This is a genomic window from Hyalangium ruber, assembly GCF_034259325.1.
Taxonomy (GTDB): domain Bacteria; phylum Myxococcota; class Myxococcia; order Myxococcales; family Myxococcaceae; genus Hyalangium_A; species Hyalangium_A rubrum.
Map to the genome: position 1 here is coordinate 401,331 of NZ_JAXIVS010000008.1, position 57,671 is coordinate 459,001.

Here is a 57,671-nt window from a genome sequence, read left to right on the forward strand (position 1 = left end):
AGCGCTCACGACGCAGGAAGAGGCTCAACGGTACATCGCCCATGCGCCCGCGCACCCTGTTCGCTTCCAATACCGCTCCACGGCGGCGGATCTGGCGGAAGAGGCCGCGGCTCTGGTGCCTCCGCGCAGCCAGGCGTACGCGGCGCTGCTGTGCCAGGCCGCGCGCTTCAGCTCGCGCAGTGAGCCGGAGCGGACCGCCCGGCTGTGGAAGACGTACATCCAGAAGGGAGCGCTGCTGCAGGAGGCATGGGCGTTCGGTCAGCAATGCCCCGAGCCTGACTTCGCGCGGCTCGCGGGCTGGCAGGAGTCTCGACCTGCGCGCAAGCAGCACTGGCGCAAGCGAACGCTGGCGGTTGTGACGGGGGTGGTGCTGCTGCCCGTGGTGGCGGTGGGCTTCCTGCTTCTGCGCCGCAGACGGGCAAAGTCCTGACATCAGGAGGGGCGGACAGGCACCCGTTCACTTCAGTCGCAAGTCGAAGCCAAGGCCTGCTTGGACCGTTACCGCGAAGCGATGACGGTCGGCGCGGTGGGTGAAGAAGTAATCAGCCCCCAAGTCCAACACCGCCGTGAGGCCTGCGGGCAGCGCGACGCGTCCTCCAGCTACTGGCCCCACGCCATAGCTGTCGAGCCCGGGCACCATGACGGCTCTCAGTCCCAGGAAGGGTCTCCAGTCTCCACGGCCTGGTAGGACGCCTCCTTGGAGATGGAAGGTCGGCGGATTGCCAATCAAAACCCGCACACTCCCTTCTAGTGACTCGCGCCGAACGGAGGCGCCCGCGCCCACGGTCCACACGCGCCCCACGGCTTCAAAGAGGCCAAGTGCTTCCGGTCTCAGATAGAGATGGGCGGGAGGAGGGATGCGCTGAAGCGCCTCTTCTCGCGCTCTCTGAAGCGCGGCCTCTCTCTCCGCGAACGTGCGCTCGGCTTCGACTTGCTGGCGGATGACCTCGGCAAGTGCCACCAGCTCTGGCGGAAAGCGCACGGGGTCCACCTGCTGCTCGGGATGCGTACGTGCGAGGACTTCCAACTGCTTACGGGCTTCTTCGACCTGCCCCAAGGCATGCAGCGAGGCGGCCAGGTAGACGCGCGAGAGCGCTGGATCTCCAGGGGAGCGCGAGGCTTCGGCCAGCTCCTGCTCGAGGAGCCGGATCGCCGCCTCGTACTCTCCGTTCTCGTAGAGCTGGATCCCCGTCATTTGCGCCCAGGCGAGCCCGGGCACGAGCAGGAGCCCCAAGAGCAGGAGCGTGGCAGGGTGGAGCGTCATCGCGGGAAGCCTTGCCCGCTGGCGCTGAATTCCGCCTGATGCGTCAGGGATTCACCAGGAGGGATGACGACCGTCCGCCGGTAGTGGGGGAAGGCCGGGTGGCGGAGCTCGAGCTCATGCTCACCCTCCGTCAGGGTGTAGTCATGCAAGGGAGGCACACGCCCAAGCTTCTTCCCATCCACCCAGACATCCGCCCAGGCGCCCTTCACCACGACATGCAGGGTGCCCGTGGCGGCTCTCGCCACGAGCGGCTCGGCGAGAGCGGTGGGCGGCTGAGCGGAAACGATGGACAAGGGCGCAGGCTGCTTGGGCATGCGTGTCTTCCTCCTCGCTGGGAGGGGCTCGGGCCCTCTGGAGCTGACGGCCGACGTGAGCACGGGCTCAAGAGTTGGAGGAGAGGGCAGAACCTGGCTGGGCGCGTGGATCGTCAGCTCGGAGTTAAGGGAGCTCGCAACAGGGGGGACCGGAGGCTGCTGGGCTGCGGCAGTCGCTGGGCTGGTAACCTCCAGAGTCGCCTGTGTGGACGCGCGATCCATGCTCATGCGTACCCCCAACAGCACCGCCAGCACGCTGACTGGCGCTGCGCTCCACTTCAACCAGGGGCCGAGCCTGGGAGGCCGGTGGAGCATCGCAGCCTCGGGTTCTGGCACGGCCGAGGCGGGCTGCAGGGTCTCCGTTGGAGCCTGAGCAGGCGCGGCATCCGAGAAAGGCATGACCACGGAGCTGGAGCGGGAGCGCCGCATCTCCGAGAGGCTGGAGCTCTCCTGCTGCTGGAGCAGGGCCCTGAGTTCGCATGCGACCGCGGAGGCAGAGGCTGGACGTTGGTGGGGATCCTTGGCGAGCAATCGAAGGACGAGGGTGTCGACCTCGGCAGGCAGCGCTACGAACGAAGAGGGCAGGGGGGGCGGGCTCTTCAGGTGATGGGCGACGACCTCCATGTGCGAGCGACCCAGGAAGGGCCGCCTACCGGTCAGCAGCTCGAACGCGATGATTCCCACCGCGTACAGATCGGTCCGAGGGCCTACCTCATCGCCGAGTGCCTGCTCCGGAGCCATGTACTGGGGAGTGCCAACAATGACATCCGAGCGCGTTTGCGGCGTGGTGCCCTCGGGCGTGGCGCTGCGCTTGGCCAGCCCGAAGTCCAACACCTTGAGGGTCTCGGCACCGTTGGACTGCCGCGCGACGAAGATGTTGCTGGGCTTGAGGTCCCGATGGGTGACCCCCATGGCATGTGCGGCCGAGAGGGCATCGAGCACCTCGCACAGCAGGGCGAATGTCTCGGTGAGCGATAGGGGGGCGCGCTTGGCGATGAGCTCGCTGAGAGGGCGGCCCTCGAGGTACTCCATGACGAGGTACTGACCAACGCCCGGCTGCTCGCCAAAACCGAAGATGTCGATGATGCCGCGGTGTTGGATGGCGCTGGCGGCTCGGGCCTCGGCCAGCAGGCCGCGAGCGTGAGGGCCCTTGTTCACCTCGTCGCGGATGAGCTTGATGGCCGCCTTGCGACCGATGGTGACGTGCTCGCCCTCGTAGACGATGCCCATGCCGCCGCTGCCGATGTACCGGCGCACCACGTAGTCGCCGAGCTGCTGACCCAGCAGTGCATCCGCCCTCCCGAGCGAGGTGCTTGGGGAGGCAGCCACGTCGGGCAGGATCGTCTGGGTGGGCTGCTCGGCTTCTAAGGGAGGCCCGGGGGGAACCTCCTGGGGGCACGCGCGCAGCTCGGGCGCTGGTCCGTGGCCGTGAAGGTCGCCGAAGCGGGAGGGGGGTAAGCGCATGGGACATGACTCAGGATCGCCGGCGCGAGCGCCACTGCAGCAGCCCAAACAGCAGGAGCGCCCAGAGCCAGGTTGCCTGCCAGGAGGGTGGGCTGGCAGTGCAGCCCATTCCGTAATAGCTGCGCAGGGCGATCGTGAAAGACACCTCGGGGGATGTGTCGCTGGTGTTGCCAGCCAGATCGGTGGCCGTGATCGAAAGACTGTGTGTGCTCCACGTGAGCGACGGGGAGGCAAGTTCCCATGCTCCGCTGTCGGTTGCCTGGGTCTCGCCGATTTCGACGCCGTCGACAGAGACCCTTACGGTGCTGCCAGGATCGGCGGTGCCGGAGAAGATGGGCTGGTTCGTGAAGAACTCCTGGTCCGGCGCTGGCACGAGGAGCTCAGGGTGTTCTGGGCCCACGGTATCGACTGTCCAGGAATACGTGCTGGGGTCGGGATCCACATTGCCAGCCCTGTCGATGGCCCTCACCTGGAAGGTGTGCTGACCATCCTCCAAGGAGGAGTAGTGGAAGGGCGGCGCGCAGGCGGTGAAGGCAGCGCCATCCAGACTGCACTCGAAAGACGCACCTTGCTCCGAGGAGAACGAGAGGCCGGCGGTCGTGTCACGGGTATAGCTCGAGGGTGTCGAAGCCAGCTCGAGTTCGGTCTTGGGCGATGTGCGGTCCACCGTCCAGCGATACGTGGCAGGAGAGGGGTCCCTGTTGCCCGCGATGTCCCGCGTGCGCACCTCGAAGGTGTGCTCACCCTCTGAGAGGGAGGAGTAATTCAGGGGGTTGGAGCAGAGAGTAAAACCCTGCTCTTGTGAGTCCTGCCCGTCCCGCCTGCACTCGAAGCTGCCGCGATCCACGGCGTCGGACGTGAACGTGAACGCAGCCGTCGTGGCTTGAGTCACCAACGAGGGAGTCGACTGGAGCTCTAGGGATGTGTCCGGAGGGGTGGTGTTGCTCACCACGAGCATCTGGGTGGAGGTCAGCCCGCGCGTGCTGAGCGTCAGCAGATACGTCCCGCTCGGCAGGGAGGGCAGGGTCGCCCTCAGCGAAGTATTCGAGGAGTCATACCCGCTCAGCGCCACCCAGTGGGGATATTCGATCGAGCGTAAGGACAGCAATGGGTAGTCAATGGGGGAAGACGGTTGCTGGTCGGTGCCGGTCTCGGTTCCGTGGCGGAAGCGCTTGCCCCGCACGGTGAGGGGGGTGCCAGGCTCCAGGTGGAGAGGACTCACGTCGGTGACGACGGGAGGCCACGCGTCCGCTCCTGGCTGAGCCTCCGTGTACAGCTCGGTGGAGGAGAAGGAGGTGGATGGGTTGCTCTGCCCGCCCACTACGAGGACCTGGCCACTCAGCAGCAAGGTGGCGGTATGCCTGCCACGGGGCTCCGCCAGTGCGCTTGTGGAGGCCCATAGCCCCGTCGCCGGATTGAAGACCTCGGCGGAGGCGAGATAACCGGAGCTGTTGTATCCACCCACCACGAGGACTTTGCCGCCGGGCAGCAGGGTGGCGGCGTGAGAGGTGCGGGTCTGTACCAGAGGACCCGTGGGAACCCAGACGCCGGTGGACGGGTCGTATATTTCGGCGCTGCTGCCGGCGGATGATCCTGCCACCACCAGGACTTTGCCACTCGGCAACCGAGTCGCGGTGTGGCCGAAGCGGCCGCGCGTCAGGAACCCTGTGGGGGACCAGGTTCCAGTCACGGGATCGTATACCTCGGCGGTGGTGAGACTCGATGAGCCTCCCACTACGAGGACCCTGCCATCCGAGAGGAGAGTGGCGGTGTGCAGGGATCGCCCGCGCGTCGGGGAACCTGTGGAGGACCAGGTTCCAGTGACCGGATCGTACACCTCGGCGGTGGCGGCGCCACTGCTTGGTGAGCCTCCTACGACGAGGACTCTGCCGTCGAGCAGCAGTGTGGCCGTCTGTTGAGAGCGCGCCTGTGCCATAGGACCTGTGGAGGACCAGGTTCCAGTGACGGGATCGTACACCTCGGCAGTGCGCCTCGATGAACCTCCCACGACGAGAACCTTGCCGTCCAGGAGCAGCGTGGCCGTGGGGTAATAGGAAGAGAGGCCTAGAGGAAGAGAACCTAGGGCGGACCAAGTTCCAGTGACGGGATCGTACACCTCGGCGGGGAGCTTCGATGATCCTCCCACCACGAGGAGCTTGCCGTCGGAGAGCAGTGTGGCGGCGTGAGCGGCGCGGGTCTGTATTAGAGGTCTTGTGGGAGCCCAAACTCCGATGACGTGATCGTAGACCTCGGAGGAGCCACTGGTGACCCCGCCCACCACGAGGACCTGACCGTTGTGGAGCAACGCGGCAGCGTGGCGGACGCGGCGTTCTTCCAGAGTACCCGTGGGGGACCAGACTCCAGTGGCCGGATCATAGATCTCAGTAGTGGCGGTACTCCAGGCGCCGCCCACGACGAGGACCCTGCCGTCCGTAAGCAATGTGGCGGTGTGACTCGCACGGCGCTGTACCGGAGAACCTGTGAAGGACCAGACTCCGGTTGTCGGGTCATAGACCTCGGCGGTGGGTTCGCTTCGGTTGTTGCCCACGACAAGGACCTTCCCATCGGGTAGCAGGGTTGCGGTGTGGTAGTCGTGAGGCTGTTTCGGAGAGCTGGTCAGGGTCCAGGTTCTGGTGGATGGGTCGTACAACTCGGCGGTGGAGCTTTCTTGGTAGCCGCCCACGACGAGGACCTTGCCGTCCGTGAGCAATGTGGCCGTGTGATACGAACGGCGATGTACCGGAGAACCTGCGGGAGACCAGACTCCGGTCTCTGGGTCGTACAGCTCGGCGGTGGCAGCGACGTTGCTCGGTAAGCCTCCTACGACGAGGACTTTTCCGTCGGGGAGCAGCGTGGCGGTGTGTCCGTAGCGCCCCTGCGAGAGAGGACCTGTGAAGGTCCAGACGTTGGCGGCCGGATCATACACCTCGACGGTGTTCCGGGGCTGGCTAGGAGGTTGTGTGTAGAGGCCGTTGTGACCGCCCACGACGAGGACCTTGCCGCTGGGCATCAGGGTTACGGTGGGGGCGGTGCGCCCCTGTGCCATGGGCGTGGCGAGAGCCCAAGAGCCGGTAGAGGGATCGTAGATCTCGGTGGTGTCTGAAGCATGGCTGTCCCCCAAGAGGAGGACTTTGCCATCTGGCAGAGGAATAATGGCGTGATCGAGGCGGGGCTTCGACGGTGAGCCTGTCAGCTTCCATCCTGGAACGAAGTTAGCGGTGCTTGGGGCATCCAAGCCTTGACGGTCACTGAGTTCTTGCGCCTGCTCACCCTCGGTACCCAGAGAGTCGATGGGCTGAGAACACGCCAGCAGGAAGCATAGGAGTAGCGGAAGGTGCCGCGATGCAGAGGGCAACATGACGTCGGTGGCAGGATGGGTGGGGAGGGAGCAGTATGCCGGACACCTGTCACGTGTCTGAATAGGGCACTCCCTGGCACGTGGTGGCCTGCCTGCCGCCCGGTCTGTCGTGTAAGCGGCTCTCCTGCCTCCAAGGTGGGCTCCTACTCTCGGCGGTGTAGGCAACGGCCCCTGCGAGCACAGGTGTGAACCAGCCGAGTGCATCGGCAAGCCCGAAGGGCAGCAGGATGCAGAAGAGAAGCACCCTGTAAGCGAAGGGGAGGGGGGAACCGGTTAATTAACCCTCATCAATGCGGGCGAGGGCGCCCCCCTCTACTCTCGAGGCCACAACGTCGCTGAACGTTCTGGAGCCCTCGAGATGAACACCACCCGCCTTCACTCCCGCTCCCTGGGAATTCTCTTTCTCCTTCCGTTTTTCGCCTACGGCATCGGCACCGCGCTCGTCACCTCCGTCCTGACGGAGCCGGAGCACCTGGCCGTGGTGGCCGGTCAGAGGACGTTGTTCGTCGGGGGCGCGCTGCTGCTCCTGTTGAACTCCATCACCGTCGTCGGGATTGGCGTGCTGTTCTTTCCAATACTCCGCGAGCGGAGCCTGAGCATCGCCGTCGCATACGTCTGCACGCGGGTCATGGAGGCGCTGATCCTCATCGTCGGAGTGGTGTTCCTTCTGTGCATCCTTCAGCTCGGAGAATCCGCGCAAGGGCAGACGACGCCGGAGCTGGTGACCCTGTCCAAACTTCTCTCGAAGGGGAACTTCTGGGCGTACCAGCTCGCGATGATCATCCTAGGGGCCGGCAGCGTGGTGTTCTGCCTGTCGCTGTACCGCTCCCGGCTTCTTCCATCGTTGCTCCCGCTGGTGGGCGCGGTGGGCTACGGGATGCTGGCTCTGGGGTCCGTGCTCGAGCTCTTCGGGCTGCCGTGGGGCATCTTCTTTTCCGGGCCCGGGGGCCTGTTCGAGCTGTTCCTCGGCGGCTGGCTCATCGCCAAGGGGTTCCGGACGGTCACGCCTTCCGTCGCGACGTAGCCGGCTTGCCGCGCGTGGCGATACGCTTTCGGATCCGGCTCAGTGACTCGGGCTTCACGCCGATGTAGCTGGCCAGCTGGTACTGGGGAATCCGCTGGAGGATGTCCGGCCGCGTCTTCGAGAGCTTGAGGTAGCGTTGCTCCGGGGTATCGGTGAGATGGGAAGCGAACCACTCCTGCTGTTCCGCCAGGACCTTCTGCATCACCATTCGGGAGATGCTCTCGAAGCGAGGGAAGCGTCGATACAGGTCTCCCTCGCGTTGCCCGGTGCCCACCACCAGCGTGGTGTCTTCCGCGCAGACCAGGAAGTGATCCGCGGGGGTCTGGTTCATCATGCTTTGAATCGAGAGGACCCATTCGTCCTCGGTGAAGAACCCGTTGCTCCGCTCTTCACCGTCGACGACGTAGTACTGGCGGACGCAGCCCTGGAGGACGAAGTAGGCCTCGGTGCAGACCTGGCCCGCCATGAGCAAGTGCGTGCCTTTCGGACAGGTCTTCACCACCATGCTGTCCAGGATGGCCTGGGCTTCCTCGTCCGACAGAGGAGAGATGCGGTGGAAGTAGTCGACGAGCTTGCGTTTCATGAGAGCACTGCGCGACCGGCGGGAACCCCGTGAAAGCGAGCATGACCGCCAAGGCAATCGGGTAGAAGACTGTACCCGAGGAGACTCGCATGCCGAAAACGATGACGCTGTCCCAGGTGATGAAGCAGCTCGAGGCTCATGGTGACGAGAAGGTGCGCCAGCGCTACGTGCGCGATGGCGCGGGGGACAACGTTTTCGGCGTGCTGCTCGGCAAGATCCGTGGCCTCGCGGAGGCGCTCGGGACGAACCACGGGCTCGGCCTGGAGCTGTGGGCGACGGGCAACCACGAGGCGCGCATCCTCGCGTGCATGCTGCTCGATCCTGAGGCGCTCACCGAGAAGGAGGCGCGCGCGCTCCTCGAGCCGCTCTCGAACCCGACCCTGGTCGACGAACTCGTCGGACGCGTGCTCGTGCATGCGCCCATCGCCGAGGCGCTGCAAGTGCGGTGGATGGACGGCAGCAAGGAGCTCCCCCGCCGCGCCGGGTGGAAGCTCCTCGCTGGGCGCATCGCGCGCGGGCTCGCGAAGGACCTCGACGTCCGCGCGACGCTCGCGCGCATCGAGCGTGAGTTGCCGCCCGCACCGTACCGGGTGAAGGAGGGCATCAACTTCTGCCTCGTCTGGATCGGCCTCCACCTGCCCGAGTACACCGGGGAGGCCATCGCCATCGGCGAGCGCCTCGGCCGGTGGGACCCCCGACCGATCCCGAAGGGCTGCACGTCGAGCTACGCACCGGAGTGGATCGCGGCGTCGCTCGCGCTGCGTCGAGGCGAGAAGACCGAGGCACGAAAGGCGATGGAGGCGACCGCAAAGACGAAGGCCGCTCCGGTCAGGAAGAAGAGCACCGGGAAGAGGCCCGCTGCCCGGAAGGGGGCGCGCTGACATCACGCGCCAGGCGCCAATGGCGCCCAGCAGGATGGTTCGGCTCATGGTGTCTCTCGAGAGTCGCATCGTGACAACGCCGCCATCCTGTCCTGTGCGAGTCCGCACACTGTCCACGAGAGTTCAGAATGCCAGGCGGCCAGTTCGGTCTCCAACGGACCGGAGTGTCGGGTTTTCTGCGCTTCCTCCCGCGGCCCGGGGCATGCCAGTCGGGGGCAGGGAATGCCGTTGTTCATCCTTCATTTCGGGGTAAAGGCAGCCTGTCTCTGCGCCTGACTGGTGCTGTTTCCTTGTGGAGAGCGTATCTCGTGACATCGAAGGCTCAGCAGCAGGAACCCTACGCCGACATCTTCGTCGGCGACGGCGAGATGGCCAGACTGATGCGAGCCCACGACTGGGCCTCCACTTCCTTGGGCTCACCGGAGAACTGGCCGAACGCGCTGAAGGTGGCCCTTCGGCTGCTGCTCACCTCGCGGTTCGAGATGTGGCTGGGATGGGGTCCCGACATCCACTTCTTCTACAACGACGCCTACCGGCCCACGCTGGGAGTCAAGCACCCGAAGTCACTCGGGATGCCGACCCGCATCCTGTGGGCCGAGATCTGGGACGACGTCAAAGACCGCCTGCGGACTGTCTACGAGCGGGGAGAGTCGACCTGGGACCGGGCCCTGCTGCTCGTCCTGCACCGCAACGGCTATCCCGAGGAGACCTACCACACCTTCTCCTATAGCCCGCTGATCGGCGACAGCGGCAAGGTGGAAGGGGTGTTTTGCGCCGTCTCGGAAGAGACGGACCGGGTGATCAGCGAGCGCCGTCTGGCATCACTCCGCGAGCTGGCGTCCCGGCTCGCTCCGGCCTCGCTCCGGTCCGAGGTGATCGACGCCGTTCGGGAGGGGCTCGGCGGCAATCTGCACGATCTCCCCTTCAGTCTGACCTATCTGTTCGACGAGGAGGGCCGGGGGCATCTGGCCTGTGCGACTGGGATTGAGCCCGGCCACGGCTGCGCGCCTGAGACCCTGGCCCCAAGCGGTGACATCTGGGACCTGAGCTCCGTCTGGGCCGGCGAGGCAAACGTGACGGTGGACCTCTACAGCCGCGAGGCCCTGCCGACGGGTGCCTGGGACAAGCCGCCAACTACCGCCGCGGTGGTTCCGCTGATCGGCCAGGGGGGCGAGCGCCCGCGAGGAGCGATGATCATCGGGCTAAACCCCTACCGCCCGGCGGACTCGAGCTATGTGCCGTTCCTGAATCTCTTGGTGGGGCAAGTGGCGTCCAGCCTGGCCAGCGCCGAGGCACACGAAGCCGCGCGCCAGCGGGCTGCGGTGCTGACAGAGGCCGTGAAGATACGCCAGCAGGCGGCCGAGGTCCTGCGCCAGGCCAATGAGCAGCTGACCTCCGAAGTCGAGCTGCGCACCCAGGAGCGCGACCGCTTCCGCACGCTGTTCCATCAGGCTCCCAGCTTCATGTGCATCCTGTCCGGCCCGGACCACGTGTTCGAGCTGGTCAACAGCGCCTACCTGCAGCTGGTCGGCCACCGCGACCTGATCGGCCTTCCGGTGCGCAAGGCCCTGCCGGAGATCGAGGGCCAGGGCTTTTTCGAGCTGCTGGACGGGGTCTATGCCAAGGGCAAACCCTTCGTGGGCCGCAACATGCCGGTGATGCTCCAGCGCACGCGCGGCGATGCACTGGAGGAGCGTTTCGTCCACCTCGTCTATCAGCCGATCCTGGCGCCGGACGGCAAAGTGTCCGGCATCTTCGTCGACGGCTACGACGTCACGCACCAGAAGCGCGCCGAAGAGCAACTGCAGCGCCTGAACGAGACGCTCGAGCAGCGGGTCGCGGCGCGCACGGACGAGCTGGCGGAAGCGCTCGACCACCTGCAGCGGGAGACAGCGGAACGGCGGCAGATGGAGGCGGCTCTGCGTCAGGCCCAGAAGATCGAGGCCCTCGGCAAACTCACAGGGGGCGTCGCCCACGACTTCAACAACCTCCTGCAGGTGATCAGCGGAAACCTGCAACTGCTGGCGAAGGACATCGCCGGCAACGCCCGGGCCGAGACCCGCGTACAAAACGCCATGGCCGGGGTGGCGCGAGGCTCGAAGCTGGCCTCGCAGCTCCTGGCCTTCGGCCGTCGTCAGCCGCTGGAGCCCAAGGCGGTGAACCTGGGCCGCCTGCTGAAGAACATGGACGATCTGCTGCGGCGAGCGCTGGGCGAGGACATCGAGATCGAGACCGTGGTCTCGGGCGGGCTGTGGAACACCCTGGTCGACCCGAATCAGATCGAGAATGCCATCCTCAACCTGGCGATCAACGCTCGGGACGCCATGCAGTCCGGCGGCCGGCTGACGATCGAAGCGGGCAACGCCCTGCTGGACGACGAGTACGCGGGCCAGCACGAGGAGGTGAAGCCCGGTCAATACGTGATGATCGCCGTCACCGACACCGGCACGGGGATTCCTCCGGACATCCTGGAGCGCGTGTTCGAACCCTTCTTCAGCACCAAGCCGGAAGGAAAGGGGACCGGTCTGGGACTCTCGATGGTGCATGGACTGGTCAAGCAGTCCGGCGGCCATATCAAGATCTACAGCGAGGTCGGCGAGGGCACGACCATCAGGTTGTACCTGCCGCGCGTCGCCCAGGGCGAGGACGTCCTCACCGACATCAGCAAGACGCCGGTGCGCGGCGGGACCGAGACCATCCTGGTGGTCGAGGACGACGACGACGTGCGGGAGACCGCGGTCAGCCTCCTCTCCGAGCTCGGCTACCGGGTGCTCAAGGCCCGCGATGCGGCCAGTGCCCTGAGCGTCATCGAGAGCGGAATCCCGATCGACCTCCTGTTCACGGACGTGGTGATGCCCGGCCCGCTGCGGAGCCCGGAACTCGCCCGCAAGGCCAAGGAGCGCCTCCCGCATGTCGGGGTGCTGTTCACCTCGGGCTATACCGAGAACGCCATCGTCCACCATGGGCGGCTGGACGCGGGCGTGGAGCTGCTCTCCAAGCCCTACACGCGCGAAGCCCTGGCCCGGAAGGTGCGGCACGTGCTGGGCAACGAGGCGCAGCATCGGCTGGTGAAGCAGCAGCGGACCGAGGCGTCCGCCCCACCCCCGGCGGCGGAGGACGTGCCACGTCGCCTCAGGATCATGCTGGTTGAGGACGACGAACTCATTCGTTCAAGCACGGCCGAGTACCTGATGGACCAGGGGCACGTGGTGGTGGAGGCCCAGGACGCCGAGAGCGCGCTCGCCGCGCTTTCCACCTGCCAGGCGGATGTCCTCATGACCGACGTGGGGCTGCCGGGGCGATCAGGCACAGAGCTGGCGCGTGAGGCGGTCGCCCGCTGGCCACACTTGAGGGTGATCTTCGCCAGTGGCGACGACGCGGCATCGGCGGAATCGGGCCTGGCGGACGCCGTGGTGCTGCTGAAGCCCTACACGCCCAAGGACCTGGCAGCGGCCTTGGTCATGAAGACGGTCCAGCGGACGCGCAAGCGCTAGCCTCTGAGGCGATCTCCCGGCCCAGCCGCAGCCGATAGCTTTGCTCCTGTGCGTCCTCTTGGGACGCGCCCGTGTTCAAGGTGGACGCGCTCCAGGCTTGGCGGCACTTTCTCCTGCGGGTGTACCCCTCTGAGACAGGCCCGCGCCCGGGTTGGCTCCCCCCTTGCACAAGGGGGCGCGTCCAACCCGTTCTCAAAGAGCTCATTCCCCATGTCGCTCAAGAAGTTGAAGGCTGTACCCGGCACCACGTGGATGGCCATGGCCGGCCTCCTGCTCACCGCCTGTAACCCCGAGGCAGGACAGCCGGAGACGCGTCCGGCCTGGAGTGACCCCGAGAGCGCCTGGGTCTCTGCCGACGCGCCCGTGCGCGAGGGCTATATCTGGAACGGAGCCCGGGAGCGGTTCGAGGCGGTGCGCTACGCCGACGTGGATGGGATGGCCGTGCTGGAGGGCGACATCTTGCTGGGGAGTGTGGAGCAGGTGGAGGCACTCACCCGCGAGGTCCAGGCCCAGGGAGGGCCCCAGTCCCAAGGAGTGCGGGCGCAAGGCGTGGCCATCAGCGGCGCGTTCTACAGGTGGCCTGATGCGGTGGTGCCGTACACCATCAACCCGAACCTCCCCAGCCAGAACCGGGTGACGGACGCCATCGCCCACTGGCAGTCGAAGACGCAACTGCGCTTCGTACTGCGAACGGCGAGCAATGCGGCGATCTACCCGAACTACGTCACCTTCCAGCCCGGCGACGGGTGCAACTCGTGGGTGGGAATGCAAGGCGGCCAGCAGGCCATCAACCTGGCGGCCAATTGCTCCACGGGCAGCACCATCCATGAAATCGGCCACGCCATCGGTCTGTGGCACGAGCAGAGCCGCGAGGACCGCGACGCCCACGTGCGCATCCGGTGGGAGAACATCCAGGCCGGCTACGCGCACAACTTCGACAAGCAGGTCAGCAATGGCGAGGATGTGTTCGGCTACGACTTCGACTCCATCATGCACTACGGGGCCTACGCGTTCTCCGCCAATGGGCAGCCCACCCTCGAGACGCTGGGGGGCCAGTCCATCGGCCAGCGCAACGGGTTGAGCAACACGGACGTGAACGCCTCCATCAAGCTGTACTCGCGGCAGATTCTGGTCAACGAGGCCATTCCGCACTTCCAGAGTTGGGCTGCGGAGACCCGCGCGGTGGTGACAGGCGACTTCAATGGAGATGGGCGGACGGACATCGCGGCGGTGGGCGCTGGCGGCTGGTCGAACTTGCCCGTAGCGCTCTCCAACGGCAATGGCTCCTTCCGCCTGGTGAACGAGGGCATCCCTTACTTCCAGAGCTGGGCTGCGGAGACCCGTACGGTGGTGACGGGCGACTTCAATGGGGATGGGCGGACAGACATCGCGGCGGTAGGCGCTGGCGGCTGGTCGGGCTTGCCCGTAGCACTCTCCAACGGCAATGGCTCCTTCCGTCTGGTGAATGAGGGCATCCCGTACTTCCAGAGCTGGGCTGCGGAGACCCGTACGGTGGTGACAGGCGACTTCAATGGGGATGGGTGGACGGACATCGCGGCGGTGGGCGCTGGCGGCTGGTCGGGCTTGCCCGTAGCGCTCTCCAACGGCAATGGCTCCTTCCGCCTGGTGAACGAGGGCATCCCTTACTTCCAGAGCTGGGCTGCGGAGACCCGTACGGTGGTGACAGGCGACTTCAATGGAGATGGGCGGACGGACATCGCGGCGGTGGGCGCTGGCGGCTGGTCGGGCTTGCCCGTAGCACTCTCCAACGGCAATGGCTCCTTCCGCCTGGTGAATGAGGGCATCCCTTACTTCCAGAGCTGGGCTGCGGAGACCCGTACAGTGGTGACGGGCGACTTCAATGGGGATGGGCGGACGGACCTCGCAGCGGTGGGCGCCAACGGCTGGTCGGGCTTGCCCGTAGCGCTCTCCAACGGCAATGGCTCCTTCCAGTTGGTCAACGAGGGCATTCCTCACTTCCAAACCCAGGCCGCTGCGACGCGTACGGTGGTGACAGGCGACTTCAATGGAGATGGGCGGACGGACATCGCGGCCGTGGGTGCTGACGGCTGGGGAGCCTTGCCCATGGCGATCTCCAACGGCAATGGTTCCTTCCGCTCGCCCAATGAGTACATCCCGTACTTCCAGAGCTGGGCCTCGGCGACACGTACAGTGGTAACAGGCGACTTCAATGGAGATGGGCGGACGGACCTCGCGGCGGTGGGCGCTGGTGGATGGGCGGCCGTGCCCGTAGCGCTCATCTACTGAATCAGCGAGGAGACCGGTCAGCCCTCGTGGCGCCTGCTTTCCTCCCCACCTCGATGCGAAATTCCCGCAACTCGCGGCCGCCTCCCGGGTTCGAGGAACCGAACCCTGGAGGAACGCATCCATGAAGTGGACTGGAATGAAGCGCACTGGGCAGTGGAGTCTCATCTCGGCGGCCGGACTGCTCGCGCTGGGCTTTGGCGGTTGTGGGCCCTCGGAGGAGGGCCTCGAGCCCCTCGCCGCCGTGTCTCCGAACACCTCAAGCGCGGCTCTGACGGTGTATCAGCAGGCCGCGGTGGACACGGCCAACACCTCCCAGCACTGCGATACGCTGGGCAACTTCCACTGGGAGTTGGGCGACGGGGCCACGGTGCATTTCAGCCTGTCCCGAGGCACCGGTGTGGGCGCATTCACGGAGATGCCGCTCGCCTCCGCGAGCAAGTGGCTCTATGCGAGCGCCTACCTGCAGTCCAAGGGCTACGCCAACCTCACCCCGAACGAGAAGAGGCGGCTCAACTTCACCAGCGGCTACCTCGAAGGCATTGACGCGACGTGTGGAGACCCGGGGACGACCGTCTCGGCGTGCTACGGCCCGAGTTACAAGAACGTCTCCTACAATGCCTCCCAGGAGGGCAAGTACTACTACGACGGCGGGCACATGCAGAAGCTGGCCGCGGACGACATCGGCATCCGGTCGGGTACGGGCTTCGCCAGTGTCATGGACTGGGTCAACAAGTGGTTGAGCACCAGCCTGCCCGAGTCCGACAACGCCGTGAGCGTGGCCGGAGGATTTCACGGCAGCGCGGCGCACTACCGCCTCTTCCTCCAGAAGCTGCTCAACAACCAATACGCCATGTCCTCCCAGTTGGTGTCGGACGCGGTGCCGGCCTACGCGGGCGGTCCTGGCGTGGCGTTCACGCCCTGGTCTTCGAGCCAGAGGGCTTTCTACGGGCTCGGGCACTGGTTGGAGCGAGAGTGGCTCAATGGCGCCTGGACGCTGACGGGCCACTCCTCGCCGGGAAAGTTCGGGTTCTACCCGTGGGTGGACGCTGGCAAGACGCAGTACATGATTCTGGCCCGCTCCCGGGTGCTCCTCGCCAACAACGAGGGAGAGAAGTCGCGCCTGTGCGCGCACGCCATCCGCCGGGCCTACCTGACGGGCGTGCCGGAGCCATAGCAGGGCCTTTCGGCGGGGCCAAACTGTGTATGCTGGGGTCATTGCTGGTGGCGGACCTCGCAGCCCAACGTGAACCCCATTCGTATCCCTGAGACAACGACGAGAGGCGTGGCATGGGAATGAAGCTCGACATCAATGGCGCGGTCCGCGAGGTGGAAGCCAGCGGCGACATGCCGCTGCTATGGGTCCTGCGTGACCTTCTCCAACTGAGCGGGACGAAGTACGGCTGCGGAATGGCGCAGTGTGGGGCGTGTACGGTGCATCTCGACGGCAAGCCTGTTCGCTCCTGCATCACACCCGTCTCGAGCGTCGGTGCGCGCAAGGTCACGACGATCGAGGGGCTGTCACCGGATGGCTCGCACCCCGTGCAGCGTGCATGGGCCGAGGCGGATGTCGTGCAGTGTGGATACTGCCAGTCCGGTCAGATCATGACGGCCGTGGCGCTGCTCGAGAAGAAGGCCGAGCCGACGGACTCCGACATCGACGCCGCGCTGTCGGGCAACATCTGCCGCTGCGGGACGTACGAGCGCGTGCGCGAAGCGGTCCGGCTCGCCGTGCGGTTGAAGCGAGGTGCCAAGTGACAGTCTCGCGACGAGGATTTCTCACCGGTGCGGCGGCGAGTACGGCGGGGCTGGTGATCAGCTTCTATGTACCAAAGCTCGTGCATGCCGCGCCCAAGGCCGCGCAGCCGCTGCCGTCCCCGAACGCGTTCCTGCGAATCGGCAGTGATGACTCGGTCACCGTACTGCTCGCGCACTCCGAGATGGGCCAGGGAATCTGGACTGGCCTGGCGATGCTGATCGCGGAAGAGCTCGACTGTGACTGGTCGAAGGTGCGCTGCGAGCACGCACCCGCCGCGCCGGTTTACGGCCACCCCGCCATGGGCATCCAGATGACGGGCGGGTCAACGACCACGCACGGCGAGTTCGACCGGTACCGCAACGTTGGCGCGACGGCGAAGGCGCTGCTCCTGCGCGCAGCCGCAGCGAGCTGGAAGACCACGCCAGGGAAGCTCACCGCGGCCAATGGCGTGATCTCCTTCGGTGGCAAGACGCTGAAGTACGGCGAGGTCGCCGAGGCGGCGATGAAGCTGTCGCCTCCGAAGACGGTGAAGCTCAAGGAGCCGAAGGACTGGAAGCTGATCGGCACCCGGGTACGCCGGCTCGACACGCCCGAGAAGATCAACGGCAAGGCACAGTTCGGGATGGACGTCTCGTTCCCCGGCCTGCGGACCGCGGTCGTGCTGCGGCCGCCGGCGTTCGGCGCGAAGCTCGTGAAGTTCGACAGTGCCGATGCGCTGAAGGTCCCAGGTGTCGAGAAGGTCGTACAGACCGCGAACGGTGTCGCGGTGGTCGCCAGCCACTTCTGGGCGGCGAAGCTCGGTCGCGATGCCGTCCGCGCGGAGTGGTCGACCCCCGAGGACGGTGGTGCCAGCTCCGAGAAGATCCTCGCCGAGTACCGCAAGCTCTCACTTGGCGAGGGCGCGACCGTGGCCGACACCGGCAAAGTGAAGGAAACGATCAACCTCGCCGCCAGCAAGCTCGAGGCGTCGTACGAGGTGCCGTACCTCGCGCACGCCATGATGGAGCCGCTCAACTGCACCGTGAAGATCGACGGTGATCGCTGCGAGATCTGGACGGGTACCCAGTTCCAGACCGTCGATCAGGCCACCGCGGCGCACATCCTGGGCACGACGCCCGACAAGGTCACGATCCACACCACCTTCCTTGGCGGAGGCTTCGGCCGCCGCGCCAACCCGGCGTCGGACTTCGTGTCCGAGGCCGTGATCGTCGCGAAGGCGGCCGGTGTGCCAGTCAAGGTCATCTGGACGCGCGAGGACGACATGCGCGGCGGGTACTACCGCCCCGCGTATGTCCACCGCGTCAGCGTCGGCATCGACAAGGCGGGCATGCCAGCGGCGTGGCATCACGTCATCGTCGGGCAGTCGATCCTCGCTGGCACTCCGTTCGAGAAGTTCATGGTCCAGAACGGCATCGACGCGACGTCGGTCGAAGGCATCGCCGACTCGCCTTATCTCGAGACCACGAAGTCAAAGCACGTCTCGCTGCACTCCCCGAAGACGCCGATCACCGTGCTGTGGTGGCGCTCCGTGGGGCACACCCACACCGCGTTCGCGATGGAGAGCATGATCGACGAGCTGGCACACGCCGCCGGCAAGGATCCGCTCGCGTATCGCCTGGAGCTTCTGAAGGAGAAGCCTCGGTTCGCGCGCGCACTCGAGACGGCCGCGGCCAAGGCGGGCTGGGGAACGCCCGCCCCAGCGGGCCGGGCGCGTGGCCTCGCGGTGCATGAGTCGTTTGGCTCGATCATCGCCGAGGTCGCGGAGGTCTCGGTCGAGGGTGGACGCATCAAGGTCCATTCGGTGACGGCGGCGGTCGACTGCGGAACCGCGGTCAACCCGCTGGGGATCGAGGCTCAGGTCCAGGGCTCGATCGCGTTCGGGCTTACCGCGGCGCTCCACGGCAAGCTGACCATCGAGGGCGGCAAGGTCGTCGAGAGCAACTTCCACGACTATCCCGCGCTTCGCATGTTCGAGATGCCGAAGATCAGTGTTCACGTGATCGCCAGTGACGCGAAGATGGGTGGCATTGGCGAGCCAGCGACCGCGCCCATCGCGCCCGCCGTCGCGAACGCGGTGTTCGCGCTTACCAAGCAACGGCTGCGCACGCTGCCGCTGCGCCTCGCATAGGACTTCCGATGATGCGTACCTTCGTGACGCTCGTGCTCGTGCTCGCCGGATGCGGCGGCAAATCAGTGCCGACGCCCTCCGTGGGCGAGAAGCCGGACCAGGCCACCGGTGTGGCTGCATTCGCGACCGTGCGCGCGGTGCTCCAGCACCCGCGCTGCCAGAACTGCCATCCCGCGGGCGATGCGCCGCTGCAGGGCGACGAGGGCCGCGTACACGCGATGCGCGTGCTGCGCGGGCCCACGGGGCACGGCATGGCGGGTGCCGAATGCACGACGTGCCACGGCCCGGCGAATCCTCCGAGCAACTATGGCCTCCATGTCCCGCCTGGCTCGATCAAGGGCTGGCACATGCCGAAGCCCGAGGAGAAGCTCGTGTTCGTCGGCCTCGAGCCGCGTGCATTGTGTGAACAGGTCAAGGACCCGGCGCGCAACGGTGGCCTGGATATGGCCGCGCTCCGCATTCACCTCGAGGACCCGCTCGTGAAATGGGGGTGGGACCCGGGCTTTGGCCGCGCGCCGGTGTCCACGCCGTACGCGACGTTCATCGCCGCGTGGGAGACCTGGGCTGCCGCTGGCGCCCCGTGCCCCAACTGATCGGGCACGAAGGCGCCGTAAGGGAAAAGACAAAGGGCTCCCGGTTCCACCTGGGAGCCCTTCGTCATCCTGAGAGGAGGGAGCGGATTAGCGGCTCCGGCAGGCCAGCTCCGCGGTGAAGCTCAGCGTGTGGCCGTTGCCCGAGACGGTGAAGGTGTAGGTGCCCGCGCCGCCGTTGGCCTCCGCATCCCAGTTATACTGGTAGATGCAGCTCTCACCGGCGTGGTTCATGGCCGCCGAGTAGGAGAAGCCCTCCGGGCCGGAGATGGTGAGCGAGGGGCTCTCGCCGAAGTCGCCGCGCACGTGGACCGGGATGTGCGGCGGGCCGCGGCCGGTGCACAGGCTGGGGTTGCCCACCAGGTTGCCGAACGGCTCCATGCCCTCGCAGACGTTGTCCGGGGCGCAGTCGACCACGACGGTGATGGGCGCCGCGCACGTCTCCTTGGGCTCGCGGCCCTGCGAGCCGCTCTGTGTGAAGCACACCTGCACGGTGTGCTCCCCGTTGGGCAGGCTCACCGACAGCGCGTAGCCCGCCGTCTTGATGCGGCCGTCATGCAAGAAGTCCTGGGGCTGGATGAGCCCCATCTGCACCCGGTCCCCGCCGTCGATGGAGGCGGTGATGATGACCGAGTCCACCGAGCCGGTGGTGGTCACCGTGCCGGCGATGTCCACCTGCGCGGCCTCCTCGCTGGTGCAGGTGTTGGCCGTCACCTCGGCGGTGGCCGAGAGGCTGGTGCCGTTATCGGTGCCCCGGGCCGCCGTGGCGCTGCCCGCCTTGACCGCAGCCTGCTGCTGGCCCAGCTCCAGGCCCTGCTCCTCCTCGGCCACGCCACAGGCGGCGAAGAAGGTAAGTGCAAAGCACACAGACAGGATCTTCCGACTCAGGTTCATGGGGTGTGGCTCCAGGAGAGAAGGCTTGAGGGGTGTTTCGCGAGAAAGACCCGACTCCCCTGTTTTCGGCCACAGCCTATTTTTACGGTTTTATAGGAAACGCTTCGACCGGGACATGGGACAGGGCCAGCGGATTGCCGTGCTGGGTGGGGAAAGGGGGGCGCTGGCCATCACCGAAGGTAGTCACATCAAGCAACGCGGTCGCGACGACGGCGGCGGCGCAGCACCCAGATGCCGCAGACGGCCATCCACACGCTGATAGCCTGGGCGGGGCCCGATTCGCAGTTGCAGCCTGCGGGAGCGCCCGCGTCGACTTCGTCTTCGTCTTCTCCCGGTCCCTCACCTTCGCCTCCGCCTCCGCCCTCAGCGGGCGGTGGTGGTGGTGGTGGTGGTGGTGGCGGCGGTGGTGGTGGCAGCGGCGGTGTTCCGCTCGCCACGGGCAAGGTGACTACGCTTGGGTGCGCCGGGTCCGTGTAGATGGAGAGCGTCGTCGTCACGGGTGTCGGCGACGAGGACAGCGGCTCGGCGACGTTTGGATTCACCTCATAGTGCGGCGAGTTCGTCCCGCTGATCGCCACGCGGAGGCTGTGGCCAGCCTTCACCCGCACGGCAACCGGACCCAGGTCGAGCTCGAACGGGACAGGTACTCCCGGCGTGAGCGGCGTAATCACAGACGGATCTGCGACGAAGCGCCCACGGCGCACGCCGTCGGTGAGCAGGATCGACTTGCCACTCGGCGCGACCTGCGTCAGTCGCACGACGACGTCGACATCCGCAGTGGCGCTTGCAGCGTAGATCCGGGCCTTGGGGTTGCCGATGATCTCGTAGTCAGAAGTTCCCGGCGCAGTGGTGATCGTCAGCACATCGCCGCGCGCATCGATCGCCGACTGATCGCGAGGACCATCCGCCACGGAGAGGTTCGACCCGCCCACGGTCGGCACCGGGTTCGAAGGATCGACGGTCAACGTCGTGACGGCTTGCGCAGCGGTGAGATACCAGGGCGTCAGGACACTCCCCGGAGGCGGCCATAGCGTGCCCTGTCGCCACTCTCCGGTCGCGGCCACACCGTCATCGCTGATCTGCGTGACGAAGTAGCGCAGCGACGGCCACGTGGGCGTTCCCTTCCCTTTGAGGCAATGGTTGAAGAACGCGAGGTTGTCGTCCGTCGGCGCGGCCACGTTTGCGTAGGCGAGCTCACCGACCGGAGTCTGCGCGTCGCCGTGCGTCCAGGGGCCGAGCACCAGTGTGTGACCGGAGCCCGGCGCCGAGTCCGTCACGTAGTGCGAGAATGCCGCTGTTTGCTGCAGCGCGAAGACGTCGAAGAACCCTGACGTCATGTACACGCGAGCGCGAATTCGGCTGCGCTCGGTCGCATCGACGATCACCGGGTCCCAGTAGCTGCTCTTGGCTTCGTGGGCGCGCCAGGCGGCGAGTGTCGTCGGCGTCGGAAAGCCGTTGAGCCAAGACGTCGTCAACTCGGCTCGCCAGGCGCCTCCTGGCATGAGCGATTCATACAGGTTGTCGGAGGCATTCTGTACGTGGGCACAGCGCAGCGAATCCGGCGCATCTGGGAGCGCCAGGAGCTGCACGATGCCCTCGGCGGAGGCGCCGAAGGAGCCGATGTTGCCGTCGCACCAGGCTTGTTGCTCGATCCAGCGCATCGTCGCCGGACCATCCACGGCATCGGTAAAGAAGGGCAGGAACGTCCCCTCGGATCCTCCCCGCCCGCGCACGTCCTGGGAGACGACGATGTAGCCGTTCAGATCCGCCAGGTTCCACACGAGGAGCGATTGGGGGAACGGAAACCCGCGGCCGTAGGGCGTGCGACGAAGGATGACCGGGCGCGGCCCAGGAAATTGCGCCGGATCCGGCCTCCAAATATCCGTCATCAGCCTCGTGCCATCTGGCATCGGGACCATCACCTCGGTCTTCGTTGCCGCGAGCGCGGTCTGCGCGCACATGACGAAGATGAGGACAAGAAGGGGGGTGCGCATCATCGCTGGCCGGCCATCTGCTTGTTGAAGACGGACATGTGCCCCTCCTGGGGTTGCCACGAACTTTGACCAACTTCCCGCGGAGTGTACACGCGTCCGGGCTCCGCTCTGGGTGGGCTCGTCTGGCTCCGGATGCACTCGGCCCGTGAATCGCGCCCGATGGGGCTACTTCCTCACGTAGACCTCGCTCTCCACGTTCGGCGAGAAGGACCACGTGGGCTCGGACTGAAGCAGCAGCACTTGCTGTCCGTCGGGGCCACGGGGGGCTCCGGTGATGAAGTACCTGTGCGCGTACTTCTCGCCGGTGAGCACCAGCAGGTCATGCTCTACCTTCCACCGGCCCTGGTCCTTGTCGGTGGCGAACTGGATGGCGCCCACTTGCCCAGAGCCGCCGGTGAACGCGTATGTGTAGGTGTGGTCGTCGTTGAAGGTGAAGTCGACGGCGCGTGCCACCGCGGTCATCGAGGTCGCTCCCGTGACGGTGTTGATCCACTGCGCGGTGTTGGTGTCGCCGAACACGAAGTGGCCGGTCACCTCGTCATCCGAGACGAGCGGCCCGCCCGTGGGGCTGCCCTGGACCGTGGCGAGCAGCTCCTCGACGAAGGCGTGCGTCTTCGGGAACGAGAAGCTGATGATCATCTGCGAGCCCATCGCCGTGGTGTCGCAGCCCTGCACGACGAGGAACGGCTCGAGGCGCTCATCGGCCTCGACGAGGTAGAGGCTCACCATCACCGGTTCGGGGTTTCCAGGTCGCAGCAGCCGCGCGCGGCCGAAGTACGCCCGGGCGCCGTTGGACACGAAGCGGCGCTGCACCAGCGGTGCGTGGACCTGCTCGTAGGCGCCGCTGAGCAGCTTTCGCCACTGCGCGGAGAGCTTCTCCTCGGCGCCCTCGAGCCCCGCAAGGGGGGGCAGCCGCCTCACTTCGACCCAGTACACCTCGGTGTCGTCACGCTGCTCGCGACGCCAGCGGTCCTCGCCCACCTTTTGGAACGACGAGGGGGGCGCGAAGGTGAAGCCCGCGCCCCCGCTCGTGCGCATTCCCGCCGCTGGGGTCGTCTCTTCGCCACCCACCAGTCCGAGCACCAGGGTGCCGAAGCAGCAGGTGAAGGTAAGACCGACGAGTGCCGCCGTTACTGCGAGGGTGATCTTCACGCCCTTCGTCATGGCCGGACCCTATGGCAAGGCTCTCGGCTCCCTCAACTCCTCATCGCGCGAGCGGTCCTACTCGCTGGACACCCGCAGGGCCCGGCTATTTGACGCGGACCAGGATGCACTCGGCCCGTGAATCGCTCCCGATTCAGATAGAGTCCCGCCGCCATGGCGCGTCTGTCTTCCGTCGATCCACCCCTCCGCCGCGATGTCCGCCTCCTGGGCCGGCTGCTCGGTGAAGTCCTCATCGAGCAGCAAGGGCAGGCTTTGTTTGATCTGGAGGAGCAGGTCCGGCACCTCTCCATCCAGCGCCGCCGAGGCCCCAAACCGGGGCGCCGCGCCACCGCGGGCGAGCTCGCCGCGCTGCTGCGAGACCTCCCCCTGGAGCAGGCCGAGCCGGTGCTGCGCGCCTTCTCCGTCTACTTCCAGCTCGTCAACCTCGCCGAGCAGCACCACCGCATCCGCCGCACCCGCGCCCATGCCAGCGATCCGGAGGCCTTGCCCCAGCGTGGCTCCCTGGAGGCCGCGTTCCAGAAGCTGAAGGAAGCGGGCGTCCCCGCCGAGCGTGTGCGCGAGGCCCTGCGCACCATGCACGTGACGCTGACGCTCACCGCGCACCCCACGCAGGCGGCGCGCCGCACGCTGCTGGAGAAGCTCTACCGCATTCAGCGCCTGCTCGAGGAGCGCGACCGCTGCTCGCTCACGCCCCAGGAGATGGCCGACAACCTGGAGTCCATGCGCGAGGAGATCACCGCCCTCTGGCAGTCGGACGAGCTGCGGCGCATGAAGCCCACCGTGGGCGACGAGGTGAAGAACGTCCTCTGGTACGTGGAGGAGGTGCTCGCCGAGCAGCTCGCGCGGCTCCCGGAGGTGATCGCCTGGGCCTTCGAGCATGCCTACGCGGAGCCGCTGGGTCCCATCGCCTCGCCCGCGCGGCTGCACTCGTGGGTGGGCGGGGACATGGACGGCAACCCGCTGGTGACGCCCGAGGTGTTGGCCGACACGCTGCGCGCTCACCGGGCTCGTGGCCTGCGCATGTTGCTGCGCGACATCGAGTCCCTCGGTGTCAACCTGTCCCAGTCGGACCGCCACGCGACCACTCCTGAGGAGCTTCAGGCCTCGTTGGAGAAGGATGGGGCGCGGCTGCCCGAGGTGGCGCGGCGGCAGGGGCCGCGCACGGCGGGTGAGCCGTGGCGTCGCAAGCTGCGCTTCATGGAGGCTCGGCTTCAGCTGGCGCTCCGGTACGTGGAGGGCCAGCGCGTTGGGCGCACGGAGCCGATGGCGCCCGAGGCCTACCGCTCTCCCGCGGAGCTGCTGCAGGATCTGGAGCTCATCGAGCGCACGCTCCTGCAGGTGAAGTCGGCGCGCGCGGGAGTCCGGAACGTGCGGCGGGTGCTGGAGCGGGTGCGCGTCATGGGCTTCCATCTGGCGGAGCTGGAGTTCCGCGTGCCGGCCGAGGACGCCATCAGCGCCGCGGCCTCGCTCAATGGCGGGCCCGCGCCCTCGGAAGGGGGCGAGCGGCTGCTCGCGGTGCTGGAGCGGGTGCGCGAGGCCCAGACCGAGTCAGGCGAGGAGGCGTGCCGTACCTTCATCCTCTCCATGGCCAGCACCGCGGACGATGTGCTGGCGGCCTTCCGGTGTGCGCGCCACGCGGGCCTCTGGGACGCGCAGCGCGGCTGCGCCACGGTGGACATCGTGCCGCTGTTCGAGCAGCTCGGCGCGCTGGATGACGGCCCGAAGGTGCTCGAGGCGCTCTTCGCAGACCCGGCCTACCGGCGTCACCTGCAAGCCCGAGGCGTGCAGGAGGTGATGGTGGGCTACAGCGACTCGGGCAAGGAGGTGGGGCTGCTGGCCGCGGCCGCCGCGCTCTACCGGGCCCAGGTGGCGCTCAACCAGGTGGCGAAGGCGGCGGGGGTTCCCCTGCGCCTCTTCCACGGCCGAGGCGAGTCCGTGGCGCGCGGAGGAGGGCCCGCCCAGCAGGCCATCCTCGCGCTGCCTCCGGGCAGCCTGGTGGGCGGTTACAAGGCCACGGAGCAGGGTGAGGCGCTGGACCACAAGTACGCGCGGCCCGAGCTGGCGCGGCGCACGCTGGAGCTGGTGCTCGGCGGCGTGCTGCTGCACACGATGGACGCCCAGCCCCGGCCCTCCGAGGCGGACGAGGCGGCCTTCCGCGACATCTTCAACACGCTGGCGGAGACGGGCCGGCGCGAGTACCGCTCCCTGGTCTGGGAGGATCCGCGCTTCGTCGAGTTCTTCCTGGCGGCCACCCCCGTGGAGGAGATCTCCGCGCTGCCCATCGGCTCGCGTCCCAGCAAGCGCAAGGCGGGAGGGCTCGAGTCGCTGCGCGCCATCCCCTGGGTGTTCGCGTGGACGCAGAACCGGGCCATCCTGCCGGGCTGGTACGGCGTGGGCTCGGCGCTGGAGGCCTTCGTGGACAAGCCGGATGGCCTGGGGCGGCTCAAGCGCATGTACCGGGAGTGGCCCTTCTTCCGGACGGTCATCGACAACGTGACGATGGTGCTGGCCAAGAGCGACATCGCCATCGCCTCGCGCTACGCGACGCTGGCACCCGAGTCCACCCGGCCGCTGTGGCGCCGCATCCGCGCCGAGTACAAGCGCACGCGCCGCCTGGTGAAGCGGATTACGGGCGAGGCGCGGCTGTTGGACCACAACCCCCAGCTCCAGCGCTCCATCGCCCTGCGGAACCCCTACGTGGACCCCATGTCCTTCCTCCAGGTGGAGCTGCTGCGGCGCAAGCGCGCCGGCCAGGAGGAGGTGGATCGTCCGCTGCTCCTCACGCTCAACGGCATCGCCGCGGGCATGCGCAACACGGGCTGAGCTCCATGACTGAGAAAGTCCCCTACATCCTCCGCTCCCACCGGCCGGGCGACATGGGCTGGGTCGTCCACCGCCACGGGGTGCTCTACGCCCAGGAGTACGGCTGGGACGAGCGCTTCGAGGCGCTGGTGGCCAGCGTGGTGGCGGAGTTCATCCAGAACCTGGATCCGAAGCGCGAGCGCTGCTGGCTGGCCGAGCGGGACGGAGAGGTGGTGGGCTCCGTGTTCCTCGTGAAGAAGACGGAGGAGGTGGCCAAGCTCCGTCTCCTGCTGGTGGAGTCCAAGGCGCGTGGGCTGGGGATCGGCGCCCGGCTGGTGGACGAGTGCCTGCGCTTCAGCCGGCAAGCTGGCTACAAGCGCATCACCCTGTGGACGAGCAGCGTGCTCACCGGCGCCCGCACCCTCTATGAGAGGGCGGGCTTCCAGCTCGTCCACTCCGAGCCGGATCCGCTCTTTGGTCCCGGGCAGCTCGCGGAGACATGGGAGCGGGAGCTGTAGCGGCCCGACGCTCCGACTCGGAATCAGAGCCCGTTGTCGCGCAGCACGCGCGTGGCCTCGGCGGCCATGACACGGTGGCCCTCGGCGCTGGGGTGGATGCCGTCCACCTCCAGCCCGTCGATGAACAGGTGGATGTTGTTGGGCTGGCGCGTCACCGCCTCCAGGTCGATGACGTGGGCGCGCTTCTGCTCGCGGACCCACGCGTTGAACACGAGCCGGCTTGCCTTCACCACCTCGTAGTTGCCGTGGTTCGACTTCTCCTTGGGCAGCAGGGTGCTGACCCACGGCTGGCAGAAAGGCTGCAGCCGGTCGAGCAGACGGGTCATCCGCGCCTGGAGCTGCTCGTCGGTCACCGCGCTCAAGTCGTTGGTCCCCAGGAGGATGAGGCAGTCGGTGACACCCGAGAGCGCGAGGACCTCCTGGTCCAGGGTATCCAGCGCGCCCCAGAAGCCCTGGCCGCTCACGCCCGCGTTGATGACCGGCACACCCAGCTGCGCCTGGACGAGCGTGGGCCACGCGTTGCGCATGTCATTGTAGGTGTCGATGTAGCCCTCGGTGATGCTGTCACCCAGGGCCAGGAAGACGCGGCCCGTTGGACCCTCGACGTCGATGGTGGCGACCCCGATGGCGCGCTGCCACGAAGCGCCTCCGATGGCGCTGGGGGTGCTGGCGTGCGCGCCGGAGCGCGCGAAGCTGCCCGGAAACGCGTTGATCGCGGACACGGACAGCGCTCCCTTCACCTCGAAGGACACGTACAGCTCGTCCCGGAAGCCCACGGGGAAGTCGATCGGATCGGACGTCACGCGGACGCGCGCTCCCACGCTGAAGCCGGAGGAGCCCGAGAAGGTGATGGGGACGGGCGCCGACGCGAGCGCCCCACTGGGGCCCGCATGGGCCACGGTGGCCTTCTGCAGCGTCAGGCCGCTGTCTCCCGAGCGGAACGTCACCCGCAGCCGGTCTCCCGCGCGGCCGATGGGGATGCGCATGCGGAACGTCGTCAGGGAGCCCACGCTGTGGGACCAGCGCAGCGCCTGATGGAAGCCGGGCTGGAACGAGATCGCCGGGACCCGAGGCGGTGTGGGCCGGTCCTCTTCCCGCTCATGCAGCACGAGCGGGGGTGCCACCTCCAGCCCATCGAGGGGAGGTGGCACCGGAGCGATGGAGTCCTCCACCCAGGCGGGTGGCTCGGCGTCGGAGGAGGGGTCCGGAGAGGCAACGTCTTCGGCTCCAGGTCCGCAGCCGCTCCAGAGCCCGAGGCTCAGCAGGCTCACCAGGAGCCCAAGTCTCGCTTTTGCTCCCATCCCAACCCCCTCTCGGAGGGCAACTTGGGCATGTCCTACATAGCCGAGTAGAGAGCGCTCAGTTCAAACGCGAGGTTCCATTGTCTGGTACCCAGGCGAGAGGACGGGCCTTGCGTGGGGTGCTCAGGGGACACAAGCGCCAGCGTCGGCGTTGCTTTGTAGGGGTTGGCAGGTACCTCGGGCGCAGCCTGGCTGGCCGCTCGGGTAGCGGCAGATCGGGCGGCAGGTGAGCCCCTCTCCCGTGCGAACGCAGGCGCTGCCTCGCGCGCACTGGTTGGAGAACTCGCAGGTCGCTCCCTCGCTCAGGTTCCCGGTGCTCGCGCACAGGGCCGAGTCCGTCGTGGGGTAGCAGCTGAGCGGGCTCTCGCAGTCCTGGGCCAGCAGATCGCAGCGCTGGGATGGGGCGCCGCAAATCAACGGCAGCTCCACCGTGCCCGGGAGCCGGAGCACCTCATTGCACTCACGCGGCGCGGCGCACGAGGCCGTGTCGTGGCACAGCCGCGCGCACTGGAAGCCGGTGCCGCCATCCGCGAGCGCCACATCCGTGCAGAACAGCCCCTTCTTGCAGGTGTCGATCCCCAGCGGCTCCGAAGCGCCCAGCTGACACGGCGCGCCCTCGTCCGCCGTTCCCTCCGCCACGCACTCGCGCCAGGTGCCGCCGTCTCCGCGCACGTACGTGCAGCGCTGGCCGTCGGGGCAGTCCTGGCGCACCGGATCGCACGCGCCGCCGAAGCACTGGCTGCCGGTGCCTCCATCCTCGAGCTGGCGGAAGAGACAGCTCTGCCCCGCGTCACATCCGCGCTGTCGCGAGACCTCGCACGTGAAGGGCGAGGGGACGGGTTCGTGCCCCGCATCCTCCTCGGGCCGAGAGCCTCCATCGCGCGTTCCCGCGTCGGTGCCGGGGCTCGGAGTCCCCGGTGTTGGCCCCTTGTCACTGCACCCGAGACCGCCCAGCGCTCCCAAGAGGAGGGCTCCCCACAGCGGAATCAGGCGTGCGCGCATCGGAACTCCCAGACAATCGAGAAGGACGGGGGGTAACACGACACATGGAGCGCACGGGGGCTCTTGAACCGAGCCTGGAAGACAGCCGACACTTTGACTCGCAAGTACGGCGGGAAGGCACGGGACGGGGTAGAGCACGCTCACATGATGAATCCAGATTTGCAGCGCTGGTCCCGGGAGCTTGAGTTCCACATGAACACTGATTCCGCCGATCTGCCGTTCACGGGTGGAGAAGCCCAGCCGAACCGCCGAGCCGAGGAGCGGGTACCCGCACGCTTCGAGGTCCACTTCAGCCAGACGGAGGATGCCGCCAAGGCCCTCCGCGCCTATTCGCTGAACATCTCGAGCGGCGGGCTGTGCCTGCGCACCCGACGTGCCTATGACGTGGGAGCGCCAGTGCGGCTCGAGCTGCACGTGAACGGCGAGCTCTTCAAGCTCCAGGGCGTCGTCGCCTGGGTGCGTGACGAGTCCGAGGCCGTGGGCGTGCGCTTCACGAAGCTGACGGAGGACGATCGCACTCGCCTCCAGAGCCTCATCGACAGCCTGAAGCGCTGATCAGCGGCTCAGCGACGGGACTCGAACCCGTCGTGCCGGAACACCTGGCAGTCGGCGGTGAAGCCGCAGGCCTCGTAGAAGCTCGCCAGCTCCGCGCCGGCCTCGTGACGGCCGGCCAGCTCCAGGCGCTTCACGCTCAGCACCTTGGCCCGCTCGATGGCGTGCAGCAGCAGCGCCTTGCCCACGCCGCGCCGCCGCCAGCTCTCCGTCACCACCAGCTCATCCACCGTGGCGATGCGCCCGCGCAGCCGCAGCTGCGGCCGGTGCGAGAGGCTGAGCATGCCCACGGGCCGGTCCTGCGGATCGCACGCGACGAAGATCTCGATCTCGGGATGGCTGGTGACCCAATGCACCGTCTGCGTGTCCGAGCCCTCAGGGAAGCCGAGCTCCCGCAGCAGCGTGGCCAGGGCTTCGGCATCTCCGCGGCGCGCGCGACGGATGCGGAACGCCTGGGGGGAGGCGGGTGAGGGAGACGGCGTCGGACTTTTGACGATGGGGGGCGGCACGAAGGTTTGCAGTGTAACGAAAGGGCCGCCGCTCCTTCAAAGGAGAACGGCGGCCCCAAGTTCCTACATGGACGCAGCGTGCGCCTACGGCTCCTCGGCGGCGAGCGAGCGGATGCTCTGGGTGACGTCCGCCTGCTGCGGCACGCTGGCCATCTCCAGCGTGTCGGCCAGGCCGATGCCGGGCACGAACTTGCCGGCCAGCAGCCGCGGCGGCGCCAGCAGCTTGTAGAACAGCTCCTCCACCGTGCGGCGCACCAGGTGCTCACCGAAGTTCGTCACCTCGGTGTCCTCGTTCACGTACAGCACGCGGCCCGTCTTCTCGATGGAGCTCTTGAGCAGGTCCCAGTCGTACGGCCACAGCGTGCGCAGGTCGATGACCTCCACGCTCACACCCTCCTCGCGCAGGGTGTCGGCCGCCTTGGCGCACAGGGGCAGGGTGCGGCCGTAGCTGACCACCGTCACCTGCGTGCCCTCGCGCACCACCTTGCCCTTGCCGATGGGCACCGCGTACGCCTCCAGCGCCGGCCACTGCGGCTTCCACGCCGAGCGGTCACCCAGCGGCGCGTCGATCATCTTCGACAGCTGCCGATCATCGTCCGGCTCGCCGGGGATGCGCTCCTCGCCCTTCACGCGCAGGAGCGCCTTGGGCTCCAGGTACATGACGGGGTTGAGATCCTGGCAGGCGGAGATCATCAGCCCGTACGCGTCCAGCGGGTTGGAAGGCATGACGATCTTCCAGCCGGGGATGTGGGTCGCCGTCGCGTCGAACGAGTGCGAGTGGTAGATGGAGCCGCGGATGCCGCTGCCCACCGGCGTCTTCACCACCATGGGCAGGTTCCAGTCCCCGTTGGTGGACCAGAGCGTGTTGCCGGCGATCTTCAGCAGATCGATGGTGTTGTAGATGTAGTCGGCGAACTGGATCTCGGCGACCGGGCGCTGGCCCGCCATGGCCAGGCCAATGGCCGTGCCGATGATGCCGCGCTCGTCCAGGGGCGAGTTCCACGCCGTCTTCAAGCTCTGGGTCGCCGTGAAGACGCCACCCAGCGGCATGCCCACGTCCTCGCCAAAGATGTCCATCACGCCGAGGTGCTCCTCGGCGTAGTGCAGGGCCATGCGAACGGCCTGAGCCATGTTGGCCATGGTTATTTCTTCTCCGCGAAGATGTGGTTCCAGATGGTCTCGGGGGCCGGCAGCGGCTCTTCCCGCACCAGGCGGGCGGAGGCGGCCATGTCCTCGGTGTAGCGGTTGCGCAGCTCGTCCATCTGCTGGCGCGTCAGCACGCCCTCCTTCTCCAGCTTGGCCTCGAACTCCTTGAGGCAGTCCATCTCGTTGCCCACGAAGTTGGCGCCCGAGGCCGAGGAGTGCCCGTACAGGCGCGACACCCGCGCCTCCAGCAGGAAGGGCTTGCGCTCCTTGCGCACGTACTCCATCGCCTCCTTCAGCTCGTTGTAGGACTCGATGGGATCGTTGCCGTTGATGGTCTTGCTGCGGATGTTGAAGGCGCGCCCGCGGTCGGCGACGTTCGTCTCGCCGTGCTGGCCGTCCGCCGAGGTGGAGATGCCCCACTTGTTGTTGGTGACGATGATGAGGATGGGCAGCGGGTTGGCGGGGCGGCTGCTCCAGACGAGGCAGGTGGCGAAATCGCCCTCGGCCGTGCCCGCGTCACCGCCGGTGACGATGGTGATGCCGTCGCCGCCGTGGCGCTTCTGCGCCATGGCCGTGCCCGGGGCGATCGAGTACTGCACCTCGATGGGCGAGGAGACGGGGGCGATGTTCCACTCCTTCTTGGAGAAGTGGCCGGCGAAGTTGCGGCCGCCCGAGTACGGGTCGCTGGCGGTGTTCTTCATCTGCCGCATCGCGCCGATGGGCTCCTCACCGAGCGCCAGCAGCGTGGCCGACTGGCGGTAGTGGGCGTGCAGGTAGTCGTAGTCCAGGCCCTGGCCCTTCTTCATCAGCAGCCCGAGCGGGACGTTGAACGCCTCCTCGCCGGGGCCGCCGATCCAGAAGAAGCCGTGGCCCTGCTTGTACATCTGGATGAGGCGCTCCTCGAGCACGCGCGCCTTCACCATCACATCGTGGATCCGGACGAGCAGCTCGCGATCGAGCGTGGGCCCGGAGGAGGCTTCATCGCGGTTGAGCAAGCGGGGTCGTGACAAGCGAGGCTTCCTGAGGAATGGGAGGATGCCCCTATACCCCAAAGGTGCCCCTCGGACTCAAGCCTGCTCCGCGCGCACGTGTCCTCGATGAACGCAGGGAGGCGGGTGTGGCGCGCTGCGGCAATCAGCGCGGCTTCTTGGACTCATGCGCACCTTGGGAGGACAGGGGCTCGCCGCGGCTCCGGTGCAGCTCGCGGGCCCGGATGGCGAGCGCGCTCTGGCCTTCCGTGTCGGCGCGCGTGGCGATGAGCGCCAGCGTCTCTCCGCCGAGGTGCGGGGCGCCCGGGCCCGAGAGCAGCTGCTCCAGGTCCGCGAAGCGCCCGGCGTTCAGCAGCGCGGTGGTCAGCGCGTGGCCCGTGCGCGCGGAGGGCTCGGCGGTGAAGGCGGCCTGGAGGGGGCGGATGGCGAACTCCGCGAGGCCGCTGTCCAGCAGCAGCTCGCCCACGAAGCGTGGATCGTGCGGCACCTCTGGAAGTTCGGCGGGAGGCCGGGCCGGAGATGGGCGCTTCTTCGAGGCGTTTGAGGCGTGAGCGTTCAGGCGCAGGTCCTGGAGGAGTTGCTCGACGTGCGCCTCGGCTTCACCCGCGGCGGGCCTGGTGCGTCGGAGCAGGGTGGGGGAGCGGAGCTGGCGCATGTAGCGCCCCTCCACCCGCGCGCGCCAGTACTGCACCCCGTTCATCACCCCCAGGCTGAGCGCGAGCAGCCCCAGCCAGAGCTCCTTATAGAGGATGGCGAGCACGAGCCCGCAGGCGGCCACTCCGAGGGAGATGAGGTGGATGAGCCACTCGTAGCGGGAGCCTCCGCGCTCGCGGATCACCGCCGCCATGATGTGCCCGCCATCCAGGGGGACAATGGGCAGCAGGTTGAGCAACCCCAGGCCAAAATTGGTCCAGATCAGCGCTTGAAACGTGAAGCCCGCCAGGCCGCTGGACAGGCCAGCGGGCGTGAGTTCGCGCACCCCCCACACCAGGCAGCCGAGCACGAAACCCGCCACCGGACCGGCCAGGGAAACCCACAACCGTTGACGGTGGGTGAGCCGCTCCGCGTCTTCACCCGTGGTGGTTCCGCCCAGCCCGTGCAGGGTGATGCTCGCGGGGCAGCCATAGCGCCGGTACGTCAGCGCATGGCCCAGCTCGTGGACGAGTACCGAGGCGAAGACGACACCAAACCACACGGCCAGCCGCGCCGGCTCCCTCAGCAGGGACGCGCCGAGGCCCAGGGTGGTGAGGAGGAACAGCGGGTGAACCTGGACCGGAAAGCCGGCCAATCGGAAGCGCGGAGTCATGGCCTCCCCAGGGGGTAGGGACGCCCGGCATCCTAACCGGCGGGGAGCCGGGCTGCAGGGCAGGGGGGCCGGGGGCTCGCACTCGCGCGGAAGTGCGCTACAGTCCCGGCGCCTTTTCATTGCCAGCCCGCGCTCGGTTCGCGGCCTGTCCCTCAGGTGTGCCCTTGTCCAACAAGACGAACCCGCGCCTCAATCCACCCGAAGACGCCTCGCCTGAGGATTCCGTTCCACCCGCCGAGCACACAGGAACGCGGCCAACGGTCGAGCCCACGGCCACCCACCACACCGTCAACTTCACCGCCACCTCGCTGGCGGCCCCGGTCGCTGGGGAGATGACGGGCACCATCGTCGCTCCGCTCGAGGCCGGTGAGCTGCCCGACGTGGCCTCCATCCGCGGCATGCGGCTGGACCAGTTGCTGCTGTTGACCACGGGCGCGCTCGTCGTCGTCATCGTCGGTCTGCTCGCCGCGCTCTCGTTCGCCTCCACGAAGAACCTGTTCGAGGACACCGCCGGCCGCTTCAAGGACAGGCTCCAGAGCCAGGCCCGCGAGCTCGGACAGACGGTGAGCCACACCCTGGCGCTCACCTCCGCCACCTCGCTGCGCGACAACAACTACGGCTTCCTCTCCGAGGTGGCGCGCTCCATCACCGAGGACAACCCCAACATCCTGCGCGTGCAGATGTTCGACGCCGACGGGCTGCTGGTGGCCGACTCGGACAAGGACGCCAAGCTGGGCGAGTCCTCCGGAGGCCGCAAGGCCGAGCGTGGCTGGGCCACCGCCTTCTTCCAGGATCAGCCCGTCTTCGAGTTCCAGGAGCCGCTGGACTACAACTCCCAGAGCGGCAAGGGCCTCATCGTCATCAGCTACTCGCTCAACGCGCTCCAGAAGCAGATCAACGAGCTGGAGGAGAGCAAGCAGCAGACCCTGCGGCAGACGACGCTGCGCACCGTGGGCCTGGGGCTCGGCTTCGTGGTGCTCGCCGGCATCCTCGCCGCGCTGCAGAGCCGCAGCGTGACCCGGCCCCTGGGCGTGCTCACCCGCCGGGTGATGCAGCTGGCCGCGGGTGACCTGAGCGCTCGCAGCACCGGGCAGGCCACGGGCGCCGGCCGCGAGGTGAAGACGCTGGGCGTGGTGTTCAACCACATGGCCGAGCGCATCAAGGTCCTGCTCGAGGACGTGCGCGTCAAGGCGCAGCTCGAGCGCGAGATGTCGCTTGCGCGCACGGTGCAGGAGACGCTGCTGCCCGGCCGCGAGGCGCTGCAGATGGGGCCCCTGCGCATCGCCGGCCTGGTCGTCACCGCGGATGCGTGCGGCGGCGACTGGTGGTTCCGCGCCCCGCTGGACGAGCAGCGCGTGGTGATCGGCATCGGCGACGTGACGGGCCACGGTCTGTCCACGGCGCTGGTGGCCACCAGCGCCACCTCGGGGTTCGCCTCGGCCATGACGATGCGCGAGCCGGACCAGCTCAACTCGCAGGTCCTCATCAGCGCGCTCAACATCACCCTGGCCCACCTGGGCCGCGCCGAGTACCAGATGTCCAGCGCGCTGGCCGTCATCGACACGCAGAACGGCCTCATCGACTACGCGGCCGGTGGCCACCCCGCCGCCGCCGTCTACAACCGGCTGTCGGGCCAGTTCGCCTCGCTGCCGGCGCGCGGCCCGCTGCTGGGCGCCTCTGTCACCTCCACGTACTCCTCGCGCCAGGCGCAGCTGCGCCCGGGCGACATCGTGGTCTGGTACACGGACGGTCTCACCGAGGCGCGTGACGCGGGCGGCAAGCTCTACGGCACCCAGCGCCTGGGCGCCGCCGTCCAGGCCAACGCCAGCCTGTCGGCCGAAGCGCTGCGCGACGCCATCCTGGCGGACGTGCGCGCCTTCAGCGCCGGTCAACCCCAGCGTGACGACATCACCGTCGTCGTCGCCGAGTTCAGCCCTGCCTCCTAGCTTCCGGAACCGCATGAGCCGCATCCATCGACCCACCCGTGTGCGCCGCTTCCTGTCGGCGCTCGTTCTCGTCAACATGCTCTCGGGCAGCGCGGCCCTGGCGCAGTACCGCCCGCCGCCGCTCACCGAGTCCCAGCAGCTGGTGAAGGAGGCGGAAGTCTCCCAGGTCGCCGCCAGCGCCGCCCTCACCTCCGGCAACAAGAAGGAGGCCGAGGAGAAGAACCGCAAGGCGCTGCAGCTCTTCGAGCAGGCGCTCACGGTGGATCCCACCTCGGTGCCGGCCGCCGCGGGCCTGGGCACCGTGGGCAACCTGCTGCAGGACTACAACCGCGTCGCCGAGAAGCTCAAGCCGGTGCTCGCCTCCAACCCCGGGGAGATCTCCCTGGCCTACCCGCTGGGCGTGGCGCTCTACAAGCTGCGCCGCGTCCAGGAGGCGCTGCCGCTGCTGGAGCAGGTGTCCGACGCGAACCTGCCCGAGCACCTCATCGTCAACTACTACCTGGGCAGCTACTACCTCTATGAGCAGCGCGGGGACGTGGCCATCGCCAAGCTCCAGCGCTACCTGTCGCTGCGCCCGGAGAAGCTGGCCGGCAACGACTACCAGATCCACGAGCTGATCGGCCGCGGCCACCTGCTGCGCCGTGATCCGGCCTCCGCGCGCGCCGCCTTCCAGCGCGCCCAGACGGGCCGCCCGGAGTCGGTCTCCACGCAGATGGGCCTGGCGGCCGTGCTGGAGATGGAGGGCCGCACCCAGGAGGCGCAGACGCTGGTGCAGAAGCTCGTCACCTCGTTCCCGCAGGCGCCCGAGCCCAAGGAGCGCCTGGGCCGCATGCTGCTGTCCACGGGCGACGTGGCCGGCGCGGAGACGCAGGCGGTGGCCCTGGTGAAGCTGGGCGGCACCGCGGCCGCGCACCTGCTGCTCGGTGACGTGCGCCTGGCGCAGAAGAAGGCCACGGAGGCCGAGGCCGAGTACCGCAAGGTGCTGCAGCTCGCGCCGGGCCTGGTGTCGGCGCAGATCGCCGTGGGCCGCGCGCTGCAGGCGCAGGGCCGCAACGAGGAGGCCATCCGCTACCTCGAGTCCGCGGCACAGGCGGGCGGCAACAACCTGGAGCTGTGGGCCTCGCTCGGCTCCGTCAACCGCCGCGCCAACCGCTTCCAGCGCGCCGTGGAGATCCACCGTCGCGTGGTGGAGCTCGCCCCGCGCCAGGCCCTGGGCTACGTGCTGCTGGGCGCCGACCACTTCGCCACCGGCCAGTGGGATCAGGCCATCGAGGACTACACCACCGCGCTCAACGTCGAGCCGGGCAACGCCACCGCCCAGAAGTGGCTGGCGCGCTCGCTGGCGCACCGCGCTCGGGGCCGCGCCGACTCGAACCGGCTGGATGACGCCATCCGCGATCTGCGCCGCGCGTACGATCTCGATCGCAGCGCCGCCATGGCCCGCCGGCTCGGCGCGGCGATGCTGGAGAAGCGCGAGTTCACCGGGGCGCGCGCCGTGCTGGAGCAGGGCGCGACGATGCAGGGCGCCACCTGGCGCGAGCACTGGCTGCTGGGCTACGCACGGCTGGGCGCCGGAGACGCCGAGGCGGCGCTGGCCGCCTTCGATCAGGCCGTGAAGCTCACAGAGCAGCCCGAGGATCTCGCGGATGTGTCCGTGGGCGCGGCGCTCGCCGAGGTGGAGCTGGGCCGCGTGGACGAGGCGGTGCAGCGGCTGTCCGAGCCGGGCCCCTCCAAGGCCGCCCGGGCGCTGGCCGAGGCCAACCTGCCGCTCATGCTGCTGCGCCGGGCGCTCACGCGCCTGGAAGGGTCGGAGCTGGAGGCGGCGCGCAAGGACGTGGAGCTCGCCGAGAAGTTCAACCTCGCCAAGCAGCCGGACCTGGCCAAGCTGGAGTCCTTCACCAAGGCGCTGCTGCTCACCGAGGAGAAGCGCTTCGCCGAGGCGAACGCGGCGCTCAAGCGCGGCCTCACCCCGACGCCGCGCTGGGCCCAGTCCAACACGCGCGCGCTGGCGGAGGCTTACATGCTCTACCGCAAGGAGCAGGTGCCTCAGGCGCGCAAGCTGCTGACGGCGGCGGCCAAGAAGCCCTCGCCCTGGCAGGCCAAGTGGATGTCCTCCCTGGCCAACGCGCTGCACCGCGTGGAAGGCGAGCGCGCGTACGCCGCGGGCAACTTCAAGCTGGCGGAGAAGGCCTTCAAGGCGGCGCTGGGCTCCGACTCCGAGGACGCGGTGCTGCAGCACAACCTGGCCTGCGTGGAGTACCGCAAGGGCAAGGCCGCCGACGCGGTGGTCACCTGGAAGCGGCTCGAGCCGCAGGTGCCCACGGCCGCGCTCAACCTGGGCATCGACGCCCAGGAGCGCCGCGATGACATTCCCGAGGCGGTGGATGCCTACCGCCGCTACCTGGCCACCGGTGGCTCGCGCGCGGGCGTCGTCCGCGAGTGGCGCGAGCGCCTGGTCGTCCTCTATGGGCTGGGCGGCGGCGCTACCGCCTCCGAGCCGTCCGAGGCCACCGCCACGGAGACCCTCCCATGAAGACCTCTCGCCTGTTGCTGATCTGCCTCGCGATGGTGTGCGCCTGGGCGCCCGCCGCGTGGGCCCAGAAGAAGTCCACCCTCGGCGTGTTCCTGCCCACCACCCTCACGGACGGCCAGGAGCGCTTCGAGTTCGCCGAGAAGCTCGCGGGCCAGCTCGGCACCGCGCTGGGCCAGCCCGTGGCGGCCAAGAGCTTCGGCCGCTACGAGGACTTCTCCAAGGCCATCTCCGACGGCCTGGTCGACTTCGCCGTGGTGGACGCGTGGGCCGCCGTGCAGCTGGGCGCCAAGGCCACCCCGGTGGCCTTCGCCGCGCTGTCCGGAGACACCAACCAGCGCTGGGCCATCGTCTCCAACGCCAAGGGCTCGGTGAAGGACCTCGCCGGCAAGCGGCTGGCGCTCACCAAGGGCTCGGGGCCCTCGGATCCGAAGTTCGTCTCGCACGTCGTCTTCGCGGGCGACCTGGATGCGCAGCGCCACTTCAAGATCGTCTCGGTGCCCAACGTGGAGTCGGCGCTCAAGGCGCTCGAGGCCAAGGGCGCCGAGGCCGCGCTGGTGCCGGTGTCGCACGTGCCCAAGGACATGAAGGTGCTCTTCCGCAGCGCCAAGGTGCCCGGCGCGGTGCTGGTGAGCCTGCGCGGCAACCCTGAGTCCCTGGAGAACAACCTCTCCCAGCTCTCCTCCGTGGCCCCCTTCAGCGCCTTCGTCAAGGTGCAGGGCCGTGAGTTCGAGGACTTCCGCAAGCTGGCCCAGCAGGGTCCACCGCGCCGCCAGCCAGTCATCATCGACAGCCCGGTGCTGCGCGTGGACACCGATGCCCTGGTGCAGTCCGAGCAGCTCAACCCGGTGCTGCCCTCCTTCACCAGCGCCATGGAAGTCTCGGGCGAGCAGCCCGACGATTGAGACACGATATGTAGCAAGTGGCCGGGCCCTTCGGGTGCCCGGCCAGGTCGTCACGCGGAATCAGACCCCACTACCGGTCAGGGTGGGGTCGGCAGGACCCAGCCCGTCAGAGGCGGGAGAGAGCTGAGCCCGTTCCGAGAGGCACCCAGGTGGGATGTGCCGGCGCACGGGTGGGGGAGTGCGGCACCCGGTGGTTTTAGGCCGCCACTTGGCTCACGTGAACGCAGTAGGGTAACTTGGATCCGACAGTTGGAGCGTTCGGGAGCGAACCTTGCAGCCAAGGGGTACTCCTCCGCTCGGACTGTCGTTCGGGGCTTCAAGAACCGTAGAAGGCTGCTCCACTAGCGGATGTGAGAATGATGCACTCGACTGTTTTGCGTTGGCCGCGGCGCGCTGCGGCTCGGATCTTCTCCGGGCACCGGTTGCTCCGGACGTCTCTGCAACTCTCCCTTGTCTTCTGCGTAATCGCGGGGCTCGCCACGGGCAACGCCGAAGCGCAGGAGCCGGCGAAGAAGCCCGCCAAGCCGAAGACGGCGAAGACGACGAAGACGCCCAAGACGCCCAAGACGCCCAAGACGGGGAAGGGCGCGAAGAAGGTCGCCGCTCCGGCCGCGACGACTCCCGAGCCCACGTCCTCTCCCCTGGATGCGTTCAACCCGGATGATCCGACGGCACCGGGCCCCATGGAGGCCCTGCCCACGACTCCCGACACGGAGCCCAGCGTGCCGACGTTCGACCCGCCGCCTCCGCCCGAGTCCAAGCCCGCGGTGGCGGAGCCCGCTCCGGCCCCGTCGCCGATGAGCCCGCCGCCCACGACGTCGCCGATGCCGGGTGCGGCCTCGCCGTCCGACCCGACGGTCGCCGCGCCTCCGACCTCGAACGTGCCGCAGTCCTCGCCGTTCACCGGCCCCGAGTCCTCGCGTCCGCTGCCGCCGCCCGCGGGCCTGGCCGGCTTCGATCCGGATCCGACGGCGGGCCAGGACTCCATCGAGGAGTCGGTGAACGTGCTCTTGAGCGAGGCGGTGGTGACGACCGCCGGCAAGCGCAAGCAGAACATCTCGGACGTGCCGCTCACGGTGTCGTGGATCCCCGCCGAGGAGCTGGAGGGCACGGGCGCCTTCACCCTGTGCGAGGCCATCCAGTACTTCCCCGGCCTCGAGTGCCGCCGCGGCTCCATGCGCAAGGTGGCGGTGAGCGCGCGTGGCCTCGGCTCCAACTACCTGTCCAACCGCCTGCTGCTGCTCAAGGACGGCCGTCCGCTGACGGACCCCTGGACGGGCCAGTTCTACGCGGATGAGACGACGCCGGTGACCAACCTGAAGCAGGTGGAAGTCATCCGCGGCCCGGGTTCGTCGCTGTACGGCTCCAACGCCTTCAGCGGCGTCATCAACATCATCGAGCGCCAGCCTGGGGACCTCATCCAGGAGGGCAAGAACCTGGGCTTCGACGGCCGCGTGCTGGCGGGCCAGGACAACACCTACCGCGTGCAGGCCACGGCGGCCGGTCGCGCGGGCCCGGTGGAGGCGCTGGCCAGCTACTACGGCTTCAGCTCGGACGGCGCGCAGCTGTTCAACAACCCGGCCACCGGCTTCGAGGACACCAACCAGGACTCGGTGGTGCATTCGGCCAGCGGCAAGCTGAAGGTGGGCATGTTCTCGCTGGACGCGGACTTCACCGACGCGGAGATCGGCCGCCCCGGCGGCACGCAGATCTCCACGGTGGGCAACTGCGGCCGCTGCCACTACACGGCTGACGACACCGAGCACGTGCAGAACCTGAACGCCGCCGCGCAGGTGGACACGCAGATCAACGAGAACGTGCGCGTGTTCGCCCAGGGCTACACGCTCTTCAAGCGCCGCGTGGTGGACCTGAAGAACATGGTCACCGGCGAGCTCCAGCCGGCCCTCGGCAAGCGCCGCCGCTACGGTGGTGAGGCGCGCGCCCTGGTCACCACGGGCAACCTGTCGCTGACCTTCGGTGGCGACGTGAAGGACGACCTGGTCAACAACCAGAACGTGCTGGCGGGCCTGACCTCGGACGACACCACGCAGATGATCCTCGGCGGCTTCGTGGACGCCGAGTACCGGCCGACCAGCCGCCTGGTGCTCGGCGTGGGCGCCCGCTACGACAATTACCAGATCCCCGAGAACGTCTGGACGGCGCGCAAGGATCAGATCTCCCCGCGCGCCTCCGTGGTGTTCCACGCGATGCCGGACCTGACGCTGCGCACCAACTACGGCCGCGCCTTCCGCGCCCCCACCCTGGCGGAGCTGGCCATCAACCAGCAGATGTACGCCGCCACGCTGCTGGGCAGCCCGGACCTGCGCGCCGAGACGCTGGACACCTTCGAGGCCTCGGTGGACTACTGGCCCTTCGAGCGCCGCGTGCGCCTGACGGGCACGGGCTTCTACAACATCGCCAAGAACTTCATTAACCAGCAGCTCATCTTCGGCTCCACCTCGCAGTTCCGGAACATCGGCGACGCGCGAGTGGCGGGCTTCGAGGTGGAGGCGGCCGCGCAGATCCCCTCGGCCAACTCCTCCTTCGACGTGGCCTACCAGTTCCTGGACGCCAAGGCGCTGCCCTACGGCGGCGGCCCCTCCACCGAACTCGACTACGCGCCGCGCCACCGGCTCTACGCGCGTGCCCGCACCAACCTGGGCAAGTCGGCGTTCGCCGAGGTGTACGGCCTGTACGTGGGCAACCGCTTCGATCCGGGCTTCCTGCTGGACGACTCGGGCGTCGCCGAGCGCGTGCAGTTGCCGGGCTACGTCACCGCCAGCGCCCGCGTCGGCGTGAACGTTACCCAGGGCCTGTCCGTGTCCTTGCTGGGCAACAACTTGTTCGACTCCAAGTACGAAGAGTCCCACGGCTTCCCGGCGCCCGGGCGCGGCGTGTACAGCGAAGTGAAGTTCCGTTACTAGGCGGCTGTGAGACCCATCACCCAGAGAGAGGCCCCTGGTGGCCTCTTGTTGATCGCCGACCCATCGCTCGCTCCGACGGTGCTCGAGCAGGTAGCCCCCACGCTGGCGCGGGGTGGGGTGTCCCTGTACTCGAGCCTGGAGGATCAGGGTGGGTCGCGCGCCGCCGTCCGCCGGCTGGTCCTCTTCGACGGCCGGTTGACGCCGGAGCACGCGGAGCTGCTCACGCGTGATCCCCCCGTGCTGCTGCTCGCCACACGGGGCACGGACGCCGACATGGGGCCTTCGGACTGGGAGGCGCGGCTACTGGGGGCGGTGCTTCGCGGCGAGCAGCTGGTGCCAAAGGGCGTCGAGGTCGCCCGGCAGCGGCTGATGCGGTTGAAGGACGTGCAGCATGCCGCCGAGGCCGCCTCCCTGGTGGTCGCGGAGGCGGGCGGCTCGAAGGTGGCCGGCCAGCTGGCGGCGGATGTGCTGCACGAGCTGGCGGTCAATGCCATGCTCGATGCGCCGGTGGATCCGCAGGGGCAGCCGAAGTATGCCCACCGACGAACGGAGGTGCAGCAGGTGGATCCCGAGGACGCTTGCGAGCTGGCGCTCGCGGTGGACGGCGGGCGAATCTATCTGGAGGCGGTGGACCGGTTCGGCCGGCTCACCACCGGGCCCTTTGCCCGGGCGCTGGCCTCCTATGGTGGGAAGGTGCAGGTCAATTCCTCGGGGGGTGGCGCGGGGTTGGGGCTGAGGCGGATGATCGAGCACAGCGATACCATCGCCGTGCGTGTGGTCCGAGGACGGGAGACACGGGTACTGTGCGCGGTGGACCTGGGTGATGTGCGTCGCCGTGCGGCGCTCCCCAAATCGCTGCTGTTCTGCATGGAATGAGGGTAGGGCCGGTGGAGAACCAGGGTTCTAACGCAAACATCAGCCGGTCGAAGGTGGGCAACATCACCCACGTTCGCATCTCCGGCGTCATCGACGAGACGTTCCCGCTGACGTCCTCCAGCGCGGAGCTCAACGGGATCATCATCATCGATCTCGGCTGCGTGGACCGCATCAGCTCGTTCGGCGTTCGCAAGTGGATCGAGTTCGCCTCGAAGCTGCCTTCGGGCGCCATCGGCATGTACATGGTCTACGCGCCGCCGGTGGTGGTGGACCAGCTCAACATGGTGGAGGGCTTCGCCGGCGTCGCGCGCGTGCTGTCGGTGCTCGCCCCCTATACCTGCAAGACGTGCGGCGAGGACCGGATGCGCTCGGTCAACTTGCTGGACGAGGCGCAGGCCATCTCCGAGAGCCGCGCGCCCGAGCACACCTGCCCGGTGTGTACCAACCCGCTGGAGTTCGCGGATCTGCCGGGCGAGTTCTTCGACTACGCGCGCCGGCAGCACCTGGGCACCGTGGATCCGGTGGTGATGCGCTACCTGCGCCTCTCCGTCGCCGCCGAGCCGCTGGACCTGCCCACGCACCTGAAGATCGTTCAGGACGACATCACCTACGTCACCCTGGCCAGCGTCATCCGGGGCGATCTCAACGTGCGCCGGCTGGCCTCGGGGCTTGAGGGCCGGGTGGCCTTCGACTTCTCGCACGTGGCGAAGGTGGAGCTGGAGGGCGTGCTGAAGCTGGAGCAGGTGCTGGAGACGGCCTCCAAGGGCGCCCAGGTGGTGCTCTGCCGGGTGCCGCCCGCGGTGCTCTCGCCGATGGCCAAGAGCGGCAAGCAGCTGCCGGCGCGCATCCACACGCTGTGGCTGCCCTACGAGTGCCAGAACTGCGGCCAGGTCCACCACCAGCGCGCTCACGCGTCCACGTTCCTCCAGCAGCTCAAGGCCAATGAGGGCCAGGAGCGCCCCTGCGCGGTGTGCGGCGGCGCCTCGCGGCTGGCCAACATCCCCAACCTGGCCCAGTTCCTGTCGCGCATGCCGCTGACGGACCGGCCGCTGGAGGACATCGAGGCGCTGGAGGGCAAGTCCGTCACCCAGTTCCTCTTCGGGTCGGCCACCGCCGAGCAGGCCCCGCAGGGCGGCAACAACACCGACATCAGCGGCTCGCACGGCGCCAGCAAGCTGCAGATCATCCGCCGGCTGGGGCAGGGCGGCATGGCCGAGGTGTTCCTCGCCAAGCAGGTCGGCGTCAAAGGCTTCGAGAAGTTCCTGGTGATGAAGAAGATTCTCCAGCAGTTCGCGGAGAATCCCGAGTTCGTGGACATGCTGTTCGCCGAGGCGCGGGCGAACGCGCGGCTCACGCACCCCAACGTCGTGCAGACCTTCGACGTGGGCGTCACCGAGGGCGTGGCGTACATCCTCATGGAGTACGTGCGCGGCCCGGACCTGAAGCGGCTCATGAACGAGCTGCGGCGCAAGGGCCTGGCGCTGCCCATGGAGCACGCGCTGCGCATCGTCGCGGAGACGTCCGCCGGTCTGCACTACGCCCACAGCTACGTGGACCCGGCCGGCAACGCGCACCCCGTGGTGCATCGCGACGTCAGCCCGCACAACATCCTCATCTCGCTCGACGGCGCCATCAAGCTGAGCGACTTCGGCATCGCCAAGGTGCAGGGCGAGGACCACACCCAGGCCGGCGTGCTCAAGGGGAAGATCTCCTATATCTCCCCGGAGGCCGCCGCCGGTCGCCCGCTGGACGCGCGCAACGACGTGTTCGCCCTGGGCGTGGTGCTCTTCGAGCTGCTCACCGGGCAGCTGCCGTTCCGCCGGGACCACGACGCGGCCACGCTCAACGCCATCGTGCGTGAGCCGGCGCCGGTGCCCTCGCAGCTCAAGCCGAGCATTCCCCAGGACGTGTCGGATCTCATCCTCCGCGCCCTGGTGAAGGACCCTTCGCGGCGCACGTCCTCGGCGGCGGCGCTGCGCGAGGAGATCGAAGCGGTGATGGCGCACCACCGGCTCAACTCCTCGCCGGCCGCGGTGGCCCAGTTCTTCAAGGACACGCTGGGAGACCGGCTGGTGGAGTACGCGCCCGCCACGGCCTCGTCCGGCTCCGGCTCTCACCCGCGCATCACCACGGGCGGGGGCGAGCCCAGCGCCAACACCTCCTCGTCGGCGCGGCTGGCCGGCGCCGTGGCCAGCTCGGGCACGGGCTCCGGCTCGCGGCCGAACCTGACGGGCTCGCGTCCGGGCCTGACGGGCTCGCGTCCGGGCGTGGGCACGGGCACCGGCACCGGCTCTCGCTCCGGCAGCGGCCCGCGTCCGATTCCGGCGGCGCCGCCCCAGCCTCAGCAGCAGCAGCAGCCCATCGCGGCCGCGGCGGGAGCCATGGCCGCGGCTCCGGATGCTTCCAGCGGGATGGAGGTCGAGCGCACCGAGCAGGTGAAGGTGAAGCAGGGGGCGAGTCCCCAGGCCCGCCCCAGCCAGACGGGCGCTCGCGCCGTTGGAGTGGCCGTACCTCAGGGCGCGCAGCAGCAGCCGCAGGCATCGAGCGGCTCGACCCGCTCGGGCATCCGGCAGGGGCCGGCGACGCCTCCTCCCATCGCCTCGGCTCCGCCCCCGGCCACCATGGCCCCGGCGCCGCAGCCTTCGCGTCCCTCGGTGGCGGTGCCCGCCGTGGCGGCCGCTCCGGCACCCGTGGCTCGGGCGAGCACGCAGGTGGCGACGGTGCAGTCGGCGCCCGCGCGCAGCGCTCCGGTCCATGCTCCTTCCAGCGTCGGCATCCCGGCGGTCGCGCCGACCGCGGTCCAGCCCGCTCCCCGGCCCGCGGCCGTGGTCCACGAGCCGCCTCCGCCGGCCTCGTCGCGCAAGTGGATTGTGGGCCTGGTGGCCGCGCTCGCCATCGTCGCGGTGGTAGGGGTGGCCGGTGTCACCTTGCTGGGCAACAGCGGTGGCATCGACGTGGTGAACCTGTCGAGCAACGAGCGGCTCTATATCGAGGGGTTGCTGGTGGACAAGCACACCCCGCGCATCGAGAAGCCGGGCACCCTGCGCGTCTCCACGGCCGTCGATGGGCGCCTGCGCCGCTTCGGGACGACCGAGCGCCGCGACCGCATCGACGTGAACACCATTCCCGAGGCCCTGCCCCAGCCGGGCAGCACCGGGAAGCTGAGCGTCGCGGCCAGCGCGCCGGGCTGCCGCGTGAAGGTGGGCGAGGAGATGCTCTCGGGCAGCCCGCCCCTGGAGACGTCCATCGAGGCCGGCAAGGAGCTGGAGGTGCTCATCACCTGCCCCAGCCAGCCGATGCGCTCACAGTGGGTGATGGCCGTGCGTGGCCAGACGGTGGAGATCCAGTCGCAGACCCAGCCATGACACGACGTGCCGTGAGGGGCGGAAGGACGCCAACTCCTCACGGCGGAGCGCTTGTGATAACGTCCTTCAGACAACGTTCTAGATAATGGGAATGGTGAAGAAAATCCTCATCGGTGTCGGCGCCCTTGCGGCTCTGCTGGCCATCGCGGCCGGTGGGCTGTTCTTCAAGGCGAGCTCGACGCTGAACAGCCCTGTCGAGGCGCCGCTGCCCCCCATTGCAGCGGCCACCGACGCTCAGTCGATCGAGCGCGGCAGGCACATCTTCATGAACGTTTGCGCCAACTGTCACATGCAGGACAGTCAGGGGCGCGTCGCCGGAGGGCAGATGAAGGATCTGCCCGAGGTCTTCGGCCCCATCTACTCGGCCAATCTCACCACGCACCCCACCGCCGGCATCGCCTCGATGAAGGACGAGGAGATCGCCCGCGCCGTGCGCTACGGCGTGCGCCGCGATGGCCGGCGCATCGTCATCATGCCCGTGCTGGGCATGTCCGATGAGGACCTGGCGGCGGTCATCGGCTTCATGCGCTCGGGCGATCCGGTGTTCGCCGCCGACGAGCGCGCCCAGCCGCACCCGCGGTTGAGCCTCGTGGGCACGCTGGCGCTGGGCATGTCGTTCGCGCCGGTGGCCAGCCACCCTGCCTCGGGGCTCAAGGCGCCGCCGAAGGGCCCCACCCCGGAGTACGGCCGCTACCTGGCCTTCGAGGTGTACGGGTGCGCCGAGTGCCACTCGCCGGGCGTGGCGCAGGATCGCCACCATAAGCCGGAGGCCTTCTCGGGGGGCTTCGAGTTCCCCACGCCGGCGGGCACCATCTTCTCCACCAACATCACCTTCCACGAGAGCGGCCTGGGCAAGTGGAACCTGGCGCAGTTCACCCGCGCGCTGCGCGACGGCGTGAACCCGGAGGGCTACGTGCTGCGCGATCCGATGATTCGCGTGCGTGGCCTGGATGACGCGGACGCCGAGGCGATGTACCGCTTCCTTCAGACGCTGCCGAAGCTGGCCGCGCAGCCCCTGCCCGAGAGCGCGGCGCCGCGCGCCAAGGCCTCCGCGCAGGCGGCTCCCGAGCAGCTCTTCGCCCAGCTGGGCTGTGTCTCCTGCCATGCCGAGGGCGCCAAGTTCCGCGCCATGCTCAAGCGCTCCGTGTCCAAGCCCACCGTGGAGGTAGCCCAGTGGATCCGCAACCCCGAGGCAGTCGTGCCGGGCACGCAGATGCCCACCTACGCCGAGCTGATTGACGAGTCCCAGTCCATGTCCCTGGCTGCGTGGGTTCAGCAGCAGGCGGTCCACATTCCGTGATGAAGAACCTTGATTCCTCCCGCCGCCCGCGAGGGCGCCTTGGTGCAGTGCTCATGAACCGTCCGAATCTGCTGACTGGCGCGCTCTGCGCGCTCTTCCTGTCAACCCTTGGCTGCAACCTGCTGGACGTCACGGATCCGGAGAATGCGACGGGCCGCGGTGCGCGGGCCTTCGACCCGTACCAGTCGTCCAACTCTGGCGCCATCCGCCTGTCGCTGCAGATGTACAACGGCTGCGCCAGCATGCCCAACGGCCAGGTGGTGATGAAGAACACGGGGGTGATGCCGGGCTACCCCGAGACGTGCGAGAGCCCCGTGGAGATCGACGGCCAGCCGCCGCGCAACCTGCCGCCGGGCAAGCTGCAGATCATCACCAACACGGACTACTTCCTCAACCAGCTGACCGTGATGGACGTGCGCGTCAACCTCCACAACGACCCGACCCGCCTGGGCGAAGTGGTGAGCTGGCTCCGCAACGAGTCGCGCTTCAAGAAGCTGGACTGGCGCAACGTGGGCCAGGTCGATGACGAGTGGCTCTTCTTCGAGGGCACGCCGGGCGCCACCCAGGACTACTGGTCGCGCCGCGTGTACTTCGACAACGCCAACTGGCGCAACGTGAAGGACGACGCGTTCATCATCGAGGTGCTCGACCGGGATGGGACGGTGAAGGCCAAGGAGCGGTACCTGCGCTCGGAGTTCATCGCCAACACGCCCAGCGCCGGCCACAGCCGCTTTGCCTGGCACCTGGAGCGCGTGCTGCCCCCCGCCTTCCCGGGTGACACCTCCATCCGCCCGCTGCCGGTCATCCCCGGCTTCCCGCCCGAGCCCCCGCTCACCCGCAGCGTGGCCCGCCTGGACTTCGTGGGCAGCACCAACCCCTTCAAGACCTTCCGCATCCCCGCGGACCTGGTGGGCGACGGCTCCATCCGCGTGACGTGGACCCAGATGGAGGATGACCCGTTCTACTTCCCGGTGGAGTTCGTGACGGCCCAGGGCGCCGCCTCCACCTGCTACGACGCCAACAACAACGAGGTGCGCTGCGGCTTCGGCATCGACCCCCACCTGAAGATGGTGGCTCCCTCGGGCCCCGAGGGCTACTACAAGCCGGGCGACACGCTGGACTGGTTCGTCGACCTGCGCGACGACCAGGGCAACCGCCTGCACAAGCCGGACGAGCTGCCCAGCGGCATGGACGTGCTGACCGACAAGGCCAACGGTCTGCTCTACATGAACATCCCGTACTACGAGCGCACCACCGAGGTGGACTCCATCCCGCTCATCACCTTCGCCGGTCCGCTCAACAAGATGCGCACGCGCGGCAACCCCAAGGTTCGCGAGCACTACTACAGCCCGGACATCCTGCCGTACTCCATCGTGAACGAGACGGCGACCGCGCCGCTCAACACCGCGGAGATCACCCAGAAGTGGGGCACGCGCTACCGCAGCACCCTGCCCACCAACGTCGAGGCGGGCACGTACGTGGCCCTCATCAAGTGGAACCGCTACTTCGCCGGTGAGCGTGTGGCGAAGATCCGGCCCTACTTCTTCCAGGTGGGCACCGACGAGCGCAGCAGCTACCCGGGCCGGGTGGGCAACTGCCAGATCTGCCACCGCGGCGTGCTGTCGCTGGACAACCTGCGCCACGGTCTGCCGGTGGACCACGTCGAGGGCTGCAAGTCCTGCCACCAGTACGAGACGGAGCGCGGCAACCGCATCCAGGTGTTCATCCACAAGCTGCACGTGCGCTCGCCCCGCTACCCGGCGGCGAAGAATGACTGCACCATGTGCCACCTGACGCGCGAGAGCACCCTGCGCCCGAGCATCGACACGTGCAGCACCTGCCACCTGTCCATGCACGGCGACGAGTTCTTCGCCTCGCGCTTCGCCTCCAAGGCGGAGATCGTCGAGCCCAACCGCTTTGGCAACTGCGCCCAGGCTTGCCACGTGGACGCTGCCCCGAAGCTCCACATCATCCCTGAGAACTGAGAAGGACAGCGACCCGTCATGACTCGATACATTCGCTACGGAGCGCTCCTGGGCGCGATGCTGGTGGGAGCCGGTTGTGGGGACTCCACCACTCCCGAGGAGTCCAATTTCCTTCCCCAGCCGGAGTACATCCCGGTGTCGCAGGCGCCGGCTTTCACCACGACGCTCACGGGCGTCGCGTGGGATCCGGAGTCCTTCTTCCACCAGGTCTACTTCTGCCTCGGGGCGGGCCCTGCTTGCCCCATGCCGCCGTACCTGTCCGAGGGCCTGCCGCTGTACCTGAACGCGTCGGTGAGCGGCGCTGCCGTGCAGCCCTTCGATCCGCTGCTGGCCGGTCCTCCGCCCGCCAATCCGTTGGTCGGTCAGCCGGTCAACTCGGATGGGATGGGCATCTGGGTGTTCCCCGGCGTGCCGAGCCCCCACAACCGGCCGGCGCCCTACCTCATGTTCAACGCGGGCGTGGGGTCGCTGCCCCCCGTGCAGATCGGCCCTCCGTTCCCGAAGGTCGCCGAGTCGGAGTACCTGCCGACGCTGACGCTGCGGCCCATCACCATCAACAACAACTCCTCGTGTACGGGCCTGGAGGCCGCCCAGATCAGCAAGAAGGGCGTGCTCGAGGCCGTCGCCAAGCACCTGACGGCGACGGGCACCCCCACCACGGTGGAGGACTTCATCAACCCGGGGCGCTACGCGGGCGTCTTCGTCGTGTGGCTCTACGAGGCGGGCAACCCCATTCAGCGCAAGGCGGCCGACGGCATCACCGTCGAGCACTCCACGGGGCGCATTCTCTCGCTCTCCTGGGAGTTCCCCGGCTCGCTGCCGGCCGCGGACAACCAGGCCACGCGCGGCTTCTACGTGACGCCCAACGCGGCCATCAGTGACATCGGCCTGTACGTGGTGCTGGTGCCCCAGGGCGCGGACGTGCCGCCGACGATGTCGTTCCTCTTCAAGGACTCGAGGACCGACGAGGCTTCGCTGCGGCCGTGGACCTTCCCCCCGGTCACCGTGGGCTTCGGCCCCGGCGTCGTGAACTTCGGCGGCTTCCAGATGTTCTACCCGCTGCCCCCGATTCCGCCGCCGCCCGCGGCCTGCGTGTTCCAGTAAGCAGGTGGCTGTAGACTCCCCTGCGACATGTCGGTTCGACGTGTCGCGGGGAGAACGCGGTCAGCTCGTTTTACCTGCAAAGAGTGTTGCGGCGGTTCCCTTGCATGCACACCTAGTTCTTGGACGGGTCTAGCGCCGGAGACCCCCCCCGTCCCAGGGCAAGGTCATGCTGCAGCGACGAAAAATCATCGGGGTGATGGGCTCGGGCACCGAGGAGTATCGGGAGCGGGTCATCCCCCTTGCGCGCTGGCTCGCCGAGCACGGCTATGACCTGCTCACGGGAGCGGGGCAGGGGGTGATGCGGGCGGCCGCGGAGGCCTTCATCGCCGTGCCCGGTCGTCGTGGGCTCTCGGTCGGCATCGTCCCCGGAGAGGTGGAGGACGGGGCGTACCGGCCCAAGGCGGGCTACCCCAGCGAGTTCATCGAGCTGCCCGTGTTCACGCACCTGCCGCTGAGCGGGGAGCGCGGCAAGGACTCGATGAGCCGCAACCACATCAACGTGCTGACGGCTCAGGCGCTCGTGTTCCTGCCGGGCCAGGCGGGCTCGGTGGCCGAGGCGGAGCTGGCGCTGCGCTACCGCAAGCCGGCCCTGCTGTTCGGGCAGGGCCGGGAGTTCCACCGCTTCCCCGAGCGGCTGGAGCGCACGGACTCGCTGGAGCACGTCTGCGAGTGGCTGCTGAGCACGGTGCGGTAGGGAGCAGGGCGAACCTGACAGGTCGTCCAACGCGCGGCTCTGATATGGTGAGTGGCGAACAGTCCGCCACCGACTCCCCAGGGTGGCACGTCGCCAGGGTGGCGCCGAGCCCCGCGTATGATCAGCCCCGACTATCCGCTGGCCAGTTGGTTCCTGGTGGTGTCCACCTTGTTCTTCCTGGTGGTCGTCGCCCTGCCGTTGTTCTTCGCGCCGCTGACGTGGGCGCGTTGGTTCGGCTGGAAGTGGCCCGCGGAGAACACGGACCTCACGGTCTACTTCGGGCGGTGCCTGGGGGCGGTGGCGCTGGCCATCATCGCCTCGGTGGCGCGCGGGATTCCTGATCCGAAGAGCCACCGGTTCTTGTTCGATCTCGTCGCGATGACGACGGGGCTCATGGTCGTGGTGCATGTGTGGGGCTGGCTGAGGAAGGCGCAGCCGCTCTCGGAGACGGTGGAGACGTTCGTCTGGGCGATGGTGTTCATCACCTCGCTGTGGATCCGCTTCTCCATCTTGGCCTGAGCCATGGCGAGTCGACTGCCAGAGGCCCCGAGGGCCCGAGCATGAGCGAGCGGATAACGCTGGCGTCCCTGGCGCCCTACGTGCCCGCGGCCATCGTCCGCAAGCTGGCCCAGTCCAACGGCGAGCCGCTGCCGACGGTGGAGGAGGTGCGCGGGGCCTGCCTGCTGCTGGACATCGCCGGCTTCACGCCCATCGTCGTCTCGCTGAGCGGGGAGGGGCCGCGGGGCATCGACGCCCTCCAGCGGCTGCTCTCCAGCTACTTCACGGAGATGGTGGAGGGGGTGCGCGACTTCGGTGGCGACATCTACCAGTTCGCCGGGGACTCCATCCTGGCGTGCTTCGAGCCCGAGCGGGGCGAGTCCGAGCTGGAGCTGGTCCGCCGGGCGGCCATCTGCGGCGCGCACGTGCAGCGCAAGCTGGCGCGCTTCGCGCACGTGGAGCTGCTGGGACAGCGCTTCACCCTGTCCTCTCGCGTGGGGGTGAGCTTTGGCACCTGCCACCGGGTCATCCTCGGGGAGGCGGAGCAGTGGCTGCACCCGGCGCTCATCGGCGCTCCGCTGGAGCGGGCGGTGGCGGCGGAGAAGCGCTCGGCGGGCGGCGAGGTCATCCTGAGCCCGGAGGCGGCCGCGCTGCTGCCCTACGGCACGCCCGGACAGGAGCGCGACGGCTTCTTCCGGTTCGAGCCTCCGGCGGAGATTACGCCGCGCACGCCGCAGCGCCTGCTGACGGGCGGGGCGCTGGCCCTGGGGCAGTGCTCGCAGTTCCTGCACCCGGAGCTGCTGCGCAAGGTCATCACCACGCACCAGGGCTTCAGCGGAGACTTCCGCGATGTCACCTGCGTCTTCGTCCGGGTGGGGATGCGCGACTCCCACCGCGAGGCCGCGGAGCTCGTGCGGGAGATGAACACCTTCTTCACGTTCGCCCAGCGCGAGAGCAGCCTCTACCGAGGCGTGCTGCTGATGCCGGACTTCACCGACAAGGGCAACGTCCTCTACGTCGTCTTCGGGGCGCCCACGGCGCAGGAGAACAAGGAGCAGCTGGCGTGCCACTTCGCCGCCAAGCTCCTGCGCGAACAGGCGGCGTTCCCCTTCATCGAGGACCTGCGCATCGGCATCGCCACTGGCCCGGCCTACTGGGGAGAGATGGGCGCGCCGGCGCGCAAGGGCTCGTGGGCGCTGGGCGAGGTGGTGAACATCGCGGCCCGGCTGATGGCCCACGCACGCGAGCCGGGCATCCAGGTGGATGCGAACACCCAGCGCAAGCTCCACCAGGAGTTCTCCACGCTGCACGTGGAGGACGCGAAGCTCAAGGGCATCTCGCGCGTGGTGCCCGTCTACCGCGTCCAGTCCGACGCCCAGCCCGTGCGCAGCCTGCTCGTCCGGGGCCAGGGAGAGATCGTCGGGCGCCGGGACGAGCTGCACCTGCTCACCCAGGCGGTGGAGGAGTCCATCGAAGGGATGGGGCGCATCTGCGTCGTCTCGGGCGAGGCGGGCATCGGCAAGTCGCGCCTGTCCAGCCGGCTGGTGGAGGAGGCTGAGAAGCGCGGCGCCCGGACGCTGTATGGCATCTGCTACTCCTACGAGACGTTCACCCCCTTCTTCCCGTGGAAGGAAGTGCTCGTGCAGCTGTTCCAGATGCACGAGGGGGATGAGCCAGAGGCACGCCTGGAGCGCCTGCGGCGCGAGTTCGAGGGGCTGGAGGACGTGGGCCAGGAGTGGGCGCTGGTGCTGGCGGGCATCATGGGCCTGCCGGTGGTGGAGGACGAGCGGACCCAGGTGCTGGACGCGCGGCAGAAGAACCAGCAGGTCTTCAACATCATCTACCAGCTGTTGATGAAGCGGTCGGCCACCACGCCCCTGCTCCTGTTCTTCGAGGATCTGCACTGGGCCGACCACATCACGCTGGATCTCATCGAGCACATCGCCCACCGGCTCGGGCCGATGCGCCTGACCCTGCTGGTGACGATGCGGCCGGGAGAGGCGCTGCGCGAGCTGCGCTCCATGGACTGCTTCCGCATGGTGGAGCTGTCCCAGCTCAACGAGCAGGAGGCGCGCGCGCTGGTGCGGCTGCACCTGAAGCTGGCTCCGCCGAACATCGGCCTGGAGGACATGCTGCTGGGCAAGGTTCAGGGCAACCCGTTCTTCATCGAGTCCCTGGTGGAGGGGCTGGTGGAGCAGGGGCTCCTCGAGGAGGGCGAGGGAGGACGGCGGGTGCTGCGGCGCAGCCTTCAGAGCATCCGGATCCCGGACTCCATCCAGGACGTGGTGCTCAACCGCATCGATCTGCTGCCAGAGCTGGAGAAGCTCATCGTCAAGGTGGCTTCGGTCATCGGGCGTATCTTCACGCTCGACGCCGTGCATGCGCTGCTGCCGACCAGCATCGACCTGGACGAGGCGCGGCGAGCCATGGCGGCGCTGGCCAACCTGGGGTTGATCCTCTTGGAGGTGGAGGAGCCCTACACGTGCCTCTTCAAGCACATCGTCATCCGTGACGTGGCCTACAACACGCTGCTCGTCTCGGCGCGGGAGCACCTGCACCGCAAGCTGGCGCGCTTCCTCGAGGAGAAGGACGCGGACAACCCCGTCAAGCCCGCCGGCATCCTCGCCTATCACTACCTGGCGGGGAACGATGAGCTGAAGGGGCTGGAGTACACGCTGCAGGCCGCGCGCGCCGCCAAGGCGCAGTACGCCAACGAGGAGGCCATCCACCACTACAACCGGGCCATGGAGGTGCTCTCCACCACGGACGCGCTGGATCGCGAGGTCATCTACACGCGCACGCGCGAGGTCATGCAGGAGCTGGCCGAGGCGCTGCTGCAGGCGGGCAACTACGCCGCCGCCATCCAGATGTACGAGCAGCTCCAGGGGGACGAGGTCTCGGACGAGCGGCGGGCGGAGATCCACATCGGCCTGGGGCGGGCCTTCCAGGAGAAGGGCGAGTCGGGGCGGGCCATCCAGGAGCTGGAGAGCGCCCTGCAGCTGCTGGGGCGCCCGCCGCCGCGGAGCATGGTGCGGCTGGTGCTGCGCACGGGCGTGCAGATGGGCATCCACCTGCTGAGCCTGGTGCTCCCGCAGATCCTCCGGCCCGTGCCGCCTCAGCGGCTGCCGCTCTACATCAAGCAGCTCAACACGCTGATCTCCCTCATCCGCATCTACTACTTCGCGGATCTCGCCAAGCTCACCTGGGCGACGCTGCTGGCCTTCAACATGGCGACGCGCTCGCGCTCCGACTACGGGCTGAGCCAGGCCAGCGGCTACTACGGGACGATGCTCTTTGGCGCCGGGCTGCTGAAGCGCTCGATGCGCTACCTCGGAGAGGCGCTGGAGTTTGGCCGCCGCTCGCAGGACGCGGTGGCGCAGGGCATCGCCATGAGCCGCCTGGGCACCAACGCCTTGTTCGCCAACGAGCTGGAGGTGAGCGCTCGGGTGGAGGAGGAGGCCATCGGCCGGCTGCGGCAGGTGGGCGAGCGGTGGGAGGTGCAGACCTCGATGATGATCCTGGGCACCAGCCAGTTCCTCTCCTCGCAGTTCGAGACGGCGGAGAAGAGCTTCCGGAAGATGGGCGAGCTGGGGCTGGAGCTCAACGCGAAGATGCACCAGGCCTGGGCCCACGCGTGGGTGTCCATGTGCCGCTACCTGCAGGGCGAGGGCGAGGTGGCCCAGCTGTGCGAGGAGCTGGAGAAGGGCCTGCGGATCAGCATCGAGGTGGACGATCTGGCCAACCAGTGCGCATGCCTCAACCACCTGGCCAACATCGCCGTGCGCGAGGGCCAGGTAGAGGAGGCGGCGCGGGTGGCCGTCCGGGCGTTCGACACCGTGTGGAAGTACCAGGTGCTGGTGCCCTTCCTGCAGATCGGCCTGGTGGACGCGGCGGAGGCGGCGCTCTTCGCGCTGGAGAACGGCGCCAGGTCGGTGCCGCGCGGCAAGCTGCTGCGCATCGTCCGGCTGGGCTGCTTCAAGGCGCGCGCCCTGTCGCGCATCTATCCTTATATGAAGGGGCCGGCGCTGCGGGTGACGGCCCGGGCCTTGCGGTTGCGCAAGGGGGTGGCCGCCGCCGAGCCCGTGTTTCAGCAGGCAATCGAGCTGCTGGAGGCGGGGCCCAACCGCTGGGAGGCGGGTGTGGCGTACCTCGACGGGGCGGTGGCCGTGCCGCACCGCCGCGCGCAGTGGCTGGCGCGTGCCCGGGAGATCTTCACGGCAATCGGCGCCCGGGCCGAGCTGCGGCGCGTGGAGCGGCTGGAGGCCTCCAGCGTGTCGCTGCCGGGGGCCCCCGTGGCGCTGCCCGCGTCCGCCTCAGCTGATGCGCTGCGGCTGTAGGCCGAGCGCGGCCTGCTGCTGGGTGTCCCACTCCTCCATGGAATCCATCCCGGCGATGTAGCGCCGCGCCTTGTTCTGCACGGGGTTGCGGATGCTGAGGATCTCCGGCCCGGAGAAGATCAGCGCGCTCTTGTAGCGCGGCATGTTGCTCATCATCAGCTTGGACCAGTAGTGCCGCGCGATGTTGGGCAGGGTGCCCAGCGTGTCGCACAGCCGGGTGAAGTGCTCCACCACCTCGGACGGGTGCAGGTTCTTCGGGCGGTGGCACAGGGTGTAGCCGTCGTAGTCGCGGCTGATGGTGCCCGGCAGCAGGCGGCCCTCGGCCTGTAGCTCGCGGAAGAAGGGCGTCTCCGGATAGGGGCAGACGATGCCCAGGAAGGTGATGGAGAAGTAGCTCAGGTCCGCCAGGTACTCCGGCAGCCGGTGCAGGTACTCGTTGGTGTCTCCGTCCGAGCCCACGATGAGGCCGAAGGACAGGACGATGCCGTGCGAGAAGGTGCGCCGGATGACGGCGTTGACCTCGGACAGCTTGTTCTGGCCCTTGTTCATGGCCTTGATGGAGTCGGGGTTGAGCGACTCCAGGCCGGTATAGATGTAGCGGCAGCCGGCCTCGGCCATCAGCCGGACCAGCGACTCGTCCTTGAGGATGTTGAAGGTGAGCGCACAGCCCCAGATCTTCTTCAGCGGCAGCAGGGCCGTGCAGAGCTCGCGCAGGTACTTGGGCGAGCCGCCCAGGTTGTTGTCCAGGAAGATGAACACGTTGTCCATCGCCCCCATGAAGTTCTTGTTCCAGGTCATCTTCGTCTGGATCTCCTCGATGACCTGGGGGATGGGGCGGAAGCGGTAGCGCTCGTGGCCGGTGAGCACGCAGAAGTTGCAGGTGAAGGGGCAGCCGCGCGAGGCCTCGATGCCCGCCAGCCGCACCCGGTTCTTCGTGAAGTCGATGAGATCGTACCGGTAGGGCTGGATGGCGGCCGCGCCCAGCGAGGGCAGGCTGTAGCGCTTCTTCAGCTCGCCCTTCTCGAAGTCCTGGATGAGCGCGGGCACGTTGGGCTCGGGCTCGCTGGTGATGACAGCGTCGAAGTACTGCTCCACATCGTCGGGGAAGTGGCTGGCGTGCCGGCCGCCGGCCACGGTGACCATGCCGCGCTGGCGGAACAGCGTGGAGAGCACCTTGGTGTGCTCGTAGTACGAGTGCAGGTACGAGAAGAAGACCAGGTCCCAATGCCGGTCGAGCGGGATGTCCGCTTCCTTCTCGTTGAAGATCTCGACCTCGGCGTGCGGGGGGCACAGCCCGGCGATGAGCTCCGGGACGGCCGACTGCATGATGGATGGCTCTTTGACCCGCCGCCGGGTGGGGTGCGTATAGGTGGCGATGACCGCGATGCGCATGGTCACCGCAGGATGGCCTGAGTTGCACCGTTGACAAAAGAACATTCCAACCCAGTGGAAACCCCAGGGTTTTCCACCCTTGCAAAATGCCAGGGGGACTCTGGCAAGGCGCCAGGGTGGGGCGTGTGGGGAAGGGCGCTTCCCCTGGAGGCCTGCGAGGAACGGGAATTGCTGTGCGAGGAAGGCCGCTGGGGTGTGGGACGTTCAGTGGCCCGAGCCATGCGCCATACCCTGATCCCCATTCTCCTGCTGTGCCTCGCGCTCGCCAGCGTCGGGGTGGGGGGCTTTGGCGTCATCCAGCACAACCGCGCGGCGCTGGTGCATCAGTTCGCCGTGGATCGCCAGGCGCAGTTGGACGAGGCGACGCGAGGGGTGACCGAGGCCCTGGAGGACGTGGGGGAGGACCTGCGCTTCGCCGGTGAGCTGCTCTCCCAGCCGGGGACCACCCAGGAGCACCGGCGCGAGCTGCGGGCCCTACTGGAGGTAGTCGGCGGGTTCAAGGCCATCGCCGCGT

The 57,671-nt window shown here is 68.2% G+C and carries 39 protein-coding genes and 1 pseudogene (2 of these 40 cut by a window edge); 25 read left to right on the plus strand and 15 right to left on the minus strand.

Annotated features, from left to right (window positions below):
- Positions 1–430, plus strand: partial view of a hypothetical protein gene (locus SYV04_RS24610; protein WP_321548317.1) — the final stretch only. The gene continues 1,583 nt to the left of window position 1, outside the view; the window shows 430 of its 2,013 coding nt (coding positions 1,584–2,013); its start codon lies beyond the left edge, outside the window; it ends in the stop codon at positions 428–430.
- A 27-nt stretch (positions 431–457) separates the two neighbouring features.
- Here the strand turns inward: SYV04_RS24610 and SYV04_RS24615 are convergent, their stop codons facing one another.
- The 4 genes and pseudogenes from SYV04_RS24615 to SYV04_RS43650 all read right to left on the minus strand — a co-directional run.
- Positions 458–1,264, minus strand: coding sequence for a tetratricopeptide repeat protein (locus SYV04_RS24615; RefSeq protein WP_321548318.1), 807 nt, complete (start codon positions 1,262–1,264; stop codon positions 458–460).
- Positions 1,261–3,042, minus strand: coding sequence for a protein kinase domain-containing protein (locus SYV04_RS24620; protein ID WP_321548319.1), 1,782 nt, complete (start codon positions 3,040–3,042; stop codon positions 1,261–1,263). Before SYV04_RS24620 ends, SYV04_RS24615 begins: the two co-directional genes overlap by 4 nt.
- A 10-nt stretch (positions 3,043–3,052) precedes the next feature.
- Complete coding sequence (locus tag SYV04_RS24625; RefSeq protein WP_321548320.1) at positions 3,053–6,052, minus strand: Kelch repeat-containing protein; 3,000 nt, start codon at positions 6,050–6,052, stop codon at positions 3,053–3,055.
- A gap of 397 nt (positions 6,053–6,449) precedes the next feature.
- Positions 6,450–6,662 (minus strand): annotated as a pseudogene (locus tag SYV04_RS43650) (hypothetical protein); the annotation flags it as partial.
- Positions 6,663–6,758: 96 nt separating this feature from the next.
- Here SYV04_RS43650 and SYV04_RS24630 point away from each other — a divergent pair.
- Positions 6,759–7,424, plus strand: a complete 666-nt coding sequence (locus SYV04_RS24630; protein WP_321548321.1) for a DUF4386 domain-containing protein — start codon at positions 6,759–6,761, stop codon at positions 7,422–7,424.
- Here SYV04_RS24630 and SYV04_RS24635 read toward each other — a convergent pair.
- A complete protein-coding gene (locus tag SYV04_RS24635) occupies positions 7,402–8,007 on the minus strand; it encodes a Crp/Fnr family transcriptional regulator (RefSeq protein ID WP_321548322.1) in 606 nt (201 codons plus the stop codon). The two genes, SYV04_RS24630 and SYV04_RS24635, sit on opposite strands and share 23 nt — an antisense overlap.
- A gap of 89 nt (positions 8,008–8,096) precedes the next feature.
- On the opposite strand from SYV04_RS24635, the gene SYV04_RS24640 reads away from it, so the two are divergent.
- The 7 genes from SYV04_RS24640 (at position 8,097) to SYV04_RS24670 (ending at position 19,127) form a co-directional block, all read left to right on the plus strand.
- Positions 8,097–8,888, plus strand: coding sequence for a DNA alkylation repair protein (locus SYV04_RS24640; protein WP_321548323.1), 792 nt, complete (start codon positions 8,097–8,099; stop codon positions 8,886–8,888).
- Between the two features lie 308 nt (positions 8,889–9,196).
- On the plus strand, positions 9,197–12,382 hold the full coding sequence (locus SYV04_RS24645) for a response regulator (protein ID WP_321548324.1): 3,186 nt from the start codon (positions 9,197–9,199) through the stop codon (positions 12,380–12,382).
- Positions 12,383–12,592: 210 nt separating this feature from the next.
- Positions 12,593–14,650 (plus strand): FG-GAP-like repeat-containing protein, encoded by a 2,058-nt coding sequence (locus tag SYV04_RS24650; protein WP_321548325.1) that lies wholly within the window; start codon positions 12,593–12,595, stop codon positions 14,648–14,650.
- A gap of 121 nt (positions 14,651–14,771) precedes the next feature.
- A complete protein-coding gene (locus tag SYV04_RS24655) occupies positions 14,772–15,824 on the plus strand; it encodes a hypothetical protein (RefSeq protein WP_321548326.1) in 1,053 nt (350 codons plus the stop codon).
- 113 nt (positions 15,825–15,937) lie between these two features.
- The gene (locus tag SYV04_RS24660) at positions 15,938–16,405 is read left to right on the plus strand and encodes a (2Fe-2S)-binding protein (protein ID WP_321548327.1); all 468 of its coding nucleotides are present in this window, start codon (positions 15,938–15,940) and stop codon (positions 16,403–16,405) included.
- Positions 16,402–18,534, plus strand: coding sequence for a xanthine dehydrogenase family protein molybdopterin-binding subunit (locus SYV04_RS24665; RefSeq protein WP_321548328.1), 2,133 nt, complete (start codon positions 16,402–16,404; stop codon positions 18,532–18,534). Before SYV04_RS24660 ends, SYV04_RS24665 begins: the two co-directional genes overlap by 4 nt.
- Positions 18,535–18,542: 8 nt before the next feature.
- Positions 18,543–19,127: an Isoquinoline 1-oxidoreductase subunit gene (locus SYV04_RS24670; RefSeq protein WP_321548329.1), complete on the plus strand. Its 585-nt coding sequence runs from the start codon at positions 18,543–18,545 to the stop codon at positions 19,125–19,127.
- An 87-nt stretch (positions 19,128–19,214) separates the two neighbouring features.
- Here SYV04_RS24670 and SYV04_RS24675 read toward each other — a convergent pair whose 3' ends face one another.
- The 3 genes from SYV04_RS24675 to SYV04_RS24685 form a co-directional block, all read right to left on the minus strand.
- Positions 19,215–20,018, minus strand: coding sequence for a hypothetical protein (locus tag SYV04_RS24675; protein ID WP_321548330.1), 804 nt, complete (start codon positions 20,016–20,018; stop codon positions 19,215–19,217).
- 188 nt (positions 20,019–20,206) lie between these two features.
- Entirely contained in the window at positions 20,207–22,015 is a 1,809-nt protein-coding gene (locus tag SYV04_RS24680; protein ID WP_321548331.1) for a CocE/NonD family hydrolase, read from the minus strand.
- A gap of 162 nt (positions 22,016–22,177) precedes the next feature.
- The gene (locus SYV04_RS24685) at positions 22,178–23,176 is read right to left on the minus strand and encodes a hypothetical protein (protein ID WP_321548332.1); all 999 of its coding nucleotides are present in this window, start codon (positions 23,174–23,176) and stop codon (positions 22,178–22,180) included.
- 153 nt (positions 23,177–23,329) lie between these two features.
- On the opposite strand from SYV04_RS24685, the gene SYV04_RS24690 reads away from it, so the two are divergent.
- Together SYV04_RS24690 and SYV04_RS24695 are read left to right on the plus strand one after the other, a co-directional pair.
- Positions 23,330–25,999, plus strand: coding sequence for a phosphoenolpyruvate carboxylase (locus SYV04_RS24690; RefSeq protein WP_321548333.1), 2,670 nt, complete (start codon positions 23,330–23,332; stop codon positions 25,997–25,999).
- A 5-nt stretch (positions 26,000–26,004) separates the two neighbouring features.
- Positions 26,005–26,496, plus strand: coding sequence for a GNAT family N-acetyltransferase (locus tag SYV04_RS24695; RefSeq protein WP_321548334.1), 492 nt, complete (start codon positions 26,005–26,007; stop codon positions 26,494–26,496).
- A gap of 23 nt (positions 26,497–26,519) precedes the next feature.
- On the opposite strand, the gene SYV04_RS24700 is transcribed toward SYV04_RS24695, so the two are convergent.
- Together SYV04_RS24700 and SYV04_RS24705 are read right to left on the minus strand one after the other, a co-directional pair.
- Positions 26,520–27,767, minus strand: coding sequence for an SGNH/GDSL hydrolase family protein (locus SYV04_RS24700; RefSeq protein ID WP_321548335.1), 1,248 nt, complete (start codon positions 27,765–27,767; stop codon positions 26,520–26,522).
- 153 nt (positions 27,768–27,920) lie between these two features.
- Positions 27,921–28,799, minus strand: a complete 879-nt coding sequence (locus tag SYV04_RS24705) for a hypothetical protein (RefSeq protein ID WP_321548336.1) — start codon at positions 28,797–28,799, stop codon at positions 27,921–27,923.
- A gap of 192 nt (positions 28,800–28,991) precedes the next feature.
- Between SYV04_RS24705 and SYV04_RS24710 the strand changes: the two genes are divergently transcribed.
- Positions 28,992–29,354: a TIGR02266 family protein gene (locus SYV04_RS24710; protein ID WP_321548337.1), complete on the plus strand. Its 363-nt coding sequence runs from the start codon at positions 28,992–28,994 to the stop codon at positions 29,352–29,354.
- A gap of 8 nt (positions 29,355–29,362) precedes the next feature.
- On the opposite strand, the gene SYV04_RS24715 is transcribed toward SYV04_RS24710, so the two are convergent.
- The 4 genes from SYV04_RS24715 to SYV04_RS24730 form a co-directional block, all read right to left on the minus strand.
- On the minus strand, positions 29,363–29,860 hold the full coding sequence (locus SYV04_RS24715; RefSeq protein WP_321548338.1) for a GNAT family N-acetyltransferase: 498 nt from the start codon (positions 29,858–29,860) through the stop codon (positions 29,363–29,365).
- Positions 29,861–29,944: 84 nt separating this feature from the next.
- On the minus strand, positions 29,945–31,000 hold the full coding sequence (locus SYV04_RS24720; protein WP_321548339.1) for an alpha-ketoacid dehydrogenase subunit beta: 1,056 nt from the start codon (positions 30,998–31,000) through the stop codon (positions 29,945–29,947).
- 2 nt (positions 31,001–31,002) lie between these two features.
- A complete protein-coding gene (locus SYV04_RS24725; RefSeq protein WP_321548340.1) occupies positions 31,003–32,016 on the minus strand; it encodes a thiamine pyrophosphate-dependent dehydrogenase E1 component subunit alpha in 1,014 nt (337 codons plus the stop codon).
- 124 nt (positions 32,017–32,140) lie between these two features.
- On the minus strand, positions 32,141–33,301 hold the full coding sequence (locus tag SYV04_RS24730; protein ID WP_321548341.1) for a metalloprotease: 1,161 nt from the start codon (positions 33,299–33,301) through the stop codon (positions 32,141–32,143).
- 332 nt (positions 33,302–33,633) lie between these two features.
- Between SYV04_RS24730 and SYV04_RS24735 the strand changes: the two genes are divergently transcribed.
- The 12 genes from SYV04_RS24735 (at position 33,634) to SYV04_RS24790 (ending at position 55,765) form a co-directional block, all read left to right on the plus strand.
- Complete coding sequence (locus SYV04_RS24735; RefSeq protein WP_321548370.1) at positions 33,634–35,247, plus strand: SpoIIE family protein phosphatase; 1,614 nt, start codon at positions 33,634–33,636, stop codon at positions 35,245–35,247.
- Between the two features lie 13 nt (positions 35,248–35,260).
- Positions 35,261–37,780 carry a tetratricopeptide repeat protein gene (locus SYV04_RS24740; protein ID WP_321548342.1) on the plus strand — a complete coding sequence of 840 codons (2,520 nt, stop codon included), beginning with the start codon at positions 35,261–35,263 and terminating at the stop codon, positions 37,778–37,780.
- A complete protein-coding gene (locus SYV04_RS24745) occupies positions 37,777–38,682 on the plus strand; it encodes a PhnD/SsuA/transferrin family substrate-binding protein (RefSeq protein WP_321548343.1) in 906 nt (301 codons plus the stop codon). Before SYV04_RS24740 ends, SYV04_RS24745 begins: the two co-directional genes overlap by 4 nt.
- A gap of 359 nt (positions 38,683–39,041) precedes the next feature.
- Complete coding sequence (locus tag SYV04_RS24750; protein ID WP_422723969.1) at positions 39,042–41,606, plus strand: TonB-dependent receptor plug domain-containing protein; 2,565 nt, start codon at positions 39,042–39,044, stop codon at positions 41,604–41,606.
- A 45-nt stretch (positions 41,607–41,651) separates the two neighbouring features.
- Entirely contained in the window at positions 41,652–42,482 is an 831-nt protein-coding gene (locus tag SYV04_RS24755) for a hypothetical protein (protein WP_321548345.1), read from the plus strand.
- Positions 42,479–45,847: a serine/threonine-protein kinase gene (locus SYV04_RS24760; RefSeq protein ID WP_321548346.1), complete on the plus strand. Its 3,369-nt coding sequence runs from the start codon at positions 42,479–42,481 to the stop codon at positions 45,845–45,847. Before SYV04_RS24755 ends, SYV04_RS24760 begins: the two co-directional genes overlap by 4 nt.
- A 91-nt stretch (positions 45,848–45,938) precedes the next feature.
- Positions 45,939–47,147, plus strand: a complete 1,209-nt coding sequence (locus SYV04_RS24765) for a cytochrome c (protein WP_321548347.1) — start codon at positions 45,939–45,941, stop codon at positions 47,145–47,147.
- Positions 47,148–47,200: 53 nt separating this feature from the next.
- Positions 47,201–49,132, plus strand: a complete 1,932-nt coding sequence (locus SYV04_RS24770) for a hypothetical protein (protein ID WP_321548348.1) — start codon at positions 47,201–47,203, stop codon at positions 49,130–49,132.
- An 18-nt stretch (positions 49,133–49,150) separates the two neighbouring features.
- Entirely contained in the window at positions 49,151–50,236 is a 1,086-nt protein-coding gene (locus SYV04_RS24775) for a hypothetical protein (RefSeq protein WP_321548349.1), read from the plus strand.
- 166 nt (positions 50,237–50,402) lie between these two features.
- Positions 50,403–50,930 (plus strand): SLOG cluster 4 domain-containing protein, encoded by a 528-nt coding sequence (locus SYV04_RS24780; protein WP_321548350.1) that lies wholly within the window; start codon positions 50,403–50,405, stop codon positions 50,928–50,930.
- A 117-nt stretch (positions 50,931–51,047) separates the two neighbouring features.
- On the plus strand, positions 51,048–51,449 hold the full coding sequence (locus SYV04_RS24785; RefSeq protein WP_321548351.1) for a hypothetical protein: 402 nt from the start codon (positions 51,048–51,050) through the stop codon (positions 51,447–51,449).
- A gap of 41 nt (positions 51,450–51,490) precedes the next feature.
- Positions 51,491–55,765, plus strand: a complete 4,275-nt coding sequence (locus tag SYV04_RS24790; RefSeq protein ID WP_321548352.1) for an AAA family ATPase — start codon at positions 51,491–51,493, stop codon at positions 55,763–55,765.
- Here the strand turns inward: SYV04_RS24790 and SYV04_RS24795 are convergent.
- The gene (locus tag SYV04_RS24795) at positions 55,742–57,157 is read right to left on the minus strand and encodes a B12-binding domain-containing radical SAM protein (RefSeq protein WP_321548353.1); all 1,416 of its coding nucleotides are present in this window, start codon (positions 57,155–57,157) and stop codon (positions 55,742–55,744) included. The two genes, SYV04_RS24790 and SYV04_RS24795, sit on opposite strands and share 24 nt — an antisense overlap.
- A 219-nt stretch (positions 57,158–57,376) precedes the next feature.
- Between SYV04_RS24795 and SYV04_RS24800 the strand changes: the two genes are divergently transcribed.
- Positions 57,377–57,671, plus strand: the start of a protein-coding gene (locus SYV04_RS24800; RefSeq protein WP_321548354.1) for a two-component system sensor histidine kinase NtrB. 1,823 nt of this gene lie beyond the right edge of the window; only the first 295 of its 2,118 coding nucleotides appear in the window; it begins with the start codon at positions 57,377–57,379; its stop codon lies off the right edge, out of view.

Bases quoted from the DNA above. Each gene is read 5' to 3' on its own strand.
- SYV04_RS24785 (WP_321548351.1), top strand. From the start codon at position 51,048: ATGATCAGCCCCGACTATCCGCTGGCCAGTTGGTTCCTGGTGGTGTCC.
- SYV04_RS24625 (WP_321548320.1), bottom strand. From the start codon at position 6,052: ATGCCCAGCGGCAAGGTCCTCGTCGTGGGCGGTCACAACGGCCTCTAC.
- SYV04_RS24690 (WP_321548333.1), top strand. From the start codon at position 23,330: ATGGCGCGTCTGTCTTCCGTCGATCCACCCCTCCGCCGCGATGTCCGC.
- SYV04_RS24680 (WP_321548331.1), bottom strand. From the start codon at position 22,015: ATGATGCGCACCCCCCTTCTTGTCCTCATCTTCGTCATGTGCGCGCAG.
- SYV04_RS24695 (WP_321548334.1), top strand. From the start codon at position 26,005: ATGACTGAGAAAGTCCCCTACATCCTCCGCTCCCACCGGCCGGGCGAC.
- SYV04_RS24730 (WP_321548341.1), bottom strand. From the start codon at position 33,301: ATGACTCCGCGCTTCCGATTGGCCGGCTTTCCGGTCCAGGTTCACCCG.
- SYV04_RS24795 (WP_321548353.1), bottom strand. From the start codon at position 57,157: ATGCGCATCGCGGTCATCGCCACCTATACGCACCCCACCCGGCGGCGG.
- SYV04_RS24720 (WP_321548339.1), bottom strand. From the start codon at position 31,000: ATGGCCAACATGGCTCAGGCCGTTCGCATGGCCCTGCACTACGCCGAG.
- SYV04_RS24655 (WP_321548326.1), top strand. From the start codon at position 14,772: ATGAAGTGGACTGGAATGAAGCGCACTGGGCAGTGGAGTCTCATCTCG.
- SYV04_RS24780 (WP_321548350.1), top strand. From the start codon at position 50,403: ATGCTGCAGCGACGAAAAATCATCGGGGTGATGGGCTCGGGCACCGAG.
- SYV04_RS24670 (WP_321548329.1), top strand. From the start codon at position 18,543: ATGATGCGTACCTTCGTGACGCTCGTGCTCGTGCTCGCCGGATGCGGC.
- SYV04_RS24640 (WP_321548323.1), top strand. From the start codon at position 8,097: ATGCCGAAAACGATGACGCTGTCCCAGGTGATGAAGCAGCTCGAGGCT.
- SYV04_RS24745 (WP_321548343.1), top strand. From the start codon at position 37,777: ATGAAGACCTCTCGCCTGTTGCTGATCTGCCTCGCGATGGTGTGCGCC.
- SYV04_RS24675 (WP_321548330.1), bottom strand. From the start codon at position 20,018: ATGAACCTGAGTCGGAAGATCCTGTCTGTGTGCTTTGCACTTACCTTC.
- SYV04_RS24760 (WP_321548346.1), top strand. From the start codon at position 42,479: ATGAGGGTAGGGCCGGTGGAGAACCAGGGTTCTAACGCAAACATCAGC.
- SYV04_RS24650 (WP_321548325.1), top strand. From the start codon at position 12,593: ATGTCGCTCAAGAAGTTGAAGGCTGTACCCGGCACCACGTGGATGGCC.
- SYV04_RS24775 (WP_321548349.1), top strand. From the start codon at position 49,151: ATGACTCGATACATTCGCTACGGAGCGCTCCTGGGCGCGATGCTGGTG.
- SYV04_RS24620 (WP_321548319.1), bottom strand. From the start codon at position 3,042: ATGCGCTTACCCCCCTCCCGCTTCGGCGACCTTCACGGCCACGGACCA.
- SYV04_RS24790 (WP_321548352.1), top strand. From the start codon at position 51,491: ATGAGCGAGCGGATAACGCTGGCGTCCCTGGCGCCCTACGTGCCCGCG.
- SYV04_RS24770 (WP_321548348.1), top strand. From the start codon at position 47,201: ATGAACCGTCCGAATCTGCTGACTGGCGCGCTCTGCGCGCTCTTCCTG.
- SYV04_RS24765 (WP_321548347.1), top strand. From the start codon at position 45,939: ATGGTGAAGAAAATCCTCATCGGTGTCGGCGCCCTTGCGGCTCTGCTG.
- SYV04_RS24705 (WP_321548336.1), bottom strand. From the start codon at position 28,799: ATGCGCGCACGCCTGATTCCGCTGTGGGGAGCCCTCCTCTTGGGAGCG.
- SYV04_RS24735 (WP_321548370.1), top strand. From the start codon at position 33,634: ATGACGGGCACCATCGTCGCTCCGCTCGAGGCCGGTGAGCTGCCCGAC.
- SYV04_RS24750 (WP_422723969.1), top strand. From the start codon at position 39,042: ATGCACTCGACTGTTTTGCGTTGGCCGCGGCGCGCTGCGGCTCGGATC.
- SYV04_RS24710 (WP_321548337.1), top strand. From the start codon at position 28,992: ATGAACACTGATTCCGCCGATCTGCCGTTCACGGGTGGAGAAGCCCAG.
- SYV04_RS24685 (WP_321548332.1), bottom strand. From the start codon at position 23,176: ATGACGAAGGGCGTGAAGATCACCCTCGCAGTAACGGCGGCACTCGTC.
- SYV04_RS24660 (WP_321548327.1), top strand. From the start codon at position 15,938: ATGGGAATGAAGCTCGACATCAATGGCGCGGTCCGCGAGGTGGAAGCC.
- SYV04_RS24630 (WP_321548321.1), top strand. From the start codon at position 6,759: ATGAACACCACCCGCCTTCACTCCCGCTCCCTGGGAATTCTCTTTCTC.
- SYV04_RS24615 (WP_321548318.1), bottom strand. From the start codon at position 1,264: ATGACGCTCCACCCTGCCACGCTCCTGCTCTTGGGGCTCCTGCTCGTG.
- SYV04_RS24635 (WP_321548322.1), bottom strand. From the start codon at position 8,007: ATGAAACGCAAGCTCGTCGACTACTTCCACCGCATCTCTCCTCTGTCG.
- SYV04_RS24740 (WP_321548342.1), top strand. From the start codon at position 35,261: ATGAGCCGCATCCATCGACCCACCCGTGTGCGCCGCTTCCTGTCGGCG.